Here is a 57,155-nt window from a genome sequence, read left to right on the forward strand (position 1 = left end):
CCAATACATCGGGTAATCACGTGGCGATTGGGGTGGCTTGCGGCTTCTTCTGAGTTGATAGCCCCAGAATCCATCAGCATTTGAACATAGGAGTGGTCACTGGTTAGCTGACTGAGTTCCCCATTTTTATCGCCAGGTGTCCACAGGTAAGCCCGACTATCTCCAACCCAATAGATATGATAGTAATCACCTTCCTCGGCAAGCACCACCGCGGTGGATCCCATATTGGCAGTGCTTTGCTCATCGCCAAGGAGTAGGGCGTGGGCTTTTTGTAGTGCCCTTTCATAGTGGCGGTCGGTTGCAGCACACTGCTGAATCTCCTCGACGACAGTCTGGCTGGCAATTTCACCGGCGTGGTGGCCTCCCAAACCATCGGCGACAACCCAGATGCCCTTTGCTTCATCGGCCCAATAGGCATCTTCGTTCTGCTCGCGCCGATAACCGGGATGAGTGGCGCCAGCGCTACGTGTAGCACTTGGGGTGCGTTGAACTACTTCGCTGTGCCGCGATACTTCGCGTACTTTGGCTTCACTCACTGGCGTGCAACTACCTGTTATGGTTTCTCATCGTAACTGACGGTGATAGCCGTTTCGGCAAAAGCCCGTCTTTTCCCTGTCGAGCTGCAAGTGTACTTTACCCAACGACACCTGTGGCAGCAGAATAGGCCATCCTTGCCTGAGCAGGATATTAGACCTTTGCGCCATTGTAAGCTGCAAACCCAATCACACGCTAATGATATTGCCCGTGTTAAACTCGGCGCTATCTTCAATCTGCAAATTTTTTCAGGTTATACAGTTAATTGGGACTCCCACCTTATTTAGGATGCCCCATATTCAATCTCCTTAGGGTGAGGAGCGCGATCAATGCTCAAACTTTGTGATGTAAATGACTCGGGCCAAAGTATTTGGCTGGTGGCTCCCGGTGTAACGGTGGGGCGTGATCAGGGTTGCGATCTGTGTATACCGGATGACTCTATCGCGAAGTTGCATTTGAAGATTGCAATTAAAGGGGATCAACTGACCCTGGGAAATGTTTCCGGTGGTTCTCAGGTGCTGGTTAACGGTAAGTCGGTCGCCTCAGCCTGTCATTTAAAACTAAATGATCGGGTAACAATCGGTTCCCGAACGCTGCAAATTGTCGATCCCAAGGTGACGAAGCTCAGTTCAAGCAAGGCTAAAAATGTTGCCTGGGCACTGCGGGCAAATCACAAGGCTATAGCTGGAAAAGTATTTCCTGTTAAAGGTGGGGCAGTGGTAGGGCGCTCTGACGAGTGCGATATCACTTTTTCACTTTCGCATCTCTCGCGCCGTCATGCGCGGATGGAAGTACGTGAGGGATTGCTGTTCGTGATTGACCTCGGCTCGGCCAATGGAACTTTCGTCAATGGTCGACGGATTACGGAGAGTCGTGTGCGACGGGGAGATGAGTTACGGTTTGATTCGTTGAGTTTTTCCGTTGTTGGTCCTGCCGATGACCTCGATCGCACTGCAGTGCGTCCGGCAATCTCTTCACATTTAATGAAATCCTCACGGCTTGTCTCAGGCGAAACCGCTGCTGAAGATGTCACGCAACGCTCCTTCGCGGTCCCTATGGGTGAACAGCGGGAGGAGGCACCAAATATGGCGGAGTCTTTGGCAGGGGAATCCAAACCCAATTTTTCCATGAAAGCGATGGGGCTAGCTGTTTTATTAATCGCTAGTATTGCCGGTTATTTTTGGTTAAAAACTCTGGGGGTATTTTCATGAATGCCCCTCGAGAGTTGCTGCTGTATACCACCCTCGGATGTAGCCTATGCGAAAAAGCCAAGCTGGAAATATGGCCTTTGCTAGAACAGTTTGGATTGCGCTTGCGGGAGGTGGATATTGCCGAGGATGACGGTTTATTCGAGCGTTTTAGCTTACTGATTCCCGTGGTGGGGTTGGGTGATCCTGAAGATACTTGTGCCTGGCCTTTCGAGCAATCACAACTGAAAGCCTGGCTGGCAAAACGGATCAGCTAAATAGGCACCCTTGAATTATTAAGAAGCCTCTCTTCTGCCTGAAGCCCTCACTTGAAAGGGCTTCAGAGTGAATCTGGTATTCCGCTAGAACGAGCCAAATTAAGGCTGCAAAAGGCATCGTTACACTTCACTAGAGATCTCTAAAGTTTATTGCTTTCCTCATTTGCTCGAAGTAGCTGTAGCTTAGTGCCGCTTCGATAGGCATAAATTACCGTATAGGCGAGTACATTCTGTACATAATTTCTGGTTTCACTATAGGGAATGGTCTCAATCCAGACATCGTGGGGAAGCCGTTGACGGGTCTCCTTTAGCCACTTGGCAACCCGTGTTGGTCCTGCGTTATAAGCTGCTGCGGCCAGGAAGCGGTTGTTATCGAAGCGGTTTAACAGGGTGCTCAGATAAAAGCTGCCCAGAGCGATGTTGGTTTTTGGGCTGAGCAGATCCCAGCTGCGCCGATAGTGGACTCCGGCACGTTTTGCCGTTGCGCGGGCCGTTGAGGGTAGCAATTGCATAAGGCCCAAAGCACCTGACCTTGATTTTGCATCGTGGCTAAAGTGGCTTTCCTGGCGAGCGATCGCAAAAATCATATAGGGCTCTAAAGCGGTACTCTGTCGTCCAACCTGCTCACTTACGCTTTCTACTATGTTGGCAAAGGCCAGTGGAAAGCGGAGCTCCAGATCATCCAGATAGTCCGCCGCAAGAACCGACTGTATGGATTTGTGATACCAACCCCAGGCGCTGGCTACTTTTCCAGCAGCTAAAAGCTCCCCGTGATCCATATCCCGAGTGGCATAACTCCATTCCCTGCGGGCATGGAACAACTCGCCAATGGCCTGAAGCTCACGGGCTCTTTGCAAATCGGCACGCTGGGCCATCTGCTGTACTTGTACTGGTGTGATTGGAGCTGGCCGGTCCACGAAACTGTAGTTTTGCCCTAGGGCATCGGCGGCGAGAAAACCGTAATAGCTGCGTTCGCGTGCGGCTTTCCGATAGAGTAGGGAGGCCGCACCAGATTGAGTTTTGCCGTAGATCTCTTCGAGTGAGCGAGCTTTCCAATAGAGCCAGCGGTCACGCTGTTGTAGTTCTGGGGGAAGTCGGTCTATCCAGAAGGCAACTTGTTCCCAGTCGAGTTCGCGTAAAGATTGTCTTGCCAGCCATTCTATTGAATATCCATCATCAATGGTGTGATTCTTGGTCAGCTGCAATAATCCCTGGATATTGTCTTGCCGAGCAAATTGTCGCGCCAAGTGGCGAAGCATTTCAACCTGCTCAACATCGCTGAAGAGGAGGCTGGCACTATAGCGCTGCCATGCCTGCTCGGCGACTGTGGCGTCTTCTCGGGCCAAGCGATGTAGTCCATGTAGGATAATTTCCCTATTTTGCTCGGGCGCCTGAAGAAAGCGAGAGTAGTTGAGAAGGAGTTTGGGGGATTTATGCACCTCCCTCAGCACGGTGGCTCTCTGCACATTGGCCGCGTCCATCTTTCTGGCGATATAAGAGGCTAGCTCCAGGTTGCCCTCCTTTAGCGCGAGCAGGTGGCGGGCCCAGGTTTTCTCCTGGGTGAGGCCGCCATGGCGCATCCAGTGTGCAAAAACCGGGTCGCACTCTTCGGCCTGGGAGTGGCCGACGAGCCACAGTTCAGTGGTAACTCGATCGGCTTTTTCCTTGCTGCCATGGCGAAACAGAGCATCGGCATAATAACAACGAAGTACCGAGTTACTGTGTTTTTCAGGTTGATAGTATTTCAGGTAGTTTCTGAATTGGTTCTGCTGTCCCAGCTCTCTAAGCAACCTAATACGCATCCAGTCGCCTATAGCGGTTCCTTGGTTCTCTTCAAGAAAAAGGTCAATCTCTTTAAGAGGTAATTGGCGCATTTTTCTACTGAGTGCCCAGTAGTCCAGGTAAGGGGTCAGGGGATATTCGGTTAATTTGGCTCTCAACTGTTTTAGTTGTTTTTTGTCGCCGTGTTTGATGGCGAGTCTGGCTTGTTGCAACAACTGACGCTGGCTGGATGTTTCTAAAGATGACTCCTCTTGTTGAGTCAATTCCTTTGCGGGTTCCAGTGGTGCTGCCTGGGCGCCGAGGCAGGCCCAGATTAGCAGGGGAGCGAATAACTGGGGGAGTCCCCTTGTGCTAACTGACATGACAGTAACCCCGATATTGAGTCTGTTCGCGCAAGTTTATGAGACGGCTTGGCAAAAAAGCGTAAAATAGCGAATTTTTCACAGGACCCGAAGCGGCAATTTTCGTTTCATTCATCTTTCTAACGAGAATGTTAACCGGGTCTGTTAATTGTAGTGCCTAATTATGTTGCTTCTATTGGATGGGGTCAGTCTGCGTTACGGGGCCCAGATTCTTGCTGATAATGCCAGTGCAAAAATTGAGCGGGGTGATCGTATTTGTCTTGTGGGGCGCAATGGGGAGGGTAAGTCCAGCCTATTGCGCCTGATTGCCGGGCAGGTGGACCCTGATGCAGGGGAGATCGTTCGCGCTAGTGGGATGGTTATGGCAACTCTTGAACAGGAGCTGCCCGCGGACTGCCTCGATTCCGTTTATCGCTATGTGGCCGAGGGGTTAGGGCCTATAGGGAAGGTATTGGCCAGCTATCGGCAAAACCCCACGGCTGAGTTGCAGACCAAAATTGAAGCGGAGCACGGCTGGGATTTCCTACCCAGAGTCGACAGTGTGCTCGATCGTCTTGGATTGAATCCGGATGAATTGGTGGCCGATCTCTCTGGTGGCTGGCAACGCCGCGCAGCCCTTGCCCGGGCATTGGTTACAGAACCCGATTTGCTTATTCTCGATGAGCCAACCAACCATCTGGATATCGCCGCAGTGGAGTGGCTGGAAGGTTTTCTTGATACTTTTAGAGGCGCATTATTATTCGTCAGTCACGACCGTGCCCTGGCGCAGCGTTTGTCCCGCACAGTGTGGGATCTGGACCGGGGATACCTGCGTGTTTTTCGCTGCCAATTTGAGCGTTACCAGGAAGAAAAGGAAAAGCTTTTAGAAGAAGAAGCTCGAAATGAGGCGCTATTCGATAAAAAGCTAGCTCAGGAGGAGACCTGGATTCGTCAGGGAATCAAAGCACGGCGCACCCGCAACGAAGGGCGTGTACGCGCTTTGCAGGGGCTCAGGCGCCAGCGGGAAGCGCGTCGTACGCAGCAAGGTATTGCCAGGATGTCTCTCGATAGTGGTGAAGTGTCCGGTAAGCTGGTGGCCGAGCTTAGCAATGTTACCTTTGCCTACCCCAATGAAGCTCCCCTAATTCGCGACCTTTCCTTTACCTTGATGCGCGGTGACAAGGTGGGGTTGATTGGCCCCAATGGTGTCGGCAAAAGCACCCTGATTCGTGTGCTGCTTGGAGATCTCCAGCCGCAGTCCGGGAATGTCCGTTTGGGCACCAAGCAACAGGTTGCCTACTTTGATCAGCGTAGAGACCAGCTTAACCCTGAACTCACTGTGTTGGACAATGTTGCCGAGGGACGTGACTCAGTCACCATTGGAGGAAAAAGCCGCCATATTATGTCCTATTTGTCGGACTTTCTCTTTAGCGGTTTGAAGGCGCGCACCAAGGTCGGTGCCTTGAGCGGCGGTGAACGCAACAGGGCCCTTCTGGCAAAATTGTTCAGTCAGCCGGCCAATATTCTGGTGCTCGATGAGCCGACAAATGACCTGGATGTGGAAACCCTGGAGCTGCTTGAGCAATTGCTGTTGGAGTTCAGTGGCACAGTGTTATTAGTCAGCCATGATCGCGCTTTTCTCGACAATGTTGTGGACTCGTGCCTGGCTTTCGAGGGGGATGGACGCATCCGTGAGTATGTCGGGGGTTATGCCGACTTTATTCGCCAAGGAGGCAGTTTTGAGCAGGAGTCGAAGGAGGAAAAAGGCCCTGGTGCTAAGGTAAAATCCAAGCCAATCGAATCGGATAAACCCCAGGCTAAGAAAAAGAAGCTTAGCTATAAATTGCAGCGTGAACTGGATAGCCTGCCGGCTCTGATCGAGCAGCTTGAGGGGGAAATTGGTGCTATTGAGGCCGAGATGGCCGATCCTGCTTTTTATCAGCAGGAGCAAACCCATGTGCAGAATCGATTGAATCTACTGGCTGAGAAGCAAGCCCAATTAGAGACCGCTTATGATCGTTGGTCGGAGTTGGAAGGGGGCGATGAATAAGGCCTGTGTCATCAAGAGAAGTGGTGCTTAGCGCCACTTCTCTTGTCTTGTTGAAGAGGAGCTTACTCCTCCTCTACATATACTCTTACGGCTAAAACATCGCACTTGGCGCCGTGAAGAACGCCATTAGATGTAGAGCCTAGAAGCAACGCCAGCCCGTGGCGCCCATGGCTACCAATTACGATAAGGTCTACATCCAAATCTTTGGCTAAGCGGTGTATCTCCGTGGATGGCTGACCCAAAATAACATGCTGGCGCTCTACAGGGATATTTAGTGGAAGAGCCGCTTTATGCAGTTGTTCCTTGGCCTGTCTTTGCAACTGGTCTTGCACCTCCGACAAATCCATGGGGATGTCTCCTCCATAGGCAAATGTCAGGGGTTCTATCGCATGCATTAAACTAATTTCTGCATTGAATGCTTCAGCGAGAGTCGCTGCTTTTTCTAAAACTTGTGAGGACTCTTCCGAGAGGTCCAACCCTACCAAAATTCGTTGATATTTCGCCATAGTCCATTAACTCCTGTCTTTTATTTTTGCCCTGTGGGGCCTCCTGCGACAGCCATTTTCAGTCTACCGTAAAAAAAACTGTTTGACATCGATCATATAGGGCGCCGCAGAATAGGCCGCTTTTTTAACCATCATAAGGAACCGTCATGTCCGAGTGGCTACCGGTAATTATTATTGGCTTTGCTATTGCCCTGGTACTAGGGCCTGTGATGTGGCTGAAGCCCAATCAACGCGATAGCCGCCTGGCGGATTTACGTGGCCGCGCCGCCAAGGCGGGCATTACCGTACAAATCCAGACCTTACCCGCAGCATTGGGGGAGGGGAATGCGGCGGTATATTACTATCGATGGGATGACCGAAAGCGCCTGCAGATTGGTTGGGCACTACAGCGCCAGCGGATTACACATGAAATGAACTTTGCCGGCAATTGGGATTGGAGTAATAGTGTCAAGGCGCCTCAGGCGGCTTGGCAGTACTTGCATCAGTTGCTGGATAGTTTGCCGTCAGGTTGCTGTGCGATTATCGCTACCGATGTCGGGTTGGGAGTGCAGTGGCAAGAGAACGGTGGGGTAAAGGCTTTTTCACAGTTGTCTGACAGCTTGGCGGAATACACACCATTAATAGAGGAAGCAGTGCGCAGAGCCAGTCCAATCAAGCTCTCTGAAGACTAGGGCGGTAGGCGTTTTAGAAGGTTGCCCAGATAGGGGAAAATGTCACAATTTTGTCCCTTTCTGGGGGTGAATTTTGGCGAATCGACAGCAAAATTTGTCAGCTTTGCTTGACCGCGCCCCTAGTGGAGCTTATATATTCGCGCAGCGCAGGCCCGAACTTCGGGCCTGAAATGCTTCGGAAAGCAGTAAATTTTTCATTTGAAATCAAAGGCTTATGGGTAAATCACTGGTCATCGTCGAATCGCCGGCCAAAGCGAAAACCATCAATAAATATCTCGGCAAGGACTTTGTGGTTAAGTCCAGCGTCGGTCATATTCGCGATTTGCCAACTGGTGGCGGCAACAAACAGCCTGTTGATGCGAAGGAGCGGGCAAGGCGTGCGGCAGAGACCCGTAAACTTTCCCCTGAGGCGAAAGAGGCCTACAAGCGAAAGAAAAATCGCGAGCAACTGATCAAGCGAATGGGTATCGACCCAGACAACGGTTGGCAGGCTCACTATGAAATCCTTCCGGGGAAAGAGAAAGTGGTCAGCGAGCTGCAGAAGCTTGCCGAAAGTGCCGATCACATTTACCTGGCAACGGACTTGGACCGCGAGGGAGAGGCGATTGCCTGGCACTTGCGCGAAGCGATTGGTGGTAATGATGAGCGTTACCGCCGGGTAGTTTTCAATGAGATTACCAAATCGGCGATTCAAGAGGCATTCAAAGACCCCGGTCGCCTGAATATCAATCGGGTTCATGCGCAGCAGGCCCGTCGCTTCCTCGATCGCATCGTGGGCTATATGGTATCCCCGCTGTTGTGGGAAAAGGTTGCTCGCGGACTTTCCGCTGGTCGGGTGCAATCGGTAGCCGTACGGTTGGTGGTTGAACGCGAACGTGAAATCCGCGCCTTTATCCCGGAAGAGTACTGGACGCTCTTCGCCGATACCGCCACGAGCAAAGCGAACAATCTGCGCCTTGAGGTTAAAAAGCAGGCTGGAGAAGCTTTCCGCCCCACCAATGAAGTCGATGCGAAAAGCGCGGTTAAATTGTTGCAGGGCAGTGAGTTTGTTGTCAGTGGCCGTGACGACAAACCTACGAGCTCCAAGCCAGGGGCTCCCTTTATTACTTCGACACTACAGCAGGCGGCAAGTAATCGCCTCGGCTTTAGTGTTAAGAAAACCATGACCCTGGCCCAGCGTTTGTATGAGGCTGGTCATATTACCTATATGCGTACCGACTCGACTAATTTGAGCAAAGAAGCAGTAGAGTCTGTACGGCAATATATTGGTGAGAATTTCGGCGATAAGTATTTACCGGAAACGCCAAATAGCTATAGCAGCAAGGAGGGGGCTCAGGAAGCTCACGAGGCAATTCGCCCCTCCGATGTACGTGTTGCTCCAAATATGCTTTCCGGTATGGAGCGCGATGCGGAGCGGCTCTATAACCTGATCTGGCAACAGTTTGTCGCCTGTCAGATGACCCCGGCGAAATACACTTCAACGTCTATTGTGGTGAGTGCCGGTGAATTTGAGTTGCGTGCTCGCGGCCGGGTCATCCGCTTTGATGGCTTTCTTAAGGTTGCGCCTCCGGCGGGTAAGAAAGATGAGGATCTAGTACTGCCTGATGTGAAGGTGGGTGAAAAACTCTCATTGCAGCAGCTAGACCCGAAACAGCACTTTACTAAGCCGCCGGCTCGTTTCAGTGAGGCCGCCCTGGTAAAAGAGCTGGAGAAGCGCGGTATTGGCCGGCCTTCCACCTATGCCTCGATTATTTCCACAATTCAGGATCGTGGTTATGTGCGGCTTGAAAACCGCCGTTTTTATGCGGAAAAAATGGGTGATATTGTCACCGACCGCCTCAGTGAAAGTTTTAAAAACCTGATGGACTACGGTTTTACCGCAAGCCTGGAGGAATCCCTGGATGCGGTCGCCGACGGCGATAAAGGCTGGAAGCAGCTGCTTGATGAGTTTTATCAGGACTTCTCTTCTCGACTGGAAAAAGCCCAATCCAGTGATGCGGGTATGCGCCGCAACACGCCGACGGATACGGACATTGAATGCAGTAAGTGCGGCCGCCATATGCAAATTCGCACGGGCTCTACCGGTGTTTTCCTCGGTTGCTCCGGTTATGCGTTGCCTCCGAAGGAGCGCTGTACCAATACAATGAACCTGGTTTCCGGTGATGAGGCGATAGACGCAGATAAGGATGAGGATGCGGAAACTCGCCAACTGCGTGAGAAGCGCCGTTGTCCCAAGTGCGGTACGGCGATGGATAGCTATCTGCTCGATGAGCATCGCAAACTGCATATCTGCGGTAACAATCCAGACTGTAATGGGTACGAGGTGGAGCAGGGCACGTTCAAAATCAAGGGTTACGACGGCCCGATTATTGAGTGCGATAAATGCGGTAGTGATATGCAGCTGAAGTCTGGCCGCTTTGGTAAATATTTTGGCTGCACTAATGAAGCTTGTAAGAACACCCGCAAGTTGTTGAAAAATGGTCAGCCTGCACCACCGAAGATGGACCCGGTGCCTATGCCTGAGCTGGCTTGCCAGAAGGTCGAGGACCATTACATTCTCCGTGATGGCGCCTCCGGGTTGTTCCTGGCTGCCAGTCAGTTCCCGAAAAATCGTGAGACCCGAGCACCGCTGGTAAAAGAGCTGCTCCCTCACCAAAGTGAGATTGATTCGAAGTACAGTTTTTTGTTCTCGGCACCTGCACAGGATGATCAGGGGCGTGATACGGTGGTTCGCTTTAGTCGCAAGACCCAAGAGCAGTACGTTCAGTCCGAGGAGGATGGCAAGGCGACGGGTTGGAAGGCTTTCTATCGGGACGGCAGCTGGAAGGTCGAGGCAGCAGGTAAGGTCACTACGGCTAAGAAAAAGCCTGCAACGAAGAAAGTGGCGGCAAGAAAGTAAATGAGTAATCCCTATACCGGTTTGGTTACTTCCGCTCTTCGCAAGAGTCAGCTGCTTGCCACAAGTAGTTTTGACTCTTCTATTCAGCGAATGGCTCTTGAGGAAGGCGCCCTGTTGCAATTGTGGAAAGCTTACCGGGCCTTCCTGGCTGAGCTTTCACACCAGTTGCAACTGGGGTTTGAGCCTGAGTCCCTACAGGTTATTGTGGACAGCCTGCATAGCCAGGGGAAAGCCAGTACTGAAGTCAGGGAATTGCAGTTGTTGGTCTCGGAGCCGGGGAGTTGGCTGAGCGAGTTTTTACGCGCATGGAATCAACTCTTACGGCTACCTCCGCTTGCGGAAGGGAAGGAGCAGAGCGGCAATCTTATTCCGGCCCATAATGTTGCTGGCCCTGAACCAGTTAATCTTTCCTTCGAAACGCTGCTCAAATGGCACGCTGCACTAAGTGAATTGGTACGCAGGCAGCGTGCCAACCTTGAGGAGTGCTGAGGGCTCCTCGCTACCCACCTGTCTATCTGTTTGCACCCACTGAAACTTCTAAATTGCCTGTGGTACACTGGGCGCAAACTGATGTGCAGTGAAGGGAAAGCTAATGTCCTCCGAAACTTTTGAGATTATCGAGTTGGCCAATGGCGATGTGGCTCTACGTCGCGCCGGTCACGAGGAGGACCCTCTGGTGAGTATTCATTTCTCAGCTGAGAGTCTCCAGTTTTTACGAAAGCACAAGGTGGCGGTGGCTCGGGCAATGCTGGAAGCGGGTATAGAAGCCGTGCAGAATCTCGATGACCTGGAGCCTGGTTACTTCGAAGAGGAAGAGTCGATGCCGGTTAACCATACGATTCACTGATCTAATCTATGGCAAGGCGAGAAGGTAAAAGAGTTTAACAGCGGCTTAAAGCCGCTGTTGTTGTATTTGGGCAGTGGTAAGCTGTTTAATCTTAAGGGGTATGGCGAATAACACCGACCGCCAGCCCTTCGATCACGAAGTTCTTATCCCGCATATCCACTTGGATAGTTTCAAAGTCTTCGTTTTCGGGTAGTAGTTGCACTGTTGCCTGATTGCCTTTTCGGCGGAAGCGTTTAACGGTTACTTCGTCATCAATCCGCGCAACCACAATCTGCCCATTTCTGACTTGCTCGGTTTTCTGCACCGCTAGAAGGTCTCCATCGAGGATACCTGCATTGCGCATGCTCATGCCGTGCACCCTGAGTAAATAATCTGCCGGTGGGTGGAAGAAGCTGGCGGGCAGGTCGCAATAATCTTCGATATGCTCGGTGGCCAGGATAGGGTGGCCTGCGGCGACACGCCCTACGATGGGGAGACCGGATTGGTGATCTGGAATTCGAATGCCCCTGGAAGCGCCGGCGACCATCTCAATGGCTCCTTTTCTCGCCAATGCTTTGAGGTGCTCCTCGGCGGCATTTGGCGAGCGAAAGCCCAGCTCCTGGGCAATTTCTGCGCGGGTGGGGGGGTAGCCCGTGTCATCCAGGTAGGCCTTGATTAGCTCTAATACTTGAGTCTGACGTGCGGTGAGATTGGTCATAGATTTACCTAGGGTTTCTGTATTTATATACAGTTGCTGGGATTATATACAGATTTTAGTTTTGCGCAAACCCGCCCCTTGACTCGAATCAAGCTGCTACATTGATGAAGAAAACAGCGAGTGAATGAAAAGAATAGTTGAAAGAGCTGACAGCAAGAGAGAGTAAGGGAGAACAATAATGCTTGATGCAAAGATGCCCGAGGCTTGGAGGGTTCTGCGTATACAGTCGGAATTAGTTGATGGGATTGAGCGTCTAATTGCACTAAACGGGGCTGTGACCGTTTTTGGTGGTGCACGTTTCACAGAGGAAAGTCTGGAATATCAGCAGGGAATGAAACTCGGAGAGCTTTTGGCGGCAGAGGGAATACCGGTAATCACTGGTGGTGGTCCAGGTTTGATGGAGGCGTGTAATCGAGGGGCTTTTGGGCAGCCCGGTACCTCAATTGGTTTAAATATCGAACTGCCCTTTGAACAAGCAGCCAATCCTTACCAGGATATTAGTTTGAATTTTCGTTATTTCTTTGTGCGGAAATTTATGTTCGTAAAGCATGCCGCGGGTTTTGTTGGTTTGCCCGGCGGTTACGGCACTTTGGATGAACTGTTTGAAGCCTTAACTCTTGTACAAACCCAAAAAGTAAGGCGATTTCCTATAGTGCTGGTTGGTGAGCGCTATTGGAGTGGGTTGTATAGTTGGTTGGTGGATACAGTATTGGAAAAGGGCTGTATTGATTCTGGTGATCTCGATTTATTCCATATCGTGGATACGGTTGAAGAGGCCGTGCACCTGATTTTGAAGTATATGCGCGCTAGAGATAGTCAAAAATAATTCAAATATTTTGTAAGGCTATTGTTGGAAATTTTAAGTAGGGCCGACTCTTGCTTTACTAATCTGTCAGAGCCGGCCTGTCTCTGTTTAGGTTCTTTATATTGGGAGCTTCGATTATCTTTAGCTACTCTCTACTTTAAATTCTTGCAGAACAGCCGTATGCCAGTTTCGGCTGTTCTGCATGAGTGTCAGGGAAATTTTTAAAACTGTTGTTATTCTTAAATTTGAACGCTTCTGATCCCCATTTTAACTTGCTAGCTAGTTTGTATTATCAATAGGACGACAAACTGTGCCGATTTATGGAGACCCCCTGTCAAAGTCTGCGGACTTGAAAAATCTATTGCAAGCCGCGCTGGACAGTAAGCCAGATGAAATAGCGCTACTTTGCGGTAGTCGCGTGTGGACCTGGCGAGAGTTGCAGGGGGATGTTGATACCTTGGCTGAGAGGCTGGCAGAGAAAGGTTTTCATAAAGGCGAACGGTTTGCCTCTTTAATGCCAAACCGGGGTGAAATGCTTATTTTTTTTCTCTCATGCATGAAGCTAGGGTTAGTTGCAGTACCGTTAAACTATCGCTACACCTCACCCGAAATTGATCGTGCCCTTGAGGTGAGTGGCGCAGTAGCGTTGTGTGTAGGAGAAGAGCGCAGGGAAAATATCCAATCCAGTAAATCTGTTGGCAGGTTGAGCAAAGGCATTCTTATTTTTGATGCTACTCTAGAAAATGCCTGGCATTTTGAAAGATTGGTTGGTTCTGGATGGCAAACCGTTGGATTCCACTCACTAAGTATAGAGGATTGTGCATTTCTTTTCTTCACATCCGGTAGTACCGGAGAACCTAAGGGCGTAACACATAGTCAGTTTTCTTTTGGGTCTGTAGTGGCAAGTTTCGCTGCTGCTCTAAAACTTTCACACAATGACGTAGTTTTACCTGGGGCCTCAATTGCACATGTGGGGTCACTTTCAACTGCCATGGCTGCACTCTCTGTGGGTGCAATGGTGGTGATTCCTCAAAGCTTTGACGGTCGAGAAATGCTTTCCGTTTTGCGTTCTCACCGACCAACTGTACTGGTGATGATCCCCGCAGCATTTATCTCGATGGAGCGTGACTTTGATGCTAGACGTGAAGATTTTTCTTCGCTTCGCTTGTGTGTTACTGGGGGCGACAAATTTCCACTCAATCTTGCTACAGAATTTACTTGCAAAACAGGCCTGATGATTCAGGAGACATACGGGCTCACAGAGGCACCGGATTGCCTTTTCAATCCCTCTAACTCTGCAGATAAGGCCGGGTCCGTTGGTAAAGTTTCACCTGGTTATATCGCCTGTTTACGTGATGGGGAAGGGAGGGAGGTTTTGCCAAATACGGATGGTAACCTCTGGCTCAGCGGGGCTCCAATGATGACTGGCTACTGGGCGAATTCCAGAGTAACTCAAACGGTGCTTGAGAAAGGCTGGTTTGATACTGGTGATATTATGCGTGTCGATTCTGAAGGTTATTTTTGGTTTCGCGGTCGAAAAAAGCAGATTATCGTCAGAGACGGCTCAAACCTTTCGCCGCAGGAGATTGAAGAAGCCGTTATGGCGCATCCAGCGGTGGATCTTGCCGGAGCAGTTGGTGTTCATAGTGACGTTCATGGAGAGAATGTGTGGGCTTTTATTACACTGAAGAGTGGTGCACCTGAGCCAAGCGTTGAGGATGTCATTAACTGTGCGAGAAGACGTATCGGTTACAAGGCGCCTGAAGTGATAAAAATTTTGGATGATATGCCACTTAACTCCACAGGCAAAATTGATAGAGTGACACTTAAAAAGCTTGCGGAAAAACAATTATCAATAGATCGAAAAAAATGAATATCACTAAATACTTTATCGCTACAGATTAAATTTTCTCAATTTTTGACTGCCGCGTATCACATTTCAACTCCGTTTCTGAGGCTTTGTTTCTGATTTGCTGTTGTCGTTTCGATAGGATTGGCCTGAAAAGGAGAGTTGACTGAGTCGATTCTATTATTCATTTCTTTGAGTTGCTTTAACCTTTCTTCAATCTTCAATCTTCAATCTTCAATCTTCAATCTTCAATCTTCAATCTTCAATCTTCAATCTGTCGGGAAGGCTTAACAAAGCGACTATCTTTGAGATGCGGAATTCAGGCTGGGGCGTTAGCAGTCGTACTGCACCAGAGTGGATTTCCTGTTGAACGATACAGCAACATGGCAGTTTCAATTGTGAGAGGTTTCCCCCTGCAGGCGCTTTACAGGTGGTTACAGATGCTGCGAATACCTCAAGGCGTCTTATACAGTTGGACTGAGAGAGGAATATGCTAATCTGGCCAGAGTTAAACAACTGTTTTAAATGATGGTTTGATATATGAGCCAGACGGACACGGTAAGCCGGATCCTGGACGCAGCTGAAGTGCTGTTTGCCGAGCGCGGTTTTACTGAAACTTCTCTCAGAACGATTACGAGTACAGCAGGCGTTAACCTGGCGGCGGTCAACTACCACTTTGGCTCAAAAAAAGAGTTGATCCAGGCTGTTTTTGAACGCTTCCTGACCCCATTTACCGATGCCTTGGAGTCGGAACTGGATCGGCGCATTGCTTCTGGCCAGCCGCTTAGAGTGGAGGGTCTCTTGGAGAGTCTTTACAGAGTGGGGTTGGGCAGCCTCAGTGAGCGGGGTCTCGATCCGCAGCGCTTTATGCGTCTGCTTGGATTGGCCTACACACAGTTTCAAGGGCACTTACGTCGCTTTATAGTGTCTCGGTACGGTGAGAGTTATCGGCGCTTTGCAGGCCTGCTGGCTGAAGCCTTGCCAGGGGTTGATCCTGTTACGTTCTACTGGCGCCTGTATTTCATGCTGGGAGCCACTATCTTCACCCTGTCGAGCTACGATGCCATAGAGGCTATTCTGAGAGAGGATTTTGGTGCTCAGAGCAGCTTACAGGAAACCCTGGAACGTCTTGTACCGGCCGCTTCAGCGATGCTGAAGGTGGAGGCCAGTTAGACCGTAGGGTTGGCGAATCTTAGAGGAACAGAATATGTCCACATCACTTGGACCAGTGATGATTGATATTGAGGGGCAGGGGCTCACTAATGAGGATTGTGAACTCCTACGTCACCCTCTTGTGGGCGGCCTAATTTTCTTTGCGCGTAATTATCAGGATCGCAATCAACTGCAGACGTTGATTGCGGACATTCGATCTGTACGTCCAGAGATTCTTCTGGCTGTTGACCAGGAGGGGGGGCGGGTGCAGCGGTTTCGGGAGGGGTTTACACGCTTGCCCTCTATGCAGAGGTTATCTGCAGAGGCATCTGCAACGCAGTTGCAGGATGTGGGCTGGTTACTCGCTTCGGAGTTGCTGGCGGTAGGGGTGGACTTCAGTTTTGCCCCCGTATTAGATGCGGATGATAGTCATAGCCGGGTGATTGGAGATCGCAGTTTTTGTCCGGACCCCGGCCGCTTGGCAGCTATAGCGAGGCCATTCATTCAAGGAATGCATGAGGCCGGTATGGCCTCAACTGGCAAGCATTTTCCCGGGCATGGTCATGTATTGGAAGACAGTCATGTGGAGCTTCCACAGGATGAGCGGACTCTGGAACGGGTTATGGATTCCGATGCCTTGCCCTTCATTGAGCTTATTGGTATTGGTGAACTAGATGCTGTGATGCCTGCTCATATTCGTTTCGTCAACATTGATAGTCAGCCCGTAGGTTTTTCCCGATACTGGCTGAGGGATATTTTGCGGGGGAGACTCGGTTTCAAAGGAGTCATCTTCAGTGACGACTTATCGATGGAGGGTGCGGGTGTAGCCGGTGGTTACGGAGAGAGAATTCGAGCTGCACTGGACGCGGGTTGTGATATGGGGGTGGTCTGTAACAATCGTACCGGGGCTTTGGAATCCCTCGCTGGGCTACAGAACTTTAAGCCCGCAGCGGAGTCTGGTGAGCGTTTGAAAGCGATGCGCGGCAAGCCCTCAATCACCTCCTGGGCGGAACTTGAAAATAGTGAGCGCTGGCGTAGAACGCGCAGTTGGTTAGCTTCAATAATGCAGTAATTGAGAAGTGCTGGCTTTTAGCCCGCCTGAAGCCTATTTGGGTGGAGTGGAGCCAGTTTTATGAGCGGAGGGGGTATCGTGGAGTCTGTAGAGAGTGTGCTGTTGTCTTGGCTCGGTGACAATCGGGTCTGGATAGTCTCTGTTTTTTTGATTGTATTGACTTCCGCACTGGCGGCCTGGATTTTTGGGCGCTTTGTGCAAAAGCTGGCTGCCAGGGCTGAGAAGACTGTCAACCCTTGGGATGATGCGCTGGTTGGGGCTCTTTCCCCACCTGGGCAGGTATTAATCTGGTTGCTGGGTCTAACGGTTGCTGCCCAGCGTGCGGGCCAGGCAACGGGGTCGGAGATTTTTTCTCTGGCGGAGCCCGCCCGCGAGATTGGTCTTATCTTAGTGCTTTCCTGGTTCGCTTGGCGCTTCTCGCACAGTGCGGAGCACAACCTGTGTAACCCCCGATATATTGGCAAACCAATGGATGCCACCACGGTTCGGGCTATTGGCAAGCTGGTGAGGGCTTCGATAGCTATCACCGCAGGCATTGTGATCATGCAGTTCCTGGGTTATAGCGTAAGCGGTGTTTTGGCCTTTGGTGGCATTGGGGGGCTGGCAGTCGGCTTTGCCGCTAAGGATCTACTGGCAAATTTCTTTGGTGGGCTGATGATTTATCTGGATCGCCCCTTCGCGGTCGGCGATTGGATTCGTTCCCCGGACAAAGAGATAGAGGGCACGGTCGAGGATATTGGCTGGCGTTTAACCCGTATTCGCACTTTTGATATGCGACCGGTTTATGTCCCCAACAGCGTGTTCACCCAAATATCCGTGGAGAATCCTTCAAGGATGCTCAATCGCAGGATTTTTGAAACCATTGGTATTCGTTACAAAGATGCTCATTTAATGGCGCAGATCGTGGCCGATGTTAAGAAAATGTTACAGCATCACCCGGAAATAGATGCCAACCGGACTCTTATTGTTAATTTTAATAGTTTTGCCGCCTCATCCCTTGATTTCTTCATATACACCTTTACTCGAACTACCGAGTGGGTGAGATACCATGAAATCAAACAGGATGTTTTATTGAATGTGCTTAATATTATTGAGCGTCATGGTGCCTCCTGTGCATTCCCGACTTCAACAGTTCATATTGCCGATATTCCTTCATTAGCGCGTGAAGCCGCGTTAGACAGTTGAGTATTGGGAGTGCGATAAGGTACAAATGTTTAGTTTATATATTGAGCTTAATCGGGATTTTGACGGTTAATTACGCGTAGTGGTAAAAACGTAGTATTTATTTCACATAGAAACCTAGACACTGGCGCTGTTTTATCTAAGAATCAGGTTACGCCCTTTGGGTATCTCTCAAAAGGGTGAAGCAAGATAGCATTCTGCATGGAGCAGTTTGTTAACAATGGGGTGGCGTTTGCCCCTCTTGCCGAATGTAGTATTGAGGTGATAGAGGTAGGCGCAATAACAATAATGAGGTTTTCTCAATGAGTGATCGCGTTACAGGTACTGTGAAGTGGTTTAATAACGCACGGGGTTATGGCTTCATCACCTGTGGAGAAGGAACTGAAGACATTTTCGTTCACTATCGCAGCATTCGCGGAGAGGGTTATAAAACCCTTAACGAGGGGCAGGCGGTTGAGTTTGAAATGCAACAAGGTGACAAAGGACTGCTGGCGGAAGATGTTGTTCCCTTTGAGTGATTTTTGGATCACTCGTTGAAAGAACTGTTATCGCGTAGAGTTTGCGGTAGCCAGCCGCTAACTCTGCCAGCGCCTCCAAAGCGGGCTGTTCGGCTCGCTTTTCTTTCCCTCCCCCCATTACTGAGGTGATATGTTTTCCGCATGTGACCTATTTCATCGATTCCGATTTACTTTATATTTTCACTAACAATTAGTGCTTTATCTTATTTGGAAGTTTTAATTTTTTTACACGGTTTTAATAAGTATGAAATCGATTTAATGGTAGGGACGGTTTAGTGGTTAGGTTTAGATGCAATATGTTTATCAGGTAATATTTGAAGTTTTGCGATTTTACGTTTAACGTTCTTGACTTATTTTTATAATTGATGGCTTTGAGTTTATTTCGTTGAGGTGAGTCAATATTAAGGCAAAGTGCATTTGCCGATATTTTTTGATTTGCTATATATCTATTTATTGTTGAAATTTTTCTAAGTTGCTCTTTTAGGAAAATTTTATTTCCTCAGGCATAATCAAATGAGCTTAATTTCATCGTTGGCTGTGCTGGATATTATTTGGTTTCTGTGGATTATAATTATTGTAATTTTTTGAATAGATGCGCTATTCGAATTGAAATATCCCCCAAAAAGGGGGGATATTCTGGGTAAGATTTTATAGGTTTTTTGTTAGGTTTTTAAAGACTGTCAGAGCCTATTTCTTCGGTGGGCTCTTCAATGGTGCCGGCAACAGTACGAATTTCAATCAAAATACCAAATGCTGGATGGTCAATATAATGCAGCTGGCCGCTTCGCATGCGGCGCTCATGTTGTAAATGAGCGGCTCGCATCACATATACCGGTTGCTGAACAGCTGGAAGAGAGGCATTGAGGTTCATTGGCCCTTGGCGCCCAGCAGGGCGATGGGCATCACGCGCCTCCAAATTGGAAAAAGAATTATCTCCTTCATGGGCGAGAGGGAGAGAGGCCTCTTCAGCAGAAGGTATTGATGTGTTACTGGGGCGAAGAGGCAGGCGGATACCCTCTGCGGATGCCGGAGTTGAAAAGTCGCTGAGCCACAGATTTGTGCTTAGGTGCAAATAGCGAGATACGCTCAGAGTAATCGAGCCTTCCAGTTGAGTATGTCCAGCAAAGGCTTCTCCACCGTCAATCAGGATCGCTGGAGACTTGTGCTTTTGTTCCAGAACCTGGTGCCAGGCTTTGTGAAACAAAATGCGATCCCCACCTCTCTCCAGTGCTGCAGCCTTGTTGTCCAGCTTGGTGGCTACAGGGGAAAGGAGCAAATGTGAGAGTGGTGCCTCGTCGGTATTGTTGCCGCCGAGCTCCGTTGTTTCAAAGCCGATGGGCTCTTCGTCCAGGTCTGTAGTTCTGTGAGTTTCGTTGACGGGTTCATTAGGTTCTGAAAGTGTGTTTGTGGCCGAGCTTTGAGAGGTTTCCTCACGATGTGCACGGGTATCAAAATCCACCCAGCGACTTGGATATGAGAGCTTTGGCTCTGCAGGCCAGGTTTCACTAGTTTGCGCCATGCCTTGGGGGCGCTCGAACACAATCATCTCGATCTCAAAGGTATTGCCGGCGTAGTTCGCCGCCTGAGAGGCCGTGGCGGCGAGCGCTAGGGCCAAGGTAGAGCAGAGGTGCGCTATCTTCTTTATGGTCATGGGTTTACCACTTTTTTCCATCTGTCTGTCGTCAGAGCCTGGGAGGATTCTGCAACCCGATATCTAGTCTGGGGATTGTGACAGGGGGCTGCTCCCCTGTCGATCGACCCCATCACTGGTTGCAAAATGGTATCACTGGGCCAGCCGCTCCAACACTTCATTGATTTCCTGTAGTTTGCGCTCGGGGCCCTCCTCATCGAGGCTGAAGTTCAGCTGGTTGGCGCCTGCAAGCTGGTAGCGTCCTGGCTGGGTCTGCACCATTTTCACTAGAGTCAGAGGGTCTACCTGGGTGTTCTCGGCAAACTCAATACGGCCGCGAGCAGCGGAGGCTTCTAGTTTGCGAATCCCCATTTTGTCCGCCTTCAGTTTAATTTCTGTGGTGCGGAATAGGTGTTTAACCGGTTCGGGCAGTAGGCCGAAACGGTCGATCATTTCCACCTGTAGCTCTTTGAGTTGTTGGCGATCGACGGCATTGGCGATGCGTTTATACATCATCAAACGGCCGTGTACATCCGGCAGGTAATCCTCGGGGATTAGTGCTGGTACTCGCAGATTGACATCTACCGCCAGGGACTCCAGGGGCTCGTCAATATTGGGAGTGCGCCCCTCGCGAATGGCTTTCACTGCGCGATCGAGCATTTCCATATAGAGGTTAAAGCCCACGCTCTGGATTTGTCCGCTCTGTTCCTCGCCAAGTAGCTCGCCGGCACCACGGATTTCCAAATCGTGAGTGGCCAGGGTGAAGCCGGCACCCAGATCCTGGGCTTCGCTGATGGCTTCCAGGCGCTTAATGGCGTCGCCCGTCATCGAGCGTTTGTTAGGCGTTAGTAAATAAGCGTATGCCTGGTGGTGGGAGCGCCCCACACGGCCGCGAAGCTGGTGTAGCTGGGCCAGGCCAAATTTATCCGCCCGTTCAATCAGGATAGTGTTGGCCGTTGGGACGTCGATGCCTGTCTCGATAATGGTGGTGCAAACCAATACATTGAAACGCTTATGGTAGAAGTCACTCATGACCTGTTCCAGCTCGCGCTCGCGCATCTGGCCGTGCCCGATAGCGATGCGGGCCTCAGGGATCATTTCCTGTAATTCCCGGGCTATACGTTCGATGCTCTTAACCTCGTTGTGTAGGAAATACACTTGGCCTCCACGGAGAATCTCCCTCAGGATGGCCTCCTTCACCAGGGCATCGTCGCGTTCACGCACAAAAGTCTTTACCGATAGGCGTCGCGCTGGCGGGGTGGCAATCACTGAGAGATCCCGAATGCCGGCCATGGCCATATTTAAGGTGCGCGGAATCGGAGTGGCTGTCAGGTTGAGAATATCCACCTCCGCACGCAGGCTCTTGAGGCGCTCCTTTTGACGCACACCGAAACGGTGCTCCTCGTCGATAATTAGCAACCCCAGGTTTTTGAAATCCAGATCACTCTGCAGCAATTTGTGGGTGCCAACCAGGATATCTACTTGGCCACTCGCTACTTTCTCTTTCACGCTGTCCACTTCCTTGCCAGAGCGGAAGCGGGAGATGACTTCGATATTAATGGGCCAGTCGGCAAAGCGATCCTGGAAGGACTGGAAATGCTGTTGTGCCAGCAGGGTGGTGGGTACCAGCATGGCCACTTGCTTGCCGGCGTGGGCGGCGACAAAGGCCGCACGCATGGCGACTTCGGTTTTACCAAAGCCCACATCGCCACACACAAGGCGATCCATGGGTTTTTTCGACAGCATATCGCCGATCACGGCTTCGATAGCTTGCTGCTGGTCTGGGGTCTCTTCGAAGGGGAAGCCGGCGGCGAACTCGCGATAGGCTAACTTAGGATCGGCAAAGGCATGGCCGACTCGTGCCTCTCTGCGGGCGTAGATATCCAGAAGCTCAGCGGCGGCATCGCGTACTTTTTCGGCCGCTTTGCGTTTGGCCTTTTGCCACTGTTCACTGCCCATTTTATGCAAAGGTGCCAGGGCTTCATCAGCGCCGGAGTAGCGGCTGATAAGGTGCAGGCTGGCCACAGGCACATAGAGCTTTGCTTCATTGGCATACTCCAGTGTCAAAAATTCTGCCGGTTGCCCGTCGATTTCTAAGTGTTGCAGGCCGCGATAACGTCCCACACCGTGGTCGATATGTACCACTGGGGCGCCGATACGCAGTTCCGCCAGGTTTTTTACCGCGTTGTCCGCATCTTCTTTGGCTTTTTTACGACGGCGCTGTTGCAATACCCGTTCGCCAAACAGCTGTGGCTCCGCGATTAGGTTGATGGCGGGGTCGTTGAGCAGTAACCCCTGATCCAGGGGGGCAACAGTGATGCCAATGGATTTATCACTGTGCAGGAACTCTTCCCAGCTCTGAAAAGTTGGTGGGGATAAACGTATGCCTTTGAGTAGCTCAAGTAGTGCCTCGCGGCGTCCACCGCTCTCGGCACAGAAGAGTACCCGCCCGGAATACTCCATCAAATAGCTTTCCAGGGCTGCCATAGGCTGCTCGGCTTTCCCGTCCACTGGTAAATTCGGCGGCACCTGGGTAGCAAAATTGTGATTGCCTTGAGCCTCGGGCAGTGTTTCGTTGGAGAAAATGGCTCTCGGCATCGACTTGAGTGCGCCATTAAACTCATCGATATCTAGCAGAATCTGGCGGGGTTGCAGGATTGGGCGGGTCAGATCGCCACAACGGCTTTCATAACGGTTACTGACCTCTCGCCAGAAATTTTCAATGGGTGCTTGAATATTTCCTTGAATAAATGCCTGGCTGTTTTCAGGGAGGTAGTCGAACAGGCTCGCACAGTTATTATCGAAAAATAATGGCAGATAGTATTCGATACCTGCTGGCGCAATTCCCGCACTGATATCCTGGTAGATGGGCACCAGGCTGGGGTCAGCTTGGAACTGTTCGTGCCAGTTTTGCAGGAAGCCGGAAAGACCGGCTTTGTGCATTGGGAACTCCCTTGCAGGCAGCAGGTGAATGGTTTCCACCTTATCCACAGTGCGCTGGGTTTCCGGATCGAAAGTGCGCAGGGATTCAATTTCATCGTCAAAAAGATCGATGCGGTAGGGTAGTGGGCTGCCCATGGGGAATATATCCATAAGTGAGCCGCGCACGGCAAACTCACCGTGTTCGTAGACGGTGTCTACACAGTGATAGCCGGCTTGTTCAAGCAGGCGGCGTTGGATATCGATATCAAATTGTTGCCCCTCATTGAGAATCAGAGCATTACCGGCCACATAATCACTGGGAGGCAAGCGATGCATCAAGGTGCTTACCGGTACTATGACGATACCGCTACCCATTTGCGGCAGGCGATAGAGGGTGGCTAGGCGGTCCGAAATAATATCCTGGTGGGGAGAAAAGGTATCGTAGGGAAGAATCTCCCAATCGGGGAAATGGAAAATCTGAAAGTCGCTCTGTGAGCGCCCATCTCTCCGCGCTTTGTTAAAAAATTTCAGTTGCACCTCTAAACGGTGCGCTTCAAGGCTGTCCCGAGTGACTAGCAGGGTAGGGGAATTGCTGTTGCGGGCAGCATTGAGAATGGCGAGCGCGGCCGCTGCGCCGTGTAGTTGCCCCCAGAATTGACGGTCGCTGTCACCGTGAAACTTGGGGGGAGTTAGGGGCTGTATATCGGTCATCTTTCCTTAAATATCCGCGCTTTCATTTGCTGTAGTGCCAGGGCTGGCTATTGTAGCCGCGATCGGATTGGGCTGCAGTCTATGTTAACGACGTCGGTGAATCTGATCTCAAACGGCTCCGCTTTTTGGGATATTGCGCATCGGGACTGCTTGTGACAACAAATAGGTAGTTTTACTACATTTTTTTGGTTTTTTTTTGCGCAGTTGCGCAGCTGCAGGTGAATACTGATAATGCGCAGCCATACGGCCCCCGAGTGGTTTGCGGGCCGTGATTTCCTGCCTATTAAACACATTGCAGAGGTGTCCGATAGTGACTCAGAAGCGACCGAAGCCCGCGGATTTTTTCAAGGACTGGAAACAGCGTGAAGCGCTGGCCGAATCCATGATCCCGATGATCGGAAAGCTCAACCGCGAGCAAAACGTCGGTATTTACATGTACGGCCGCAACCTGGTTAACCGCTCCGTACTGAGCATCATGAAAGCGCACCGCTTCGTGCGCCAGGTTGAAGAAAACGAACTCTCCGAGTTTGAAACCTTTCCTGTGCTGGAAGCTATCTGCAAGCTGGAGCTGGGTCCGGTTCATATTGATCTGGGAACCCTGACCAACAAATTTATGCGCGATGGCCGCGACCTGTCCGTGGACGACTTTGTGCGTGAAGAGCTGGCGGATGCCGCTGGTGCCGGCAAGCCCCTGCCAGAGTCCAAAGACGTAGTGATCTATGGTTTTGGTCGTATTGGCCGCTTGATTGCACGCCTGCTGGTCGACAAGGCTGGTAGTGGTGATGTGCTGCGCCTACGCGCCATCGTACTGCGTAAGGGAAGTGCACCTAACGATCTGGTGAAGCGCGCTTCTCTGCTGCGTCGCGATTCCGTACACGGCGCTTTCCAGGGCACTATCCGTGTGGACGAGGAAACTAACTCCCTGATCTGTAACGGTAACGAGATCAAAGTTATTTACGCCAATTCCCCGCAGGAAGTGGACTACACCCAGCACGGTATCAACGATGCGATTATCGTAGACAGTACTGGCGTATGGCGTGACGAGGAAGGCCTGAGCCAGCACCTGCAGAGCCCGGGTGCCGCCAAAGTAATCCTCACCGCTCCAGGCAAGGGCGATATCAAGAATATCGTTTACGGTATCAATAACGGTGATATCAAAGAGGAAGACAAGATTCTGTCCGCCGCTTCCTGTACCACCAACGCCATTGTGCCGGTACTGAAGGCGATGATGGATGGCTACGGTGTGGAGCACGGTCACGTGGAAACCGTACACGCCTACACCAATGATCAAAACCTGATCGATAACTACCACAAAGGTGAGCGTCGCGGTCGCGCCGCTGCACTGAACATGGTTCTGACTGAAACTGGTGCTGCCAAGGCGGTTGCCAAGGCGCTGCCTGAACTGAAAGGCAAGCTCACCGGCAACGCGATCCGCGTTCCGACACCGAATGTTTCCATGGCGATTCTCAACCTGAATCTGGGTAAAGAGACCACCAAGGAAGAGCTGAACGATTACATGCGTGAAGTAGCTCTGCACTCGCCGCTGCGTCAGCAAATCGACTTCACCAACTCTCCGGAAGTGGTTTCCAGCGACTTTGTTGGCTCTCGTCGCGCCTGCGTATTCGACTCCACTGCGACTATCGTAGATGGCAAGAATGCTGTGCTCTACTGCTGGTACGACAATGAGTTCGGCTACAGTTGCCAGGTGGTTCGCTGCTTGGAAGATATGGCTGGCGTTCGTTACGAGTTGTTCCCCAAAAAAGACTAAGGCGTCCAGCCTAAGTCTGGCGGTCGGCCCATAAAGCTGACCAAAGGGGTGGGGCGGCCCTTGTGGCCGTCCGCCCGCATCTCCCCAAATCCCTGTTTTTTCAGTAGAAATTTCCTAACTTGGTGCCACTTTGGGTACTTCCAGGCTGGTAATGCCTGTGCCCCATCTTTATAATGCGCGCGATTTTGCGGGGCGGCCGTGCGCCGAGAAGTTAGCGCGCGCAAACCATAGTTAGCTTCCTTCCGCCCGGTTATCGGGTGATGCGGCATAAGCCCTCGCAGCACAGAATTCCACAGTATGGCTCGTCAGTCCGGGGTCGGCCTTTTGTTTGGTCCGGCCTCGGATCGATGGGCCGTACTGCAATTTTTTAAACTAGAAACTTAGGCATAGGCGTATGAGAAAGATCCGTCGGGGATTGGACTTACCCATATCCGGCGCGCCCGAGCAGGTGATCCACAAGGGTCCTGCACTCAAGACCGTCGCTGTTCTCGGCCCCGATTATCACGGGATGAAACCGACAATGGCGGTGGCTGAAGGGGATAGCGTCAAACTTGGTCAGCTGCTGTTTAGCGATAAGAAAACCGAAGGCGTGCGCTACACCGCACCGGCTGCGGGTCGTGTTGTTGCTATTAATCGTGGTGCTCGTCGTGTGCTGCAGTCCGTCGTGATTGAAATAGACGGTGATGCAGCGGAACAGTTCCAAAGCTACAGTGCGGACAAATTGTCTGGCCTGAAACGCGAACAGGTCGTTGAGAACCTGGTCGAGTCTGGTATGTGGACTGCACTGCGCACTCGCCCATTCAGCCGCGTTCCCGCCTTGGATGCCGAGCCGGTGGCTGTGTTTATCAATGCGATGGACACCAACCCCTTGGCCGCCAATCCGGAAGTAGTGATTGCCGAGAACCGCGAAGCCTTCTCTCAGGGCGTTGAGGTTCTGTCCAAGCTGGCCGAAACCACTTACGTCTGTACCGCCCCCGATGCAGATATTCCTGTACCGAATGCTGGCAATATTCGCCGCGAAGCTTTTGCCGGTCCCCATCCGGCAGGCCTGTCCGGTACCCATATTCACTACTTGAGCCCGGTTTCCGGTTCCCGCAGCGTATTCACTATTAATTACCAGGATGTGATCGCCGTGGGCAAACTGTTTACCACCGGTAAACTGTTCACCGATCGCGTGATCTCCCTGGCGGGCCCACAAGCCAAGCAACCGCGCCTATTGCGCACCCGTCTCGGCGCTAGCCTGGCAGAGTTGACCTCCGGTGAGCTGAAAGGAGATAACGACCGCGTAATCTCGGGCTCCGTTTTTGGTGGTCGCACCGCAGCGGGTCCTATGGGCTACCTGGGTCGCTACCACAATCAGGTTTCTATTCTGGAAGAGGGCGATGAGCGTCCTTTCCTGCACTACCTGCGTGCCGGTAACAAGCGCTTCTCCATTTTCCCGATCTATCTGTCGCGCCTGTTCAAAAACAAGCTGTTTGATTTCACCACCAGCGCCAACGGTTCTGAGCGGGCTATGATGCCGATCGGTACTTACGAAGCCGTAATGCCGCTGGACGTATTGCCGACCCAGTTGCTGCGCACCCTGATCGTGGGTGATACCGCTATGGCCCAGAAACTGGGAGCCCTGGAGTTGGACGAAGAAGATCTGGCGCTGTGCACCTTTGTGTGTCCGGGCAAGTACGAATACGGCCCCATTTTGCGGGACAACCTGACCCGTATTGAGAAGGAGGGGTAAGTATGTTGCGTAAATTCCTCGATTCAATCGAACCTAAATTCCACAAAGGCGGCAAGTTCGAAAAGTTCTATGCCCTCTTTGAGGCTATTGATACCGGCCTGTTCCAACCGGCTGATAAAACCAAGACCACCTCTCACGTGCGCGACGGTATCGACCTGAAGCGTATCATGATCACCGTGTGGGCTTGTGCCATGATTCCGGCGTTCTACGGAATGTGGAATATCGGCTTCCAGGCCAACACCATTCTCGAAGGGATGGCCAACCCGGAACTGTCCGGCTGGCGACACGCGATTATCGGTGCACTGACCTCTTATAACCCGGCGAGCCTGTGGGACAATTTTGTCTACGGTGCCATGTACTTCCTGCCAATTTACCTGGTCACCTTTATCGTGGGCGGTATCTGGGAGGTATTGTTCGCCGCGGTGCGCGGTCACGAAGTCAACGAAGGTTTCTTCGTAACCTCCATCCTGTTCGCCTTGACCTGTCCGCCGGATCTGCCGCTGTGGATGGTGGCTATGGGTATCAGCTTTGGTGTGGTTATCGGTAAGGAAGTGTTCGGTGGTACCGGCAAAAACTTCCTCAACCCGGCGCTTACCGGACGTGCATTCATCTTCTTTGCCTACCCGGCAGCTATGTCTGGCGATGCCGTGTGGACTGCCGTAGACGGTTACACCGGTGCTACCGCGCTGTCGGCAATGGCAAGCGAAGGTATTCAGAACCAGATGGTGAACCTGGCCGGCGGCCAGCTGACCTGGCTCGACGCCTTCTTCGGCAAGATGCAGGGCTCCATCGGCGAAACCTCCACCCTGGCGATGCTGATTGCCGGTGTGATTCTGATCGGTATGAAGATTGCCAGCTGGCGTATCGTGGCCGGCACCATGCTCGGTATGATGGCCACCGCCTTTATGTTCAATATGATCGGTTCAGAAACCAACCCGATGTTCCAGGTACCCTGGTACTGGCACCTGGTTGTGGGTGGTTTTGCCTTCGGCCTGATCTTTATGACCACCGACCCAGTTTCAGCTGCCATGACCGATACCGGCCGCTGGTGGTACGGCATCCTGATCGGGGTGATGGTTGTCCTGATTCGTGTAGTGAACCCCGCCTTCCCGGAAGGCATGATGCTGGCGATTCTGTTCGCCAACCTGTTCGCTCCGCTGTTTGACCACTTTGTGGTGCAGTCCAATATCAAACGGAGGTTGGCACGTGGCTAATAAAGATTCCGTAACCGGTACTCTGATTGTCGCGCTGGTAATGTGCCTGGTGTGCTCCGTAGTGGTTTCCACTGCGGCAGTCATGCTGAAGCCCGCTCAGCAGGCCAATGCCGAGCTGGATATGAAGCGCAACGTACTGATGGCCGGTGGCCTGCTGAAGGACTCACACGCTAATAAAGCGACCGTTGAGAAAGCCTTCGCCGATGTACAGATCAAATATGTTGACCTGGACACTGGTAAGTTCACCGATGAAGCGCCGGCTGGCGGCAGTGGTCGCGCTGCAGCCAAAATCCCTTCTGCCAGTGAGAGACTGCCGGCAGATGAGGACACCGCTAAGATTATCCGCCGGGAAAATATCAAAGAAGTTTATCTGGTGGAGAAAGACGGCAAGCTGAGCAAGATCATCCTGCCTATCCGCGGTTATGGTCTGTGGGGCACCTTGTACGGCTTCCTCGCACTGGAGAGCAATCTCGACACTGTAGCGGGTCTTGGCTTCTACGAGCACAAGGAAACTCCCGGACTGGGTGGCGAAGTGGACAACCCCAACTGGAAAGCTCAGTGGGTTGGCAAGAAAGTCTTCGACAGCCAGGGCAACGTCGACATCCACGTGATCAAAGGCCAGGTTAATCCCAACAGCCCCAAAGCGGTTCACGAAGTGGATGGCCTGTCTGGTGCGACTCTGACCAGTCGTGGTGTAAACAATCTGGTGAACTTCTGGCTGGGTAACCAGGGTTATGGTCCCTTCCTGAAAAACCTGAAAGCAGGGGAGGCATAAGCATGAAAATCAAAGAGTCTCTGCTAGAGCCGATTTTTAATAACAACCCGATCGCACTGCAGATTCTGGGTATCTGTTCAGCACTGGCTGTAACCAGCTCGCTGAAAGTTACCCTGGTAATGTGTATCGCCCTGACCTCGGTTGTGGCCTGTTCCAACGTTGCGGTATCTCTGATCCGCAAGCAGATCCCGAACAGCATCCGCATCATCGTACAGATGACCGTGATTGCCTCCCTGGTAATCCTGGTGGACCAGCTGATCAAGGCCCTGGCTTACGACATCTCCAAGCAGCTGTCAGTATTCGTTGGCTTGATCATTACCAACTGTATCGTGATGGGCCGTGCAGAAGCCTTCGCTATGAAGAACCCGCCACTGCCCAGCTTCCTCGACGGTATTGGCAATGGCCTGGGTTACAGCGTAATCCTGATCGGTCTTGCGGTAATCCGTGAACTCTTCGGCGCTGGCAAACTGTTCGGTGTGGATATCCTGACCACCGTGAGCAACGGTGGTTGGTATATTCCCAACGGCCTGCTGTTGTTGCCGCCCAGTGCGTTCTTCCTGATCGGTCTGTTCATCTGGGGAATCCGCTCCTGGAAGCCCGCCCAGGTTGAGCAAGATGAGTTCAAGATTGCGCCTAATTCCCAAGCGCAGGAGGCCTAATCCGTGGAACATTATATTTCTTTGGTAATCCGTGCGGTTTTCGTTGAAAACATGGCACTGGCCTTCTTCCTCGGCATGTGTACCTTCCTTGCCGTATCGAAGAAGATCGAAGCAGCGATCGGCCTCGGTGTAGCGGTTGTCGTGGTACTGACTCTGACGGTACCGGTAAACAACCTGATCTACACCTACCTGCTGAAAGACGGTGCGCTGGCCTGGGCCGGTTATCCGGACGTGGACCTGAGTTTCCTCGGCCTACTGTCTTACATCGGCGTTATCGCGGCACTGGTACAGATCCTGGAGATGTTCCTGGATAAATATGTACCGGCACTGTACAACGCGCTGGGTGTGTTCCTGCCGCTGATTACCGTGAACTGCGCCATCATGGGTGCCTCTCTGTTCATGGTGGAGCGTGAGTACGCATTTGGTGAGAGTGTTGCCTACGGCTTCGGCGCCGGCCTTGGCTGGGCCTTGGCGATCACCGCACTGGCCGGTATTCGCGAAAAGCTGAAGTACAGCGATGTACCCGATGGTCTGAAAGGCTTGGGCATCACCTTCGTAACCGTTGGTCTGATGTCCCTGGGCTTCATGTCCTTCGGCGGCATCGATATCTAAGCGGGGGAACACAATAGAATGAGTATTGAAATTATCCTCGGCGTTGCGATGTTTACCGTCATCGTATTGGCGCTGGTGGCGGTGATCCTTGTGGCCCGCTCGCGCCTGGTAAATACCGGCAACGTCAACATCCTGGTAAACGGTGAGAAGACAATCACCGTACCGGCCGGCGGCAAGCTGCTGCAAACTCTGGCTGCCAACAACCTGTTCCTGGCCTCCGCCTGTGGCGGCGGCGGCAGCTGTGCGCAGTGTGTGTGCAAAGTGACTTCTGGTGGTGGCGATATGCTGCCCACCGAAGCGGCACACTTCACTCCGCGCGATGCGAAGGAAGGTAAGCGTCTTTCCTGTCAGGTTGCGGTTAAGCAAGACATGGAAATCGAAGTACCGGAAGAAGTGTTTGGTGTGAAGCAGTGGGAGTGCACTGTGGAATCCAACCCCAATGTGGCCACTTTCATTAAGGAGCTGACTCTGCGTCTGCCCGAAGGCGAAAACGTTGACTTCCGTGCGGGTGGTTACGTTCAGCTGGAAGCGCCGGCTCACCACGTAAAATTCGCCGACTTCGTTGTGGAAGATCAGTACCGCGGTGACTGGGAACATTTCGGCTTCTTCAAGCTGGAATCCAAAGTAACCGAGCCAGTAGTTCGCGCCTATTCCATGGCCAACTACCCGGAAGAAAAGGGTGTTGTGAAGTTCAACATCCGTATTGCGACTCCGCCGCCCCGTGCCGAGGGCATTCCACCGGGTCAGATGTCTTCTTACGTGTTTAGCCTGAAGCCGGGTGACAAAATCAAAGTGTACGGACCCTTCGGTGAGTTTTTCGCCAAGGATACCGACAACGAGATGGTATTTATCGGCGGTGGTGCCGGCATGGCGCCGATGCGTTCACACATCTTCGACCAGCTCAAGCGCCTGAATTCCAAGCGCAAGATCAGCTTCTGGTACGGTGCTCGCTCCCTGCGCGAGATGTTTTACGAAGATGACTACAATGGCCTGGCTGCCGAGTTTGATAACTTCCAATGGCACGTAGCTCTGTCAGATCCTCAACCGGAGGACAACTGGACCGGTTACACAGGTTTCATTCATAACGTCGTCTATGAAAACTACCTGAAGGACCACCCGGCTCCAGAAGACTGCGAGTACTATATGTGTGGACCGCCCATGATGAATGCTGCAGTAATCAGCATGCTCAAAGACTTGGGCGTAGAGGATGAAAATATCCTCCTCGATGATTTCGGTGGTTAAACGGAGAGCTTAGTTTGCTAAACGCAATCAAAGCCCCGATAAAAGCAAAAACAGGGCCCGTTCTTCCGGCCCTGTTTTTGCTTTGGGCGACTGTAATTTTCACTGCCTGTACCCCGGCCCCTGAGAACTGGCAGCTCAGCGGCCACACCATGGGCACCACTTATCACATTACGGTTGTTGATGTACCTCAAAGCGTAAAGCGTGGTGAGCTGCAAACGCTGATTGACAGTGAGCTGCAGCAGGTCAACCAGGAGATGTCCACCTATATCGAGAACTCCGAGTTGATGCGATTCAACCGCAGCCCCGTGGGTCAGGCCATCCCGGTCAGCGAACCTCTCGCGGATATTGTGGCGCTGTCTCTGGATATTTATCGTCGCAGTGAGGGTGCCTTCGAGGTCACGGTCGGCCCTCTGGTCAACCTATGGGGGTTTGGTCCCCAACCAGAACCTGAGCAGATTCCCTCTGAAACGGATATTGCCGAACTGCAGCAGATTGTTGGTTCCGATGCCCTTAGCGTGACCCGCAATCCTGATACTATCACCCGCCAGCGACCGGTAGAGATTGACCTATCGGCCATTGCCAAGGGACATGGTGTCGATCGTGTTGCACTTCTGTTGGAGCAGCAGGGAATTCGCAACTACCTGGTCGAAATCGGTGGTGAACTGCGTACCCTCGGTGTGAATCCAAAAGGTAAGGCCTGGCGAATCGGGATCGAAGCCCCTGATTCTTTCGGCCAGATGGTCCAACAGCCCATTGATGTGAGTGGTAAGGCGGTGGCCACTAGTGGTGACTACCGAAATTACTATGAGCGGGATGGAGTGCGCTATGCGCACAGTATCGACCCCCGTACTGGCCGACCGTTGCAACATAAGTTGGCATCGGTAACTGTGGTAGCAGGTACCTGTGCTGAAGCAGACGGTCTTGCCACTGCGCTCAATGTACTTGGGGCGGATGTAGGTCTGGCTTTGGCCGAACGCGAAAACCTGGCTGTTTTCATGCTGGTAAAAACTGATAAGGGATTTGAAGAGCGTTATAGTCGTGCCTTTGCTCCCTACCTAGAGAGGTCTAAGTGATGACAATATTTATTTTTGCTTTTATTGCCATGCTATTAGTTGTTGCCGGAATGGCACTAGGAGCCATGGTGCAAAACAAGCCATTGAAAGGTTCCTGTGGTGGTTTGAACAATATCGGTATGAAGCAGGATTGCACCATTTGTGGTGGTAACGACGACAAGTGTGAAAAAGAGCAGGAGCGCCAGCGCCAGGAAAAAGTTGCCGCTGAAGACCTCGCTTACGACGCCACCAAGCGCAAGTAAGCAACCCTTCCCAAGCTCGTGATCAACGGGCTTGTTGTTTTATATCATTGGCACCAATCGTGTCGATTTTAATATTGAATGTGAGTCGCTTTCACGGCTTACATTCCGTTTTGGAAAATAGAATTAGAGCGATAGATGGCAGAGCAAAAGTTTGACTTGGTTGTAATTGGTTCTGGCCCCGCAGGTGAGGCCGCGGCAATGAGTGCCGCGAAAAAGGGCATGCGCGTCGCAGTGATCGAAAAACGCCAGGCAGTGGGTGGCAACTGTACCCACAAGGGGACTATTCCCTCCAAGGCACTGCGCCACTCTGTCAAACAATTAATGCGTTATAACACCCAGAGCGTTTTTCGTGCATTGGGAGAGCCGCGTCGCCTGACCTTTCCCCAGGTGATGCAGACGGTAAACAAGGTGATTTCCTATCAAGTGGAAATGCACACCTCGTTTTACGCACGTAACCGAGTTGAATTGATCGTCGGGGCGGCAAATTTCCGTGATGCTAACAGCGTGGAAGTACAACTGCCCGATGGCGCTATGGAAATTGTCACCGCGAAAAAATTTATTATCGCCACCGGTTCGCGCCCATATCGTCCAGCGGATGTAGACTTCGATCACGAGCGTGTCTACGACAGCGATATGATTCTGGATATGCAGCACACGCCGCACTCTATTATGATTTACGGAGCGGGTGTGATTGGCTGTGAATACGCTTCTATTTTTGCTGGTCTTGGTATTAAGGTGGATTTAATCAATACCCGCAGCAGCCTGTTGGAATTTCTCGATGACGAGATCTCTGATGCACTGAGTTACCACCTGAGAGATATGGGAGTCACCGTTCGCCATCAGGAGGAGTATGCGCGTGTACTCCCCAATGATCAGGGCGTAATTATGGAGATGCAGTCTGGCAAGCGTATCCATGCCGATGCTCTACTCTGGTGTAATGGCCGTACAGGTAATACCAATTCTTTGGGCCTGGAAAATGTCGGCCTCGAAGCCAACCATCGCGGTCAATTAAGCGTGGATGATCACTACTGTACCGAAGTGGAAAATATATTTGCCGTTGGTGATGTAATCGGTTGGCCCAGCCTTGCCAGTGCCTCCTATGATCAGGGGAGGGCAGTAGCGGCGGCCATTGCCGGTCGCGGGCACCATGTGATAGAAGATGCTCCCACTGGTATTTATACCCTGCCAGAAATTTCCTCAGTCGGTAAAACCGAATCCGAGCTGACCGCAGGCAAGGTGCCCTATGAAGTGGGACGCGCGCTCTTTAAACACACAGCGCGCGCTCAGATTTCTGGCGAGCGTGTGGGGATGCTTAAGATCCTGTTCCATATCGAAACTCGTGAGATTCTAGGTATTCACTGTTTTGGTGCTGAAGCGGCAGAGATTGTGCATATTGGCCAGGCCATCATGAAGCAGCCCACCCCAAATAACACTATCGATTATTTCGTTAATACCACATTTAATTACCCCACCATGGCGGAGGCCTATCGCAGTGCCGCATTGGATGGCCTCAACCGGGTTGCACGGCTATGACAGAACCCTCACCAAGTGAGTTTCAAGAATTGGTAAAGGGGTTTTTTGAACAAATCCCTTTTAATCAGCAAATTGGACTTGAAATGCGCTCCCTTGATTTGGAAGCGCTCACCCTTTCTGCTGGGTTCGAGCTGCGGCCACAGCTGATCGGTAATATCTGGAAGAATATTCTGCATGGTGGCGTTATCGCCACAGCCCTGGATACTGTCGGTGGCTTGACCGCAATGGTTGCGGCTTACCAGAGAATGGGAGACGTACACTGGAAAGAAAAGGCCGAGCGCCTCTCCAAGCTGGGCACCGTAGATATGCGTGTTGATTACTTAAAGCCGGGCAGAGGAGAGCACTTTCTTTGTGAGGGTTCCATCCTGCGTACAGGCAACAAGCTTGTTGTTGCGCGGATGGAGCTGAGTAATGATGATGCTGAGCTGATTGCTACGGGCACTGCAACCTATCTTTACTGATTTTGCGGAAAGAGTGGTGAGGTGAGTTAAAGTGCCGGATTTCTACCTTGATCGAGAGGGCTGATAATACCCCGCTCATGTATTCCAATAACATGGGTGTAGATCATAGTGGTACTGACATCGTTGTGGCCAAGCAGCTCTTGAATGTTACGGATGTCTGCACCAGCCCTTAGTAGATTGGTCGCAAATGAATGGCGAAAAGTATGACAGCTGACTTTTTTGCGAATGCCTAGTGTAGAAATAGCTTTGGCAACAGCTCGCCTTATCTGTTGCTCCGCTAGATGATGCCTTCTTATGATTCCACTACGAGGATCCAGCGAACGCTCCCTGGCTGGGAACAGATACTGCCAGGCAGGGTTAGTTTCCGCTTTTGGGTACTTTTTTGACAGAGCAAATGGTAAATAGACCTTACCAAAACCTTCTGCAAGATCTTGCTTGTGTAAGGTGAGGGCCGTATGGATTTGTACTCGAATAGGTTCAATCAGGGAATTGGGCAGAAGGGTTCTTCGCCACTTCTCACTCTTGGATTCCCTTACCACCAAGCATTGATCAGTGAAATCCACATCTTGTACTCGAAGGCGAACCGCCTCCATCACCCGGAGACCTGATCCATACATCAATGATGCTGCGAGTTTAGCCGGACCGTTTAGCTTGCATATAATCCCAGTGGCTTCCTGATGGCTAAAAACCACAGGCAGCCGCCGTGGGCGGTGGCTACCTTCAAATTGAAGCTGCCCCAAGTCGACACCCATAAACTGTTTATATAAGAAAACAATCGCGTTTAAGGCTGTTCTTTGTGTATTGACTGATACAGAGCGATTGGCAGCCAGGTGACTTAACCAAAGGTCCACCTCAGGCTTGCCGAGTTCTTCTGGCCGCTGCATTTGATTGAAGCGAATATAATCCTTAATCCAATAACAGTAGGTCTGCTCAGTCTTATAGGCTAAGTAGCGAGAGCGCATAAAAGTACGTAAACGATCCATGAATCGGGATGGATGCTTGGGGATAGGCACAGGAATGTCATCCATTTCAAAATACCTATTCTGTATTTATGTACAGTATTGTGGAGGAAGTGACCGGATTGCAAATCGAATTTCGATCAGTTTGATTGTTATTTTGAGGTTTTGGAATATTTCATCTAAAAAGTTAATAAATACAGAGAGTTATGAGTAAATAGAAATTCCTGGATAGTAATCATGTTGATCATTTTTCCATTGAGTACGATAGTGCAAATGTCAGGTAAGCTTTTGATTCAGGTGGATATTTGGAGAGGTTGACGCAGGATTGATTCTGGGATAGCAATCAGGATAATAGAGGGCATTGTGATTACTATATAAATGTTAGGCGGAATCAGCCATGAAGAAAGTATTCTCTTTAGAAATTGAGCACGAAGACGATCCTTCACGAGTTGAAAAGGCACAGAAACTGTCTCTCGATAGCAGTAGGCCTCATTTAGGTCTGAAAGGTATTTATGGTTTATATGGCTCGCCTGAGTGGTGGGAGAATATTTATAGTGGCCAAGTCCCTAGCAAGACTTATGAAGGTGTCATTGAAGATATCCACTTTACTGGCATGCATAATGAGGCTGAAGGTTTCACTTTAAAACTAGATAATGGTGGTACTTATTCATACACCTGCGTAGTGAATCGGAAAAGAAATATGAAACACTATCAAGTTGGCAGGAGAGCAAAAGTAACCACATTTATCGAAGTTCTAAAGAAGGGAGCAGATCACGAGTTTGTATGGCAAATAGAGGTGGAAAATGCCTAACAAGTCAAAGCACGCGGACTTGGTAAAGCTGTCACCTTTTTTGTTCCAAAAAAGCCGCCAACTTCACCAAGCCGGTGTTTGAGGCGTTATTGTGGCGGTCAATTTTTAGATGGTTTGTAGTTGCTCCAAGTAACAATCTCTACCTGAACACGCTCTACCAGAGAGTTTTCCTGCAAGCTGGCACCGCAGTTTCGTTAAAGTGCCGTCGTTTTAAGTCAACAAGCCCTGCAAGTCAGTTGCACCATTGTGGAGTGCCAATCAGCTAGTTAATTGGTGTGGAAAGTATGTTATTTTTCCCTGTATATTTATCAGGCAGTGGCCAGCCAAAGGTGGCTGGCAAAGAGCAAATAGGTCGTTCAGTGCGCGCCAGCTATAACCAGGCCAGGCAAGATCGCCCAGCCGGTGGCTGGGCTGGACAGCCTACGCTTTGCTTCGGCTGCCCTTGCTGGCAACGTTATTGTGGCGGTCAATTTTTAGATGGTTTTTAGTTGCTGCAAGTAACAATCTCTACCTGAACACGCTTCGCCAGATAGTTTTCCTGCAAACTGGCACCGCAGTTTCGTTCAAGTGCCTTCGTTTTAAGTCAACAAGCCCTGCAAGTCAGTTGCATCATTGTGGAGTGCCAATCAGCTAGTTAATTGGTGGGGAAAGTATGGTATTTTCCCTTGTAAATTTATCGGGCAGTGGCCAGCCAAAGTTGGCTGGCAGAGAGCAAGTAGGTCGTTCAGGGCGCGCCAGCTATAACCAGGCCAGGCAAGATCGCCCCGCCGGAGGCTGGGCTGGACAGCCTACGCTTCGCTTCGGCTGCCCTTGCTGGCAACGTTAGGTGAGCAAATGGAGAAATACGTAGTTCTTCTATTGATAGGCCTTCTTGCAGGCTGTGCTTCCACAAAAGTGGATAGCTGCAAAGTATCTGCGGAACAAGTTGCCACTCTTGAGAAGAATATTCGTGTATTTATGGGTGAAGCACCTAATGGCGAGTGCTCGGACGTTATCGCTGGTGAGGCGTTCTTCCACAGAAATTTTAAAAATGCTTGTCTAGTAGCTGTATCATATCCTCACGATAAGGAAAGCTGTGCCCCTGTCTTGGATGGTGATTATCATATTGTTTTTGAGCCAGAGTCTCTTCAGCCAATAGAGGAATTGCCATGGATTGTTCCGTACTACTAGGCACGAAATCACCTAACCAGGCAATGCAGCCGACGGCCAACTTTGTGCGCATTTTACGCGGTCGCTACGCCCCCATTATTGCGCAAAATGCGCACAAAGTTGGCCGCGTCTGATTGCGGCGTTATTGCGGCGTTATTGTGGCGGTCGGTTTTATTGATTTTTCGTAGTAACTGAAGGTTTAGTGACACTAAATAGCACTTAGTATTGAGCAGTTTTTACTGATTGCTATTTAAGCAGTTTCGCTCCTTGAGCGTTCGCGCAGGTGCTGTAAAAAGAGGCAGTTCGCAATAATTTCGTGGAGTGCCAGTAAGATAGGAATTGGTTGGGGAAAGTGCGGTGTTCTTTCCTCGTAAATATTGGGCAGTGGCCAGCCAAAGTTGGCTGGCAGAGAGCAAGTAGGTTGTCCAGTGCGCGCCAGCTATAACCAGGCCAGGCAAGATCGCCCAGCCGGAGGCTGGGCTGGACAGCCTACGCTTCGCTTCGGCTGCCCTTGCTGGCAACGTTATATTTCACGGTAACGGAGAGTATCGGTGATTGATCTAGATAGGTTCATTGTAGAATTGGATAGGCTCATTACAGCGGTCCATCTTTACGATGAGCTTTATTGCGATGACGAAGCAATAAAAGTCGTGAATTCAGTATCCAGCCAGGCTTTTAATATTATCCGGTTCTCAATGCACAACGACATAGTCATGTCGGCGGCAAAGCTTATCTATGATGGCAAAGGCTATAAAACCAAAGATCAAGAATACGAATACTTGAGTCAGTATAATCTAGCCACAAAGTACGAACATTTTATTGATGGCGAGCTACAAACAAATAGAGACAGAATTCGTACCCTAAAAGAATCTCTGAATGTGAAAAACTATCGCGATCTTGTCCTAGCCCACAATGACAAACCCACACTAACGGGAGAGTCTGAATTACCGAAACATAACCTAGAAACAACCACTCTATTAGAGTTACTTCAAGAATCCAGGCTGTTATTCTTCGGCATTCGTTTAAAATTAGCTAAGGAACAAGGCGAAACTAGCTTAGCAGTATCGGGTTGCAATGTAGTCCGTAGCGGCGTGGGTTATAACCTTGTAAGGAAGCTAAAAAATATAACAAACAAAGGCAGCCGACGCATACATGCGCAGCTGCTTTGAGCGTTACGTTTCAAGAGGGAAATAAATGACCATCATTGAAATCTTTAAAGATTGGCTGGTTCCAATATTGAGTATCATGCTGTCTTTCATCAGCGTTGGGCTTGCAATTTGGTTTGCATCATCCGCAAAAAATGATGCTCAAAAAGCACAAATGGTTCTTGATAACGTTAATGCTGCTATCGAGGGGTGGCAAAAGCAGATAATGGCTTCTACCGTTGGTATCTTGGATTCAATGCCTCAGGTAATTGAAGGAAAAGCTGCTCTCGCAAAAGTTGAGGCAGCGCAATCACTAACTAATGGAATTCAAGATGCTATTCATCAAATTGCTACAAATCCTCAACCAGGGGCCGCAGGGCATACTCAAGAAGAGGCTCTTAAAACTTTAACAAAGCAGCTGAACGAGTTGCTTGCATCAATGGTGGGCGCCAGCCCCCAAAAAACGTAACAAACGCAAGCAGGATGCTCCGGCCCTTCGGGCCTCCGCGGGACGCCCAACGCTATGCACGTTTTGTGCGGGTCGCTGCGCTCCCAGTTTCGCACAAAACGTGCATAGCATTGATCGCCCCTGTTGCGGGCGTTAAAAGACAAAATGAATCCAACCATAGTCACAAGTTTTTTGTTCTTTATAGTGTTGTCCCTGGGGTCAATAACCCTCAGCGGCGCTCCAGCAAAAGTCCATGTGGTAAACGTTGTTTGTTTCTTTGTTGCATTTGTTCTGGGCACTGTCGTAGCAGAGAAAAGGCTAAGCAATTTACCAGCCTATATAATTTGGCTCATGGCGGGCCTTGTTGGATTATTTTCCTGGGATGTTGTTTCTTCTCTTGTCATAGTTAAGGCAGAGATATTTATGGGGTGGTATATTCTTTACCCAGCAGGCTTGCTCGGCATTCTGTGCCTACAAATTTTGGCTCGTGCCGCCAGCAAGTCCGGACCTTTTAACAAGCAAAGGCAAGGCGACGCATAAATGCGCGCTTGCTTTGGGCGTTAAGTGTCATTATGGACGATAGAGCATTTACAAAATTAATTGAGTATCTTGAGAAAGTTCCAGCGATACATGGTGCCATCGGAAAAGGTTCAGAAGCAGATGGTTGCTGGTGGGTGAAATTCGATATTGATATTCACCATCAATTTGCGTGGCACACCGTCCAGGAGCTTGGTCATGTTTTGAACTACATGTCAGTCAATGAGCGTCTGCCAACATCTTTTCACCCGGTGTCTCCACCACCTTATATGAATGGTGGCCCTGACGAGTTTCTATCTTGGGTAATAGAGTGCCATAACCCAGAATTTAAGCCTGGCACATGTGCTGAGTGGCTTATTGGCCGTTTGCCAAATCCAGTTGAGGACTTAGGGCAATGGGCTACGGAGTAAAACACTTAACGAGGGTAGGCAACATCGTCAGCGCAAAAAGCGCGCTGACAGGACGGCTTACGCTACGCTTCAGCCGCCGTTGCTACCGGCGTTATACGCAACCAATATGAAATACAGTGCAGCCGAATACAATGTTTTGAGCTATCTCTTGAAAAAGAATGTTATGTCTTACGAGAAAGCTATTGAATGGGCGTACTCCCAATATACTGATGAAGGAGCTGATCCATTTATTGAAAAGATATCTTTGGCATCTGATGTCTCCGAGATGCTTGAGTTAATAAGCAATGACTTCCAGGTTTATGGAGAGCCAAGTCAAGATTTTCTTGTAGGAGAAGCTGCGAGCAAATATTCAAAGGGACAATTGACTTTATACGATGCTATACAACGAATTCTCTTTGACCTTGATTTAGAATTGCCAGAAGAAGATCAGCAAGAACTATATATAGCTGAAGATTATTTTGGCTGGCACGACCAAGCAGAGAAAGAAGCAGTTAAGCATGTGCTACCAATATTTAGTAAATACAGGCCCGTTTTTGAGAGCGCTGTTGCAAAGTTCAGCGTATAACAAGCGCATGTTGTCGCCCTTCGGGCTGGGACGGCTTACGCTGCGCTTCAGCCGCTCCAAATGCGTGCGTTATTGTGGCGTTCAATTTTTAGATAGTTAGTAGTTGCTGCAAGTAACAATTTCTACCTGAACACGCTTCACCAGAGAGTTCTCTTACAAATTGGTACCGCAGTTTCGTTCATGTGCTTTCGCTTTAATTCAACAAATTCTGCAAGCAAGTTGCCCCATTGTGGAGTGCCAATCAGATAGTTAATTGGTGGTGAAAGTATGGTATTTTCCCCTGTAAATTTATCGGGCAGTGGCCAGCCAAAGGTGGCTGGCAAAGAGCATCTAGGTCGTTCAGTGCGCGCCAGCTATAACCAGGCCAGGCAAGCTCGCCCAGCCGGAGGCTGGGCTGGACAGCCTACGCTCTGCTTAGGCTGCCCTTGCTGGCAACGTTAGGCATCTATGTTCAGTGTAATGAATCAGCATAAGTATCTCGATATGATTGAGATACAAGAAACCTATAAAGACTGTCTCAGAATAGTAATAGCGGAGGCTGGTGTATCTGATGCGTCACCGGGAATAACATCAGAAGAAGAGCCAAATGAGACACTACGAGAGATGTTGAACACGAGCAAGCCCATAGAGGTAACCGACAGCAGTGCTCACTATGAAATTATCTTCGATGATTACATAGCATATGCAGTTACAAATGAAAGCTATGCTGGAGGCATCGAAGAAAAGTTCGAGGGTAGGCTTGCACGGGTTTACTCGAAGTCAGCGTTTCTAAACTATATTGGCCAAGGTACATTCGCTACATCAGAGTATCCTGGCCCATTTGTTCACTATGGCTTTTGCTGCCTGAACCAAATCATAGATGTTGTTTCTGAAAGTCCTCCAACAGTGAAATTAATTAATGCCTAACAAGTCAATCAACTTCGCGCCTACGGCGCCGGACAGCTTACACTACGCTTCGCTTCATTCCAGCTGCCGGTTATTGATGCGTTAACCATACAGGAAAGAATATGTGCGATTGCCGAAAATCACGGGAGTATTTAGAGAGCTGGGGCGTGCTAGATACCCTGGGTCCGATCATATTACATGGCGAAGAAGGGTTCCCGAATGACGGCACAGATTTGGGGCAGAAAGCCGTGTCTCACCTACAAAGTTGCGCAAGCTGCAAAACATGGCTCAAGTCTCGGGTTGATCCGAAAGCTGACCAAAGAATTCAGAGGTTAAATCAATATTGCTGCCCAATGATGTTTGGTGCTGTAGAGAAATCAGAACCAGAAGATCTTCACCTAAAGCTAGTTTATTTTAGGGATGAGCGCTTCTGGATTGTAGATCAGCCAGAAAGAGAGTTTGGGTTTGTTTCCTTCTCATATTGTCCCTGGTGTGGGAAAAGGCTTCCTGAAAATCCATTCATTGATGACGAGAAGGGTATTGGCTAACAAACGCAGGCAGTATGCTCCAGCCCTACGGGCTTCCGCGGGACGGCCTACGCTCTGCTTCGGCCGCCCCTGCTGCGAGCGTTAGCACTAGGTGGCTGATCGACATATGAAATCAGAAAAATTAACAGTTGGGCTGCTTATCGTTGCTTATGCAATTATCGGAATTGCCAATTTCTTGATGCAATACCATTTGGGTGGCTGGAGCAATGCCGTAAGAAATTTCGCTCCTTATCTGATATTTCCAGTGCTCTTGCTACTCTCTCTCAATGGTAGGGCTGGCGTAAAGTTAGGAACTTTATTTTTCGTTTTATTGCTAGGTATTTTGAGCATCTATGGTATATACCTAAGGTGGTCGGAGTATGTATTCGGGGAGAGAGCGGTATACTCTATTGAGCTGTTATTTTATTTTTCAGCTGCAATATTACTATATAAAATTGGATACCTGACCCTAGATCGCGGCGAGTAAAGTGCTAACAATCGCAAGCAGGTTACTCCGGCCCTACGGGCCTCCGCGGGACGCCCAACGCTATACATGTTTTGTGCGGGTCGCCGCGCTCCCAGTTTCGCACAAAACGTGCATAGCATTGGTCGCCCCTGTTGCGGGCGTTATAAACCCGTAGCTACATCGGATCAATAATGAGCAAGTTACGAAATCCAGGTCCTATAATTACAGCCCAGACAGGATGGGAAGAGGCGTTTCTTATAGGAACCGAGCAAGAGCTGCTCGAATTTGCGGAGAACATAATTCAGTCAGTCAACTCTGCGAGGAAAGAAGAGTTCTTTGGTGAAGAGGCCCGAGTATCAAAATTCTATGCTGTCACAGGCCAATACAGCGAAGTCCAGTTTGATTGGCTGGTGGTCACCAAGGACAGCAACCAAACAGTTGAGCTTGCCAATAAGATACAGGGCTTATAACAAGGCCATTAAATTCGTTACGGCCACCGAAGGCGTGGCCTCCACCGGACTGCCTACGCGCTGCTTTGGCAGCCGTTTATGTCGGCGTTAGGTGAATATGAGATAAATACTTTTAACTATTTTTTTAGCTCTTGCTTCACAAGCGACTGCTTGTGGTGAGTGTGATCTTGTAGATACTTTGAGCCGGATCTCTGAATTCAAAAATATTTCACGAAAGAAACTTTCGCTAGCCATTGACCAAGGGAAGTGGAATAAGTGGAAAAGCGCTTATGCGCTTTGCTACAAAGAAGAGTCTTCACAGTGTTACTTAATTATCTTCGGGGCAGGTGACCCGCATGTAACCGACATGAGTAAAATCGAACATGCAAACCTCGGTAAATTAGGTGCGCCAGCAACTAAGTATGAAAACGTAAAAACAACAGTAACTAAATGGTTTTATTCGGATGACAGGTTCTTTCAGTTAGAGCTAAAAACCGTTGCTTATAGAGATGGACAGAGACTTACAGTAACAGAACCTGTATTTGTAAAGAAGAATGGCGAACTTATTTATCGGTAAGTCACCTAACCAAGCCAGGCAGTACGCTCCGGCGCTGCGCGCCTCCGCAGGACGGTCTACGCTATGCGCTATGCGCATACACAGCGTAGGCCGCCTCTGCTGGCAACGTTCAGGCTGTAGAAAAACTCTTAAAAGGTAGTTTTTTTGTTAAAATGGAGGTCTTGATGTCGAGATTATCCATATGCCCAATTTCAAACATTACGATTACAACCAAGATGCAATGGTCGTCATCAATTTCGAAGAACAACTACAACCTGAAACCTTTGAATTTACACTTCATCATTTGATTGATGACCATATCGATCTATCTGTCTTCCATAAAAAATATCAAAATGATAGCGGCGGGCGAACCGCCTATGATCCGGCTATCCTACTGAAAGTCATATTGTTTGCTTACTCAAAAGACCTTACTTCAAGCCGTGAAATTCAATGGCAATGTGAAAACAATATCCTCTTCAAAGCACTGTCATGCGATACCGTTCCACATTTTACTAGTATTGCGAGTTTCGTAAGCAGTTATCCTGATGCGATTGAGTCGGTGTTTGAGCAAGTGTTACTGGTCTGTGATCAGCAGGGGCTGCTTGGCAACGAACTATTCGCCATAGATGGATGCAAGATGCCATCCAATGCCAGTAAAGAACATTCGGGGACTTTTAAAGAGCTAGAGCAGAAGCAGGAAAAGATTCGCAAGAAGATCAAACATTGCCTCGAAGAGCAAAAGAGGCTTGATGGAAGGAAACCTAAAGAGAAAGAGCGAAAGCAAGCGGTAGTTAAGGCAGCTGATACCCTGCAGAAACACTTTGATAAAATTGATCAGTTCTTAAAGAATCACTCCCCCAGGATGGGGCAAGGTAAAAACCCTAAAGAGGTAAAAAGTAATATTACGGACAATGAATCAGCCAAGATGACTACCAGCAAGGGAACCATCCAGGGCTATAACGGTGTTGCCGCAGTTGATAGGAAGCATCAGATCGTTGTTGAAGCACAGGCCTTTGGTGAGGGGCAAGAACATCATACACTGAAGCCTATTCTCGATGGCATCAGTTGCCATTATCAGAATATAGGAAAAGAAGAAGACATCTTGGTCAAACAGGTCATCATTACTGCTGATACTGGATTCACCAACGATGCTAACTATAGCTACCTTCGAGAAAAGGGCATTAATGCCTACATACCTGACAATAAATTCCGTTCACGTGATAAAGCTTTTGCTAAGCAAAAAGCCAAGTATGGCAAGCGTAATCAAAAAGGTAGAGCTAATACTGAGCAGACTTTCCCAGCTAGTGAATTTACATTCAACAAGAAAAATAAAACCTGCATCTGTCCGGCAGGAAAATCCATGCTCTTGTTAAAAGAAGAGCATGTTAGTGAAGGTAAGAAAAAGCTATTGTTCGAAGGGCGACTCACTGATTGCAGGGAATGCAGCCTTAAAGATCAATGTATGCGAAACCCAGATTCTGCAGACTCTCGAAAAGGACATGGAAGGCAAGTATCCCTTACTTGGACAAACGGACGGACAGCCACCGACTGGATGAAAAAGCGGGTTGATAGTATCGAGGGCAAGACCATTTATGGGCATCGAATGTCTGTTGTCGAGCCAGTGTTTGGGAGCATTGGTACCAACAAGCGATTGAATCGCTTCTCGCTACGAGGAAAATTAAGGTTCAGGGACAATGGCAGATATTCTGCTTGGTACATAACATTGAAAAGTTGATGAGATATGGCAGTATCCACTGATTGAGTATAAATTTAGGGTAGCAAAACGCCTAAATTTAATACAATGAAAGAAATTTGGTGGGATAGATAAATTTAGGCCGAAATTTTAATTGGAGGAGTCTGAAGAGTGACAGCTTTTTCTAAAACTGTTTTTCTACAGCCTCGTTAGGCCATTCAAGGTTAACCTTCAGTGAAAAATATTTTAGTCATCGCTTTAGTTTTGATTGCTTCTACCTTTGCTCATGCAGAGGTCTTTTCCTGTAAAGTCGATGGAAGAGTTGTTTTTACCGATGACCGCAAAAACTGTGGATCTGAGGCTTCTAGCGTTGAACTAAATTTAAAAGAGGATAAACGAGTAAACTATCGTTATCCAGAAAGAAAATATGAAGATAGAAGTGGGGCTTATTCAATCTTTGTTGAATCCCCTGAGAGCCGCAAAGATAAACAAAAGTTAGATCGAGCGGTAGATAGGCTAAATAAAACCCTTGACCTAATTTTTAACAAGATACCGATTTCCAGTCACAGTTATCTAAAAGATACCGATTTTTATATAATGATAGGTCCTAAATCGAAGCTAGGTGGAGAGAAGAACGGATTAAGATATTTCCCAAAGAGTGGAGACTCTAAGTTACTAATCGGTGATAGGCGATGGAGTCGCTCGATCGTGATATATAATGTAGAGAATTTTCTCTGGTTTTCTGACCTTTGGGTAAAAAAAGTGTAATGCATGAGCTGGCTCACGCTTGGCACTATGAGGATTGGTCTGAAAATTATCGGTTACTAAGAGACGCATGGATGTCGTCTCGGCAGAATAGCCTTTATCTAGCGCAAGAAGATGTAAAGGGTAAAATATTAAAGCCTGCATATGCGTCAAAAAATGAAAAAGAATACTTTTCCGAGCTATCAGCAATATATTTTGTTGGTGGGAATTACTACCCCTTTAATAGAAGTGACCTAAAAATATATGATCCAACAGGTTGCTCAATGGTTGAGCGTGTATGGGGGTTATGAGCCTAACAAATCAATCAACTACGCGCCTTCGGCGCCGGACGCAGCAAAGCTACGCCGGTTATTGAGGCGTTATGTATAAGACTTACCCACGTTTAGTAGACACCCTGTATAGTTAGGTTTAGGCCTAACACGGAGGTGTATAATGGGTAAAAAAGAACTCAGGCGTATACGGAGGAGTTCCGTAGAGAAGCAGTTAAGAGGGCTGAGAAGCCTGGAACAACAACGGCTTCTGTGGCACGAGAGCTAGGCGTCAGCGCACAGCAGATTTACAACTGGCGTCGTCAGTTTAATCGACTATCTGATAAGCAGTTCAATAGTTTAGATGGCGTCGACTATTCAAAACAGGAAAGCGCTGAAGTTCGCAAGCTCAGGAAGGAGCTGCATGAAGCTCGTCAGGAGGTTGAGTTTCTAAAAAAGGCAGCTGCGTACTTTGCGAACCACCAAGAGTAAAGTACGCACTGATACAAGAGCATGTAGGGTTATTCCCGGTTAGCTTGATGTGTAGGTGTTTAGAAGTCTCAAGATCAGGTTATTATCGATGGCGAGGGCGGTTGCCACCTCCTCGCATGATTAGAAAGATACGAACAATCGAGAAAATCCGAGAGACGTTTGCTGAGTTTAAAGGTCGTTATGGAGCGCCTAGAATCACTTGCGAGCTTCAAGAGTTGGGTGAACCATGCTCACGGAACTACGTCGCTAAGCTTATGCAACAGGAGCATCTTAAAGCGAGAAACGGCAAAGGCTTTCGATATAGTCAGCCCGTAGAGGGGAATATCAATGTCGCCGCCAACCTACTTAAGCGTTGCTTCGATGTGGATCGACCAAATTGCCGCTGGATCAATGATATTACGTATATCTGGGTTCTGGAGCGGTGGTTGTACCTCGCAGTAGTTATGGATCTGTACTCACGACGTATTGTAGGTTGGGCATTCGACTCTTAAATGACCGATGAATTGACACGTCCAGCATTGAAAATGGCTCTAGAGCGACGACAAATAAAGCCTGGACTAATTGTTCACTCTGACAGGGGTGTGCAATATCGATCGCAGAAATACCAGGATCTCTTGTCCGAAAGCAAGTGCAAGCCGAGTATGAGTCGGCAGGCTAACTGTTGGGATAATGCAGCAATGGAATAATTCTTTAGCAGGCTAAAAGTCGAGCTGGTCTATGCCGAAACATTCGAAAGCGAAGAGCAATCAAAATCTGAAGTGTTTGAATACATTGAGATTTTCTACAATAGGGTTCGTAAGCACTCTGCATTGGATTATGTAAGCCCGGCAGAGTATGAGCGTAAATACGCATAGTTTGAGTGTTTACTTTTTGCGGGTAAGACCAGTTCAAAAGGAGTCATTAAGATATGAATGATTTGCGGCAGGAATTTGTGGCTTTAAAGCCTGCAGATAAGATAGCTTCAATTAGTTTAGTCGTTGCTATTTTAGTATTTGTTACAACTGCTATATCTGTTTCTATAGCATATTTAGGCTATTCGATAAGTAGTGCGGTAGAGGAGCGTAATAAACATGATTGGTCTATTGCTCAAGCAAATAATTTAAAGATGTTTTGGGAGGATATAGCATCTGTAGAAAATAACATTGTTCAACAGGTAGAAGTTGTTGGAAGCGACTCTGAAAAATTCATGGTAGCTGCGTTTAAAGTGCTAGATGAAATCGGATCTCTAGTGGCCCAAGGAAAGCCAGCCAAAATAGATGTAGATAACATAAAACTCAGTGGTGAATTTTCAGGACTTGTCTCAGCATACGCAAGTTTGCAGAGTTCGGTGGAAGGCATAGCAGTTAAGTACGACAATAGTGTCTTAATATACAACCCTATGATTGAAGTTCTTGATATAAATGGTTGGGAAGAATATCTGGGTCAGGCATCGAAACTCAAGCAGTGAAAGTTCCAGACCATGCAGCCTTATGAAGAAGCTTATAATCTAATCCACTCAATTACGAATTCAGGAAGATTTCCTGATAATTTTGAAAGCACGGTTCAGGAGCTAGGTTACAAGTTAGGGTATTCTTCAAAACTTCTTTCACCACCTTCATTAGATGGTGTTCTGGCATTGAAGAATAAAAATTACCCAGAAAGCATAACAAAGCAATAAATTTGGGTATGGGTAAAGTATCACCTTTGTTGCCTAAAAACGCAATAAAGTCATCATTTCACCCATGCAGGTTATTGCGGAGTTTATGCGTAAGTAAATTATCTGAGAACTACAAGAATATGGAAGCCGACAAAAGTGATGCTCGGAAAAGAGCTAATGAAATCAAGCCTTACCGCTGTAAAAATCTTATCGCTGTCCTCGAATATCCAATGGATATGAAGAACATCGGAACAGTCATTAGAAACGTCAATGCGCTAGGTGTCGAAAAAACGTATATTGTTGATCCACGCAATTCACTGCCTGATGATTGGCAGGAAATGAGAGAAAGGAAATCACTTTCTAAACCATCTGTATCTGCAATCAAATGGAGCTTCGTAAAGCGGTTTGATAGCACCGAAGAATGTCTGGCTCATTTGGAGAAGAACCGATATACCTCAATCGTCACTTCACCTCATGTAAAAGGAAAAGACAATTTTATATTGCACGAGGCTGATTATACACAGCCAAAATTGGCTGTATGGTTTGGTAATGAATCTAGAGGTATAAGTGATCTTGCAGTTGAAAATAGTGAATTCTGCGTATCCATTCCAATGTTTGGAATGATAGAAAGCCTGAATCTCGGAACAACTTCTGGAATTGTTTTGTATGAAGTTACTAAACAGCGCCGGGAGTATCAGGAAAAGTACAAGCGGGCCAACCGCGGCGCCTAAAAAAGTAATACACTCGACGGCATACGTTGTGCGTTTTGGCGCGGCTACAGCGCTCCTATTTCCGTGTAAATAATACAAAAAGTAAGCCGCGTTTGATTGCGGCGTTTAGCTATGCGTAATTTATGAAGGTGTTTTTCTTCTGTCACAACTCTATATTAAACAGATCTGGTATTAGTAAAACTCTGAATTTCCTTCCTTGTCTGGTATTTTGGGCTGGATTTAATAGGGAGACTCTGGCCTTCCTTTAAAATTAATCTCGTTAAAGTCGATTACCGAGCGCCGTGCTCTATGGTTATGCAATAGGGCCACTGCATCGGCGCGAGCATAGTGGCCTGCTGGATCGGCGGCGGTTTTGGCGGCGAGTATTTGGTCTAGGTCAATCTCATCAATCAATAGACCCTCTTGGTTGTGGGGGAGATGATCTTTGAATTCTGATCCGTCAGGGGCGAAGATTCGGCTGTAACCGCCCCCAATTTCTAAATAACTTTCCTGCTGTTCGTTTTTAACCAGCAGGTTGAAGATAGTTTTATCGATTATTGAGCAAGCAGATAACACAAAGCATTGCCCTTCTAACGCATAGATTTGGTAGACGCGCATACTGACTTCTGGGCTAAATGCTTTGAAGAGCTTTGCATAAAGACTGTAAGTGGGGGCTGCGGCACAGTGTATTTCCTCATTCTGGCTGTACAGTGCAAACTTCATGAGAGGCTGCAGGTGCTCCCAGCAGCAGAGGGCACCCAGACGTCCATATTCGGTTCCTGCAACAATCAGGTCACTGCCATCTCCCTCGCCAAATACACTGCGCTCTACATGGGTGGGCTTTAACTTGCGACGGCGCCAGAGAACGTCTCCTTCAGGCCCATAGTGCCACTGGGCAATATAAAGGCTGCCGCCCACTCGTTCTGAGAGGCCCATAATCACATGGATACCATTGCGGCATGCGGCTTTGCGTAGAGCTTGGTCGAATTTATCATCGGCGACGAGTGAGTTCTTGATATAGTTAATGGCGTACTGCATATTCTCCGCTGGTGCATTTAGCCAGATCCACCAGGGATATCCTGGTAGCCATAGCTCCGGGAAATTTATAATCTTTGCACCAGCTTGTCCCGCCTCATCAATAAAGGCGATCGCTTTTTCAACTCCTGCTTGCAAATCCAGTAAGCAGGGCGCGGCTTGAACTACAGCCACTTTTAACTTTGTGTTAGTAGATTTACTGTCCAGCATAATAAATGTTGTTTCTTGCTAAATAACACTGATCAACCCATAGCCCCTCTCAAAGGTCCAGATTAAGGCAAGGGCACAGCACATAGTGGCAATTGAATAGCGTAGTTGAGTCTCCCATGCTTTCTGTCGGCGCCTAGCCAAGTAAAGGCCAGATTGCCAAAATTATTAAAATCTGACCCGCTTCCACGCCGAGGTTAAATGCCAACAGGCTCTGCCAAATATTAGGTGAGTTGATACTGAGTATATCGTGCAAAACAAAAGAAAACCCCAGTCCATGTAGTAGGCCCAGCATACAAGCAGTGAAAAAAATTGTTCGCTCGCTGGATGTTGTAGTGATGGATTGTTTCCTTAAGGAAAGCCAGACTACATAGATAATAGAGCTAGTGATCCCGGTTTCAATTAATGGGATAAACCAGGCAGCGGTGGGAATAAAACCAAAGAATCCCGCTGATAGGGTAATACTATGGCCGATGGTAAAGCCAGTGACACGCCAGAATAATAAGGGAAGGGTGAGTGCACTAAGGCTTAGGCAGAGTACAAAAAGCACATGATCTAATCCTTCAATAATATGCACAATGCCCTGCAGGAGAAAGGTCTTTACAGAATCCACATTGGAATGGCTAGTTAGAGCAAATTTATTTATTACCCCTCTAGAGCGAAAAACCTGAGTTTTTCCTGGGTTGTAGTCGAGGATTAAGTTTGCGATGTTTTCCTGATTGAGCAGACCCGGGTTCAGTGAGCTGAACAGCTGATTCTCTACCAAGCTGTTGGGCATATAGGGTTCGGGATTGGTGATTTTGCTTGATAAGGGATCAATAATGCGCTGGGTTTTACTCCCTAGTGAATAAATAAGAGGTAGCCTCATATAGAAATTTTCTTGGTTGGAAGTATGCTCAATATGTAAGACCCTTATATTTGAAGAGAGTGTAAAGTAGGCTTTGCTGTTTGGGGAGGACGCAATTAGAGTTACTATGGAGAGGAGTGCTAAAGCTATAGCAATGGAATGGTGGGCTTTACTCATCTTGTTTTACCCTTTTCATTCTGTGTGGGTTGTAGCGGCTTCTTTGCTCGCACACTGAAATAATATGGGGTAGTTTAAAAGGTCATCATTTTTTATGATTGTTATGTATTCACGGTGATACTCCCAAACATCATTCTTAATTTCTTCTTGACCTATTCTTTCTGGGTTGAGTTTACTTGATAATTGATACTCTGAAACTGGGGATATTAAATCGTACTTTATTTTAATGTCTATCAGCGAATCATTAACATAAATCGGACCACCGGTATTGTTGGGGAAATAATCTTTAATAAATGAGTCCTTAGCTTCCTCTAAGGATTTGAATTTTGGTTCATATCCAATTCGGTATAGTCGTACTGCTTGAACTTGTCCTTCAAGTTGTTTGTTTTCAGAATAAATATTGGTTGTTTTTTCTGCAAGCTTGCCAAGCCCGGTGGGGTTTTCTGCAAATTGATGAAGGTCTACATAGTACTTTAATTCACCTTTTTTTATGTTCTTATTTATATAAGGGAATTGTTTATAGGTTGTCTTGGGCGTTCTTTCCTTATGGAGCTCTACTTTATTGGTAAGTAGATATGAAAGAGGTAATCTTACATATAGATTTATCTCTTCGGGTGTGTGTTCAATAATAATGATCCGCTTGTCAAGGCTTGAGGTAAAATGGGCTTTTGAATCTGGAGTTGTGGCGATTAAAAAAAGTAAACCTGATAAGGCCCAACTATTAATTCTATTAAATGGATTGCTCATGGATAATTGCCTGTAAGGTTTCTTGGTAGGTTTATCGTATAGAAAGCGGTATAAAGGCCGATATTTTCCAATAATTGTCAGATTGGGTAATTTCAATGCTCGCACGGGTTTCTCTCGGTAATTGCTCCATATGCCCCCAGCTGTAGTCTTCTATTAATGAGTGCCACTTGCCGACAATTCTGAAAGTTTTATTTCCGTTTATGACTAATTGATCTACGTGTTCGATTTTTAGGTCACGTATGGATCTGATTGAACCTCGATTGCCGCTACTGGTTGTTGGCTGATAGATTTGTGAAAGATTGTTGACCGTGTGGCTAAATTTCTCTCGGCTTACCAGATTGGCAAGTTGAACCTGTAATTCCTCACTCTGTGGCTCTTCATAGGCGGCGGAAAGCCTTACAAGTAATGTTTCGGTAATTTCTTTTAGTTCTTTTTTGTTGATGGTTCCGGGTAAGGAAACGCGTAGTTCACTTGGAAGGGCGTAATAGATGGGGACTGCGCAGATAATTACGATGCTGTAAAAAAGTATTGGATGCTTGTTCTTTGTTTCCACTTTTTTGCTTCGCAAAGTAAGAATGAAAAATACTGCGAAACAGAAGGAGAAAAGCACAGCCATGGGAATGGCGGTTTTAGTGTTTTTAACGGGTACCGGGGCACTGTTGGGAGCGCGATAATCGTATAAATAGTTTCGCCATTGGATATCGGGAAAATCTGGCATAACATGGGTGGGAAAGGGGCCGGCAGGGTCCTGGATTAACGTGGGAACTGAGTTGATAGACTCGGTGAAAATCTTCCAGTCGATTGTGACACTCTGTGGTAACTCTTTGATATGGTATTTTTCTCGATAACCGATCAGCAGGGAGCCAATCTCAATGAGTTCGCTCTCCTTGACGGTCGTAAAACCAGAATTATTGGCTTTGAGAAATACCGTTTCTATGCTTATGGGTTCAACTAGAGCCTGGTCGATGGTAGTGGGATTTTTTCTGAGTAAAAATTTTTCTGCAGTCTCTTGTAGCTTTCTTCTGCGCTGGGTTGTGAGTGGTTGCCAGGCGTTGAATGATTGATCAGTCCATTGCAATAAATCCCTCGGTCGCAGTAGGATTTCGTGACGAACCTGGTGAGGTTCTACATAGAGAAAGGACCTGAGGGGGTAACGATTATGTTGGCTGATGTTTTGATTTTCGAAGTGAGTATTCCAAGGATCTTTCCAGTCGATTTTTAGAGTTTCTGTCTGAGATAAATACTGGAAACCACTCACTGGTGTATGGCCGTGCTGGCTGGTAAACCCTATTGTGACTGAGGCTGTGCCATCAGTATTCTGTGGAGGACGTATTTCCAGATTGCTCAACCCTTTTATGGGAAATTCCATATTGGCCAGGATAATGGTTTTATCGGAAGGGAAATCCGGCATACGAAGCCCTGTTCTGGGGTCTATTTTCCCGGCAAAGGGGGAATTTCTTGGTTTTCTCTCTGCAATCCTTATAGATGTTGTCGTGGGTTCAATTTTTCCTTCAGGAGAATGAACTTCAATGGCGAACTCTTTCTGTGTTTGGGCAAGCCGAGCTATTTCATAGATGCTTTCCGCTGGTGGTAATTTGGGCCAGAAAGTACCAGCATCAGCTGCGGAGATCTCTAGGCTGATGTGTAAGCTGTTATTAAGTATCTCTATTTTTGCGATATTTGGTGCCGTTTCCGCTCCAGTAAGGCTAATAAATTCAGCGCGAATAAGCGGTGATAGGAGTATCGTTATAAATAACCAAATTGGAATGAGGATTTTGCCCATCTGTCTTTCTGTCGTCGTAATTTCGAATTTTTCCTAGGACGTCCTGTTGTACTGGTAATCAGGCAGCAGAGCGCTGATGAGTGAATCTGGTGGTTTGGTCCAGTGCGAAAGCTACATTTACCTTTTGATAAATTTGATCTGATGAATTCTGAGAAACCATCCAGCCATCTTTGTTGAAGAGTTTGAAGCGGACCCTGTCCTCCAGGGTGGCTAGCAGTTTTTTTGTAATAGAAGCTAGGGGGCAGGCATTTTTATTGGTCACAACATTCAGGAGGCTATGTCCTATTTTGTGACATTCCAAATCATATCATCGTTTGCCAATCCCAACTGTCTCTGGTATTTAATGTTTCCTTAGCTGCAGCTTAGTAGAAGGAATAGTTGGCGCAGAGATATGGGAATATTGTGACGTTAAAAACACGCCTGCAGAAGAAATAGGGCTATGAATGGGGTTAGTTGATCAGGATTAGATGGTTGGGCAGCTCATCCTTTACGGCACTACTGGGGGCGGCCTCTTTTAGTAAGTCTCCACATTGTGCAATACAGAGTAACAGCGCTTCTCCAGCCTTACCGCGCTTAAGCTCCCGCACAAATTGCTCAATGATGGTCTGCCAATCGTCATTGGAAACATGCTGAGCAAGGCCGCGGTCTGCCAGTATCTCTACATAATGCTCCGCCTCACAGACAAAAATCAGCAAACCTAATCGATCTTGAGTGCTGTGCAGTTCTTGTTCCAGAAATTGGCGGCGGGCCAGGTTTGAGGCTCGCCAGAATTTGATTTTCTTGGGCACCAGACGCATGGTAATCGGCCGCCAACGAAAGAACACTGCCAGAACGATAAACAGAACCCACTGAAGCAGGAAGGCTTGTTGAAAACTGAGCCACCAGGGCAGGAATTGAAAAAGCGGCGAGAACAATAGGGTTATGAAGGCGGCCCAAAGGGTAGAAATATATAAATAGTTATCGGCTTCTCGCGCGACAATTGCCACTAGTTCCGCGTCGGTATGGGTTTCGACTTCCTTGATAGCCTCGGCCACCTGGCGTTGATAACTGCTACTTAGCATTACCATCCTCCCGAAGCACCTCCTCCGCCAAATCCACCACCTCCTCCACTAAATCCTCCCGTGCCGCCGCCGGAAAAGCCGCCACCAGAGTGCCCGGCACCGAAGCCGCCACTACCATAGTAGCCACCAAAGCGACCGCGCTTGTAGTTGCGACCATGAACTGGGGAGCTGAGGATTGAGCTGCCGAATAGATGGAGCATCACTAGTAATAGAAATAGCCCAACCACAATGGCCAAGCGCCGGTCTTTTTTGGTTTCCACCGGCTCAGCCACATACTCGTTCTTGGTGGCGGCAATGATGGAACTCACCCCGGCGTTAATTCCTTTGGCAAAATCGCCTTTCTGGAATTCTGGTAGCACCTTGGTTTGGATGATATTGGCTGATAGCGCATCGGTAAGCGCGCCCTCCAGGCCGTAGCCCACTTCAATGCGAACTTTGCGCTCCTTCGGTGCTATTAAGAAGAGAATCCCATTATTTTTCTTCTTCTGCCCCAGCTTCCATTCTCTCGCCAATTGGTTGGCATATTCCTCTATTGTGATCCCTTGAAGCTCGGGTAGAGTGGTCACTACCAGTTGATTGCTGCTTTCAGATTCATATTGCTGAATCAATTCTGTAAGTTTGTATCTCTCTTCGGCGGTCAGTAGTTCAGCTCTGTCCACTACTCGCCCGGATAGGGGGGGGATCTGCACTTCGGCCCACAGCACCATGGCCAGCAGCGATGTGATGAGCGTTATTAAGGTCAGAAAGGGGCGTGTCATAAGGGATTCCCAGCTGCCTATTGGAAGTTGACTTCCGGAGCCTTCTCAGCTCCCTCACTGGTAGCCTGGAAGGTTTCCCTAAGCGGCATATCCCGGTAGAGGAGCGCGTGCCAGATACGGCCGGGAAAAGTGCGAATCTCACGGTTGTAGCGCTGCACTGCCTGGATATAATCCCGGCGCGCCACGCTGATACGGTTTTCGGTACCTTCGAGCTGAGACTGCAAGCTGAGGAAGTTCTGGTTGGCTTTGAGGTCGGGGTAGCGCTCTACCACTAGCATCAGCCGCGACAGGGCGCTGGAGAGCTGTGTTTGTGCGGCTTCGAACTGCTGTAGTTTGGCCGGATCGTTGAGTAGATTTCCGTCCAGCTGTAGAGAGTTCACCTTGGCACGCGCTTCGGTAACGGCCTGGAGGGTCTCGCGTTCATGCCCGGCGTAGGCTTGAACAGTTTTAACCAGGTTGGGTACCAGGTCTGCGCGGCGTTGGTACTGATTCTCCACCTGGGCCCAGGCAGCTTTCACCTGCTCGTCATAGGTGGGGATATTGTTGATGCCGCAGCCACTGATAAAGCTTGCCAGCAGACACAGCAGGGTGCAGCGCCAGATTGGCAGGCTGCCGCCGGTCGCAGAGGTCATGCGGAATATCCTTAATCTTCCGTGCACCAACCAAGAATAGTCCGCCTTAGTTGCAGTGCTAAAGGTGGCGTAGAGATGGAGCCGAAATGGCACTAAAAGCAACAATTTTCAAAGCCAAGGTGCAAATAGCCGATATGGATCGCGACTACTACGCTGAGCATCAGCTCACTTTGGCGCGACACCCTTCGGAAACGGATGAGCGCATGATGGTGCGCTTATTGGCGTTTGCACACAATGCGTCCGATGCATTGGAGTTTACCCGAGGTCTCTCCTCTGATGAGGAGGCGGACTTGTGGCAAAAGAACCTCAGTGGAGAGATTGACCTTTGGATAGAAGTGGGTCTTCCCGCCGAGGAGCGTTTGCGTAAAGCCAGCAACCGCGCCGGACAGGTTTTGGTATACAGTTACGGGCGGCGAACTGCGCCGGTCTGGTGGCAAAAGCTGGAAAGTCAGCTCGAGCGTTTTGAAAACCTCAGGGTTTACCATCTCGCCGCTGATACCACCGAGCAAC

At 49.0% G+C, this 57,155-nt stretch carries 57 protein-coding genes and 3 pseudogenes (2 of these 60 cut by a window edge); 46 read left to right on the plus strand and 14 right to left on the minus strand.

Translation table 11 applies throughout. The annotated features are described in order from the left end of the window. On the minus strand, positions 1-536 hold the 5' portion of the coding sequence (locus LC073_RS11735; RefSeq protein WP_226647249.1) for a PP2C family protein-serine/threonine phosphatase. 397 nt of this gene lie to the left of the window's left edge; only the first 536 of its 933 coding nucleotides appear in the window; the start codon lies at positions 534-536; the stop codon falls past the left edge of the window. A 327-nt stretch (positions 537-863) separates the two neighbouring features. On the opposite strand from LC073_RS11735, the gene LC073_RS11740 reads away from it, so the two are divergent. Both LC073_RS11740 and LC073_RS11745 read left to right on the plus strand, forming a co-directional pair. Further along, positions 864-1,745: an FHA domain-containing protein gene (locus tag LC073_RS11740; RefSeq protein WP_226647251.1), complete on the plus strand. Its 882-nt coding sequence runs from the start codon at positions 864-866 to the stop codon at positions 1,743-1,745. Continuing rightward, positions 1,742-1,999 (plus strand): glutaredoxin family protein, encoded by a 258-nt coding sequence (locus tag LC073_RS11745; protein WP_226647253.1) that lies wholly within the window; start codon positions 1,742-1,744, stop codon positions 1,997-1,999. The genes LC073_RS11740 and LC073_RS11745 overlap by 4 nt, the downstream gene beginning before the upstream one ends. A gap of 140 nt (positions 2,000-2,139) precedes the next feature. Here the strand turns inward: LC073_RS11745 and LC073_RS11750 are convergent, their stop codons facing one another. Continuing rightward, positions 2,140-4,143 carry a transglycosylase SLT domain-containing protein gene (locus LC073_RS11750; protein ID WP_226647255.1) on the minus strand — a complete coding sequence of 668 codons (2,004 nt, stop codon included), beginning with the start codon at positions 4,141-4,143 and terminating at the stop codon, positions 2,140-2,142. Between the two features lie 163 nt (positions 4,144-4,306). On the opposite strand from LC073_RS11750, the gene LC073_RS11755 reads away from it, so the two are divergent. Continuing rightward, positions 4,307-6,172 carry an ATP-binding cassette domain-containing protein gene (locus tag LC073_RS11755; RefSeq protein ID WP_226647257.1) on the plus strand — a complete coding sequence of 622 codons (1,866 nt, stop codon included), beginning with the start codon at positions 4,307-4,309 and terminating at the stop codon, positions 6,170-6,172. Positions 6,173-6,234: 62 nt separating this feature from the next. Here LC073_RS11755 and LC073_RS11760 read toward each other — a convergent pair whose 3' ends face one another. Continuing rightward, positions 6,235-6,678 (minus strand): universal stress protein, encoded by a 444-nt coding sequence (locus tag LC073_RS11760; protein ID WP_226647259.1) that lies wholly within the window; start codon positions 6,676-6,678, stop codon positions 6,235-6,237. A gap of 146 nt (positions 6,679-6,824) precedes the next feature. On the opposite strand from LC073_RS11760, the gene LC073_RS11765 reads away from it, so the two are divergent. The 4 genes from LC073_RS11765 to LC073_RS11780 all read left to right on the plus strand — a co-directional run bounded on the left by LC073_RS11765 (position 6,825) and on the right by LC073_RS11780 (position 11,095). Continuing rightward, a complete protein-coding gene (locus LC073_RS11765; protein WP_226647261.1) occupies positions 6,825-7,349 on the plus strand; it encodes a hypothetical protein in 525 nt (174 codons plus the stop codon). Between the two features lie 214 nt (positions 7,350-7,563). After that, positions 7,564-10,248, plus strand: a complete 2,685-nt coding sequence (gene topA, locus LC073_RS11770; protein WP_226647263.1) for a type I DNA topoisomerase — start codon at positions 7,564-7,566, stop codon at positions 10,246-10,248. Then, the gene (locus LC073_RS11775) at positions 10,249-10,737 is read left to right on the plus strand and encodes a DUF6586 family protein (RefSeq protein ID WP_226647265.1); all 489 of its coding nucleotides are present in this window, start codon (positions 10,249-10,251) and stop codon (positions 10,735-10,737) included. A gap of 103 nt (positions 10,738-10,840) precedes the next feature. Continuing rightward, positions 10,841-11,095 carry a hypothetical protein gene (locus tag LC073_RS11780; RefSeq protein ID WP_226647267.1) on the plus strand — a complete coding sequence of 85 codons (255 nt, stop codon included), beginning with the start codon at positions 10,841-10,843 and terminating at the stop codon, positions 11,093-11,095. 91 nt (positions 11,096-11,186) lie between these two features. Here the strand turns inward: LC073_RS11780 and lexA are convergent, their stop codons facing one another. Beyond that, positions 11,187-11,792, minus strand: coding sequence for a transcriptional repressor LexA (gene lexA / locus LC073_RS11785; protein WP_226647269.1), 606 nt, complete (start codon positions 11,790-11,792; stop codon positions 11,187-11,189). Between the two features lie 178 nt (positions 11,793-11,970). On the opposite strand from lexA, the gene LC073_RS11790 reads away from it, so the two are divergent. From LC073_RS11790 to LC073_RS11815, 6 genes are all read left to right on the plus strand, one after another. After that, entirely contained in the window at positions 11,971-12,618 is a 648-nt protein-coding gene (locus LC073_RS11790) for a TIGR00730 family Rossman fold protein (RefSeq protein ID WP_226647271.1), read from the plus strand. 289 nt (positions 12,619-12,907) lie between these two features. Then, positions 12,908-14,470 carry a class I adenylate-forming enzyme family protein gene (locus LC073_RS11795; protein ID WP_226647273.1) on the plus strand — a complete coding sequence of 521 codons (1,563 nt, stop codon included), beginning with the start codon at positions 12,908-12,910 and terminating at the stop codon, positions 14,468-14,470. Positions 14,471-14,986: 516 nt separating this feature from the next. Then, positions 14,987-15,619, plus strand: a complete 633-nt coding sequence (locus LC073_RS11800; RefSeq protein WP_226647274.1) for a TetR/AcrR family transcriptional regulator — start codon at positions 14,987-14,989, stop codon at positions 15,617-15,619. Positions 15,620-15,653: 34 nt separating this feature from the next. After that, on the plus strand, positions 15,654-16,670 hold the full coding sequence (gene nagZ, locus LC073_RS11805) for a beta-N-acetylhexosaminidase (RefSeq protein ID WP_226647277.1): 1,017 nt from the start codon (positions 15,654-15,656) through the stop codon (positions 16,668-16,670). Positions 16,671-16,730: 60 nt separating this feature from the next. Then, positions 16,731-17,855: a mechanosensitive ion channel family protein gene (locus LC073_RS11810; protein WP_226647279.1), complete on the plus strand. Its 1,125-nt coding sequence runs from the start codon at positions 16,731-16,733 to the stop codon at positions 17,853-17,855. A 299-nt stretch (positions 17,856-18,154) separates the two neighbouring features. Continuing rightward, entirely contained in the window at positions 18,155-18,370 is a 216-nt protein-coding gene (locus LC073_RS11815) for a cold-shock protein (RefSeq protein WP_226647281.1), read from the plus strand. A 670-nt stretch (positions 18,371-19,040) separates the two neighbouring features. Here the strand turns inward: LC073_RS11815 and LC073_RS11820 are convergent. Beyond that, positions 19,041-20,021 (minus strand): CsiV family protein, encoded by a 981-nt coding sequence (locus LC073_RS11820; RefSeq protein ID WP_226647283.1) that lies wholly within the window; start codon positions 20,019-20,021, stop codon positions 19,041-19,043. Between the two features lie 132 nt (positions 20,022-20,153). Beyond that, a complete protein-coding gene (gene mfd / locus LC073_RS11825; protein ID WP_226647285.1) occupies positions 20,154-23,633 on the minus strand; it encodes a transcription-repair coupling factor in 3,480 nt (1,159 codons plus the stop codon). Positions 23,634-23,940: 307 nt separating this feature from the next. On the opposite strand from mfd, the gene LC073_RS11830 reads away from it, so the two are divergent. The 11 genes from LC073_RS11830 (at position 23,941) to LC073_RS11880 (ending at position 34,947) form a co-directional block, all read left to right on the plus strand. Then, positions 23,941-25,401, plus strand: coding sequence for a glyceraldehyde-3-phosphate dehydrogenase (locus tag LC073_RS11830; RefSeq protein ID WP_413231446.1), 1,461 nt, complete (start codon positions 23,941-23,943; stop codon positions 25,399-25,401). Positions 25,402-25,795: 394 nt separating this feature from the next. Then, a complete protein-coding gene (locus tag LC073_RS11835) occupies positions 25,796-27,136 on the plus strand; it encodes a Na(+)-translocating NADH-quinone reductase subunit A (protein ID WP_226647288.1) in 1,341 nt (446 codons plus the stop codon). Positions 27,137-27,138: 2 nt separating this feature from the next. Next, a complete protein-coding gene (locus tag LC073_RS11840) occupies positions 27,139-28,350 on the plus strand; it encodes an NADH:ubiquinone reductase (Na(+)-transporting) subunit B (RefSeq protein WP_226647290.1) in 1,212 nt (403 codons plus the stop codon). Beyond that, a complete protein-coding gene (locus LC073_RS11845) occupies positions 28,343-29,125 on the plus strand; it encodes a Na(+)-translocating NADH-quinone reductase subunit C (RefSeq protein ID WP_226647292.1) in 783 nt (260 codons plus the stop codon). The genes LC073_RS11840 and LC073_RS11845 overlap by 8 nt, the downstream gene beginning before the upstream one ends. A 2-nt stretch (positions 29,126-29,127) precedes the next feature. Beyond that, a complete protein-coding gene (locus LC073_RS11850; RefSeq protein WP_226647294.1) occupies positions 29,128-29,784 on the plus strand; it encodes an NADH:ubiquinone reductase (Na(+)-transporting) subunit D in 657 nt (218 codons plus the stop codon). Between the two features lie 3 nt (positions 29,785-29,787). Then, a complete protein-coding gene (gene nqrE / locus LC073_RS11855; protein WP_226647296.1) occupies positions 29,788-30,396 on the plus strand; it encodes an NADH:ubiquinone reductase (Na(+)-transporting) subunit E in 609 nt (202 codons plus the stop codon). Between the two features lie 18 nt (positions 30,397-30,414). Continuing rightward, on the plus strand, positions 30,415-31,638 hold the full coding sequence (nqrF, locus tag LC073_RS11860; protein WP_226647298.1) for an NADH:ubiquinone reductase (Na(+)-transporting) subunit F: 1,224 nt from the start codon (positions 30,415-30,417) through the stop codon (positions 31,636-31,638). Between the two features lie 14 nt (positions 31,639-31,652). Further along, on the plus strand, positions 31,653-32,711 hold the full coding sequence (locus tag LC073_RS11865) for an FAD:protein FMN transferase (RefSeq protein WP_226647301.1): 1,059 nt from the start codon (positions 31,653-31,655) through the stop codon (positions 32,709-32,711). After that, on the plus strand, positions 32,711-32,953 hold the full coding sequence (gene nqrM, locus LC073_RS11870) for a (Na+)-NQR maturation NqrM (protein WP_226647474.1): 243 nt from the start codon (positions 32,711-32,713) through the stop codon (positions 32,951-32,953). Before LC073_RS11865 ends, nqrM begins: the two co-directional genes overlap by 1 nt. A 135-nt stretch (positions 32,954-33,088) precedes the next feature. Further along, positions 33,089-34,486, plus strand: coding sequence for a Si-specific NAD(P)(+) transhydrogenase (gene sthA / locus LC073_RS11875; RefSeq protein ID WP_226647303.1), 1,398 nt, complete (start codon positions 33,089-33,091; stop codon positions 34,484-34,486). Further along, positions 34,483-34,947, plus strand: coding sequence for a thioesterase family protein (locus tag LC073_RS11880; protein ID WP_226647305.1), 465 nt, complete (start codon positions 34,483-34,485; stop codon positions 34,945-34,947). The genes sthA and LC073_RS11880 overlap by 4 nt, the downstream gene beginning before the upstream one ends. A gap of 26 nt (positions 34,948-34,973) precedes the next feature. Here the strand turns inward: LC073_RS11880 and LC073_RS11885 are convergent, their stop codons facing one another. Beyond that, on the minus strand, positions 34,974-35,975 hold the full coding sequence (locus tag LC073_RS11885; RefSeq protein WP_226647308.1) for an integron integrase: 1,002 nt from the start codon (positions 35,973-35,975) through the stop codon (positions 34,974-34,976). Between the two features lie 328 nt (positions 35,976-36,303). On the opposite strand from LC073_RS11885, the gene LC073_RS11890 reads away from it, so the two are divergent. The 21 genes and pseudogenes from LC073_RS11890 to LC073_RS11990 all read left to right on the plus strand — a co-directional run bounded on the left by LC073_RS11890 (position 36,304) and on the right by LC073_RS11990 (position 49,419). Continuing rightward, entirely contained in the window at positions 36,304-36,717 is a 414-nt protein-coding gene (locus LC073_RS11890; RefSeq protein WP_226647310.1) for a hypothetical protein, read from the plus strand. A gap of 834 nt (positions 36,718-37,551) precedes the next feature. Further along, the gene (locus tag LC073_RS11895) at positions 37,552-37,887 is read left to right on the plus strand and encodes a hypothetical protein (RefSeq protein ID WP_226647312.1); all 336 of its coding nucleotides are present in this window, start codon (positions 37,552-37,554) and stop codon (positions 37,885-37,887) included. 530 nt (positions 37,888-38,417) lie between these two features. Further along, the gene (locus LC073_RS11900; RefSeq protein ID WP_226647314.1) at positions 38,418-39,035 is read left to right on the plus strand and encodes a hypothetical protein; all 618 of its coding nucleotides are present in this window, start codon (positions 38,418-38,420) and stop codon (positions 39,033-39,035) included. 25 nt (positions 39,036-39,060) lie between these two features. After that, positions 39,061-39,480, plus strand: a complete 420-nt coding sequence (locus LC073_RS11905; RefSeq protein ID WP_226647316.1) for a hypothetical protein — start codon at positions 39,061-39,063, stop codon at positions 39,478-39,480. Positions 39,481-39,624: 144 nt separating this feature from the next. Then, on the plus strand, positions 39,625-39,999 hold the full coding sequence (locus LC073_RS11910; RefSeq protein WP_226647318.1) for a hypothetical protein: 375 nt from the start codon (positions 39,625-39,627) through the stop codon (positions 39,997-39,999). 32 nt (positions 40,000-40,031) lie between these two features. Then, positions 40,032-40,406, plus strand: a complete 375-nt coding sequence (locus LC073_RS11915; RefSeq protein ID WP_226647320.1) for a hypothetical protein — start codon at positions 40,032-40,034, stop codon at positions 40,404-40,406. A 106-nt stretch (positions 40,407-40,512) separates the two neighbouring features. Beyond that, positions 40,513-40,971, plus strand: a complete 459-nt coding sequence (locus LC073_RS11920; protein WP_226647323.1) for a hypothetical protein — start codon at positions 40,513-40,515, stop codon at positions 40,969-40,971. 483 nt (positions 40,972-41,454) lie between these two features. Beyond that, the gene (locus LC073_RS11925) at positions 41,455-41,877 is read left to right on the plus strand and encodes a hypothetical protein (RefSeq protein ID WP_226647325.1); all 423 of its coding nucleotides are present in this window, start codon (positions 41,455-41,457) and stop codon (positions 41,875-41,877) included. 146 nt (positions 41,878-42,023) lie between these two features. Beyond that, positions 42,024-42,404 carry a hypothetical protein gene (locus tag LC073_RS11930; protein WP_226647326.1) on the plus strand — a complete coding sequence of 127 codons (381 nt, stop codon included), beginning with the start codon at positions 42,024-42,026 and terminating at the stop codon, positions 42,402-42,404. A 106-nt stretch (positions 42,405-42,510) separates the two neighbouring features. After that, positions 42,511-42,870 carry a hypothetical protein gene (locus tag LC073_RS11935; protein WP_226647328.1) on the plus strand — a complete coding sequence of 120 codons (360 nt, stop codon included), beginning with the start codon at positions 42,511-42,513 and terminating at the stop codon, positions 42,868-42,870. Between the two features lie 170 nt (positions 42,871-43,040). Beyond that, positions 43,041-43,319, plus strand: a complete 279-nt coding sequence (locus LC073_RS11940; protein ID WP_226647330.1) for a hypothetical protein — start codon at positions 43,041-43,043, stop codon at positions 43,317-43,319. A gap of 178 nt (positions 43,320-43,497) precedes the next feature. Then, complete coding sequence (locus tag LC073_RS11945; protein ID WP_226647331.1) at positions 43,498-43,875, plus strand: hypothetical protein; 378 nt, start codon at positions 43,498-43,500, stop codon at positions 43,873-43,875. Between the two features lie 181 nt (positions 43,876-44,056). Next, on the plus strand, positions 44,057-45,589 hold the full coding sequence (locus LC073_RS11950) for a transposase (RefSeq protein ID WP_226647333.1): 1,533 nt from the start codon (positions 44,057-44,059) through the stop codon (positions 45,587-45,589). Positions 45,590-45,781: 192 nt separating this feature from the next. After that, a complete protein-coding gene (locus LC073_RS11955) occupies positions 45,782-46,315 on the plus strand; it encodes a DUF4124 domain-containing protein (protein WP_226647335.1) in 534 nt (177 codons plus the stop codon). A 71-nt stretch (positions 46,316-46,386) separates the two neighbouring features. Continuing rightward, positions 46,387-46,602, plus strand: a complete 216-nt coding sequence (locus tag LC073_RS11960) for a hypothetical protein (RefSeq protein WP_226647337.1) — start codon at positions 46,387-46,389, stop codon at positions 46,600-46,602. Positions 46,603-46,767: 165 nt separating this feature from the next. Then, positions 46,768-47,052: pseudogene (locus LC073_RS11965) on the plus strand (transposase); the annotation flags it as partial. A gap of 11 nt (positions 47,053-47,063) precedes the next feature. Beyond that, positions 47,064-47,738: pseudogene (locus LC073_RS11970) on the plus strand (IS3 family transposase). Between the two features lie 12 nt (positions 47,739-47,750). Continuing rightward, a pseudogene (locus tag LC073_RS21950) lies at positions 47,751-47,906 on the plus strand (IS3 family transposase); the annotation flags it as partial. Between the two features lie 53 nt (positions 47,907-47,959). Continuing rightward, a complete protein-coding gene (locus LC073_RS11980; protein ID WP_226647339.1) occupies positions 47,960-48,499 on the plus strand; it encodes a hypothetical protein in 540 nt (179 codons plus the stop codon). A gap of 12 nt (positions 48,500-48,511) precedes the next feature. Beyond that, positions 48,512-48,709 (plus strand): hypothetical protein, encoded by a 198-nt coding sequence (locus tag LC073_RS11985; protein WP_226647341.1) that lies wholly within the window; start codon positions 48,512-48,514, stop codon positions 48,707-48,709. Between the two features lie 119 nt (positions 48,710-48,828). Continuing rightward, positions 48,829-49,419, plus strand: a complete 591-nt coding sequence (locus LC073_RS11990; protein WP_226647343.1) for a TrmH family RNA methyltransferase — start codon at positions 48,829-48,831, stop codon at positions 49,417-49,419. A gap of 219 nt (positions 49,420-49,638) precedes the next feature. Here LC073_RS11990 and LC073_RS11995 read toward each other — a convergent pair whose 3' ends face one another. From LC073_RS11995 to LC073_RS12025, 7 genes are all read right to left on the minus strand, one after another. Further along, positions 49,639-50,643 (minus strand): carbon-nitrogen hydrolase family protein, encoded by a 1,005-nt coding sequence (locus LC073_RS11995; protein ID WP_226647345.1) that lies wholly within the window; start codon positions 50,641-50,643, stop codon positions 49,639-49,641. Between the two features lie 133 nt (positions 50,644-50,776). Continuing rightward, positions 50,777-51,508, minus strand: a complete 732-nt coding sequence (locus LC073_RS12000; protein ID WP_226647347.1) for a HupE/UreJ family protein — start codon at positions 51,506-51,508, stop codon at positions 50,777-50,779. A gap of 171 nt (positions 51,509-51,679) precedes the next feature. Beyond that, a complete protein-coding gene (locus LC073_RS12005; RefSeq protein ID WP_226647349.1) occupies positions 51,680-52,411 on the minus strand; it encodes a hypothetical protein in 732 nt (243 codons plus the stop codon). A 31-nt stretch (positions 52,412-52,442) separates the two neighbouring features. Continuing rightward, positions 52,443-54,194 (minus strand): hypothetical protein, encoded by a 1,752-nt coding sequence (locus LC073_RS12010; RefSeq protein WP_226647351.1) that lies wholly within the window; start codon positions 54,192-54,194, stop codon positions 52,443-52,445. 449 nt (positions 54,195-54,643) lie between these two features. Next, positions 54,644-55,255: a TPM domain-containing protein gene (locus LC073_RS12015; protein WP_226647353.1), complete on the minus strand. Its 612-nt coding sequence runs from the start codon at positions 55,253-55,255 to the stop codon at positions 54,644-54,646. After that, complete coding sequence (locus LC073_RS12020; RefSeq protein WP_226647355.1) at positions 55,255-56,013, minus strand: TPM domain-containing protein; 759 nt, start codon at positions 56,011-56,013, stop codon at positions 55,255-55,257. The genes LC073_RS12015 and LC073_RS12020 overlap by 1 nt, the downstream gene beginning before the upstream one ends. A gap of 17 nt (positions 56,014-56,030) precedes the next feature. Continuing rightward, entirely contained in the window at positions 56,031-56,645 is a 615-nt protein-coding gene (locus tag LC073_RS12025; protein ID WP_226647357.1) for a LemA family protein, read from the minus strand. Positions 56,646-56,731: 86 nt separating this feature from the next. On the opposite strand from LC073_RS12025, the gene LC073_RS12030 reads away from it, so the two are divergent. Beyond that, on the plus strand, positions 56,732-57,155 hold the 5' portion of the coding sequence (locus tag LC073_RS12030) for a YaeQ family protein (protein ID WP_226647359.1). The gene runs 113 nt beyond the window's last position; only the first 424 of its 537 coding nucleotides appear in the window; it begins with the start codon at positions 56,732-56,734; its stop codon lies off the right edge, out of view.

The sequence above is a fragment of the Microbulbifer variabilis genome (genome assembly GCF_020524905.1).
Lineage (GTDB): Bacteria > Pseudomonadota > Gammaproteobacteria > Pseudomonadales > Cellvibrionaceae > Microbulbifer > Microbulbifer variabilis_A.

Bases quoted from the DNA above. Each gene is read 5' to 3' on its own strand.
- LC073_RS11740 (WP_226647251.1), top strand. From the start codon at position 864: ATGCTCAAACTTTGTGATGTAAATGACTCGGGCCAAAGTATTTGGCTG.
- LC073_RS11745 (WP_226647253.1), top strand. From the start codon at position 1,742: ATGAATGCCCCTCGAGAGTTGCTGCTGTATACCACCCTCGGATGTAGC.
- LC073_RS11750 (WP_226647255.1), bottom strand. From the start codon at position 4,143: ATGTCAGTTAGCACAAGGGGACTCCCCCAGTTATTCGCTCCCCTGCTA.
- LC073_RS11755 (WP_226647257.1), top strand. From the start codon at position 4,307: ATGTTGCTTCTATTGGATGGGGTCAGTCTGCGTTACGGGGCCCAGATT.
- LC073_RS11760 (WP_226647259.1), bottom strand. From the start codon at position 6,678: ATGGCGAAATATCAACGAATTTTGGTAGGGTTGGACCTCTCGGAAGAG.
- LC073_RS11765 (WP_226647261.1), top strand. From the start codon at position 6,825: ATGTCCGAGTGGCTACCGGTAATTATTATTGGCTTTGCTATTGCCCTG.
- topA (WP_226647263.1), top strand. From the start codon at position 7,564: ATGGGTAAATCACTGGTCATCGTCGAATCGCCGGCCAAAGCGAAAACC.
- LC073_RS11775 (WP_226647265.1), top strand. From the start codon at position 10,249: ATGAGTAATCCCTATACCGGTTTGGTTACTTCCGCTCTTCGCAAGAGT.
- LC073_RS11780 (WP_226647267.1), top strand. From the start codon at position 10,841: ATGTCCTCCGAAACTTTTGAGATTATCGAGTTGGCCAATGGCGATGTG.
- lexA (WP_226647269.1), bottom strand. From the start codon at position 11,792: ATGACCAATCTCACCGCACGTCAGACTCAAGTATTAGAGCTAATCAAG.
- LC073_RS11790 (WP_226647271.1), top strand. From the start codon at position 11,971: ATGCTTGATGCAAAGATGCCCGAGGCTTGGAGGGTTCTGCGTATACAG.
- LC073_RS11800 (WP_226647274.1), top strand. From the start codon at position 14,987: ATGAGCCAGACGGACACGGTAAGCCGGATCCTGGACGCAGCTGAAGTG.
- nagZ (WP_226647277.1), top strand. From the start codon at position 15,654: ATGTCCACATCACTTGGACCAGTGATGATTGATATTGAGGGGCAGGGG.
- LC073_RS11810 (WP_226647279.1), top strand. From the start codon at position 16,731: ATGAGCGGAGGGGGTATCGTGGAGTCTGTAGAGAGTGTGCTGTTGTCT.
- LC073_RS11815 (WP_226647281.1), top strand. From the start codon at position 18,155: ATGAGTGATCGCGTTACAGGTACTGTGAAGTGGTTTAATAACGCACGG.
- LC073_RS11820 (WP_226647283.1), bottom strand. From the start codon at position 20,021: ATGACCATAAAGAAGATAGCGCACCTCTGCTCTACCTTGGCCCTAGCG.
- mfd (WP_226647285.1), bottom strand. From the start codon at position 23,633: ATGACCGATATACAGCCCCTAACTCCCCCCAAGTTTCACGGTGACAGC.
- LC073_RS11835 (WP_226647288.1), top strand. From the start codon at position 25,796: ATGAGAAAGATCCGTCGGGGATTGGACTTACCCATATCCGGCGCGCCC.
- LC073_RS11840 (WP_226647290.1), top strand. From the start codon at position 27,139: ATGTTGCGTAAATTCCTCGATTCAATCGAACCTAAATTCCACAAAGGC.
- LC073_RS11850 (WP_226647294.1), top strand. From the start codon at position 29,128: ATGAAAATCAAAGAGTCTCTGCTAGAGCCGATTTTTAATAACAACCCG.
- nqrF (WP_226647298.1), top strand. From the start codon at position 30,415: ATGAGTATTGAAATTATCCTCGGCGTTGCGATGTTTACCGTCATCGTA.
- nqrM (WP_226647474.1), top strand. From the start codon at position 32,711: ATGACAATATTTATTTTTGCTTTTATTGCCATGCTATTAGTTGTTGCC.
- sthA (WP_226647303.1), top strand. From the start codon at position 33,089: ATGGCAGAGCAAAAGTTTGACTTGGTTGTAATTGGTTCTGGCCCCGCA.
- LC073_RS11880 (WP_226647305.1), top strand. From the start codon at position 34,483: ATGACAGAACCCTCACCAAGTGAGTTTCAAGAATTGGTAAAGGGGTTT.
- LC073_RS11885 (WP_226647308.1), bottom strand. From the start codon at position 35,975: ATGGATGACATTCCTGTGCCTATCCCCAAGCATCCATCCCGATTCATG.
- LC073_RS11890 (WP_226647310.1), top strand. From the start codon at position 36,304: ATGAAGAAAGTATTCTCTTTAGAAATTGAGCACGAAGACGATCCTTCA.
- LC073_RS11895 (WP_226647312.1), top strand. From the start codon at position 37,552: ATGGAGAAATACGTAGTTCTTCTATTGATAGGCCTTCTTGCAGGCTGT.
- LC073_RS11905 (WP_226647316.1), top strand. From the start codon at position 39,061: ATGACCATCATTGAAATCTTTAAAGATTGGCTGGTTCCAATATTGAGT.
- LC073_RS11910 (WP_226647318.1), top strand. From the start codon at position 39,625: ATGAATCCAACCATAGTCACAAGTTTTTTGTTCTTTATAGTGTTGTCC.
- LC073_RS11915 (WP_226647320.1), top strand. From the start codon at position 40,032: ATGGACGATAGAGCATTTACAAAATTAATTGAGTATCTTGAGAAAGTT.
- LC073_RS11920 (WP_226647323.1), top strand. From the start codon at position 40,513: ATGAAATACAGTGCAGCCGAATACAATGTTTTGAGCTATCTCTTGAAA.
- LC073_RS11925 (WP_226647325.1), top strand. From the start codon at position 41,455: ATGATTGAGATACAAGAAACCTATAAAGACTGTCTCAGAATAGTAATA.
- LC073_RS11935 (WP_226647328.1), top strand. From the start codon at position 42,511: ATGAAATCAGAAAAATTAACAGTTGGGCTGCTTATCGTTGCTTATGCA.
- LC073_RS11940 (WP_226647330.1), top strand. From the start codon at position 43,041: ATGAGCAAGTTACGAAATCCAGGTCCTATAATTACAGCCCAGACAGGA.
- LC073_RS11950 (WP_226647333.1), top strand. From the start codon at position 44,057: ATGCCCAATTTCAAACATTACGATTACAACCAAGATGCAATGGTCGTC.
- LC073_RS11960 (WP_226647337.1), top strand. From the start codon at position 46,387: ATGTCGTCTCGGCAGAATAGCCTTTATCTAGCGCAAGAAGATGTAAAG.
- LC073_RS11980 (WP_226647339.1), top strand. From the start codon at position 47,960: ATGAATGATTTGCGGCAGGAATTTGTGGCTTTAAAGCCTGCAGATAAG.
- LC073_RS11985 (WP_226647341.1), top strand. From the start codon at position 48,512: ATGCAGCCTTATGAAGAAGCTTATAATCTAATCCACTCAATTACGAAT.
- LC073_RS11990 (WP_226647343.1), top strand. From the start codon at position 48,829: ATGGAAGCCGACAAAAGTGATGCTCGGAAAAGAGCTAATGAAATCAAG.
- LC073_RS11995 (WP_226647345.1), bottom strand. From the start codon at position 50,643: ATGCTGGACAGTAAATCTACTAACACAAAGTTAAAAGTGGCTGTAGTT.
- LC073_RS12000 (WP_226647347.1), bottom strand. From the start codon at position 51,508: ATGAGGCTACCTCTTATTTATTCACTAGGGAGTAAAACCCAGCGCATT.
- LC073_RS12005 (WP_226647349.1), bottom strand. From the start codon at position 52,411: ATGAGCAATCCATTTAATAGAATTAATAGTTGGGCCTTATCAGGTTTA.
- LC073_RS12010 (WP_226647351.1), bottom strand. From the start codon at position 54,194: ATGGGCAAAATCCTCATTCCAATTTGGTTATTTATAACGATACTCCTA.
- LC073_RS12015 (WP_226647353.1), bottom strand. From the start codon at position 55,255: ATGCTAAGTAGCAGTTATCAACGCCAGGTGGCCGAGGCTATCAAGGAA.
- LC073_RS12020 (WP_226647355.1), bottom strand. From the start codon at position 56,013: ATGACACGCCCCTTTCTGACCTTAATAACGCTCATCACATCGCTGCTG.
- LC073_RS12025 (WP_226647357.1), bottom strand. From the start codon at position 56,645: ATGACCTCTGCGACCGGCGGCAGCCTGCCAATCTGGCGCTGCACCCTG.